Origin of the sequence: Bradyrhizobium macuxiense (assembly GCF_007993935.1) — a bacterium.
Lineage (GTDB): Bacteria > Pseudomonadota > Alphaproteobacteria > Rhizobiales > Xanthobacteraceae > Bradyrhizobium > Bradyrhizobium macuxiense_A.
Genome location: NZ_VITY01000001.1, coordinates 57183 through 111975 on the forward strand (window position 1 = coordinate 57183; position 54793 = coordinate 111975).

The window sequence follows — 54793 nt, forward strand, 5'->3', positions numbered from 1 at the left end:
GTGCAACGCCGATCTGCGCATGCAGCTGCAGGCCGCGTCCAAGCAAATGCTGAGTCAGCCCGCGGCATCGGGTAAGATATTCGCCAAGCCTGAGCTGCGGATCCTCGCCTAGAAGCGTTCTCGCGCGAAGCTGGAGCTTGCCGGCATTCACGGCGGCCACAGGCCGTGTCACAAGCCCCTGCGCGCCAAAATGCCGCGATCTCCTGCTGCATGCGCGCCATACGCACCCTCTGCTTGTGCAGCGACGCCCGACGAGGCACAGCAAAGCCGCGCCGGTATGCCTATATAGGGCGTCGTCAAGCGGCCAACGCCGCCAAAGCTTAGGGACTCCCGTGTTATATCTGGAACTTGCGATCGTGGCGGTCTTGATCGTCGTCAACGGCCTGTTGTCGATGTCGGAGCTTGCGATCGTCTCCTCCCGTCCGGCGCGGCTTGCGGCGCTGGTCGAACGCGGCGTCAGCGGATCACGCCGCGCGCTGGCGCTGGCCTCCGATCCTGGAAAATTCCTCTCCACCGTGCAGATCGGCATCACGCTGATCGGCGTGCTGTCGGGCGCGTTTTCGGGTGCCACGCTCGGCCAGCGGCTCTCGCAATGGCTGTTCGAGCTCGGGCTGTCCGCAAACGTCGCCGATGCAGCCGGTGTCGGCATCGTCGTCGGCGTGATCACCTATGCTTCGCTGATCGTCGGCGAACTGGTGCCGAAGCAGATCGCGCTGCGCGACCCGGAGTCCGTCGCCGTGCGGGTCGCCCCTGCGATGACCATGATGGCGCGGCTGTCGCTGCCGCTGGTGTGGCTGCTCGACCGGTCCGGCAAGCTCTTGCTGTGGGTCCTCGGTCATCGCGAGGATGCGCAGGATCGCGTCAGCGAGGACGAGATCAAGACGCTGGTGGTGGAGGCCGAGAACGCCGGCGTGCTCGAGCCCGGCGAAAAGGAGATGATCGCCGGCGTGATGCGGCTCGGCGATCTTCCGGTCGGCGCCGTGATGACGCCGCGCCACGAGGTCAGTCTGATCGATCTCGCCGCCCCCGCGCCCGAGATCCTGGCGACGCTGCAAAAGAGCAATCACTCGCGCTGCGTGGTGTTCGACGGCAACCGCGATCATGCGCTCGGCATCGTGCAGGCCAAGGACGTGCTCGACGTCTACCTCGCCGGCCAGACGCCCGACATCCGCGCGCTGACGCGTGATGCGCCGATCATTCCCGAGACCGTCGACGCCCGCGACGTGGTCGCGATCCTGCGCGACTCCGCGGTGCATATCGGCCTCGTGCACGACGAGTACGGCACGTTCCAGGGCGTCGTGACCAGCGCCGACATCCTCGAAGCCATCGTCGGCGCCTTCCATACCGAGGAAGGCCCGGCCGAGCCCGCCTATGTCAGGCGCGACGACGGCTCCTATCTGATCTCGGGCTGGATGCCGGCGCTCGAGTTCAGCGAACTGCTCGGCATCGCGCTGCCCTCGCCGCGCCCCTACCAGACCGCGGCCGGCTTCCTGCTGCATGCGTTCGGCGCGATCCCAGATACCGGCGCGAAGACCGCCGCGCAGGGCTGGGAGTTCGAGATCGTCGACCTCGACGGCCGGCGCATCGACAAGGTTTTGGCGAGCAAGCCGCCGGCGGCCTGACATTTGCCACCCGGCCGTCCTGTTGATAACGGGCAGGACAGCGAAACAGGCGGCCGCTGTGTGCTATCCGCATAACGGCCGCTGAAATCCCTCCGAGTAAACCTCACGGAATAGATCCCCATGCGCATTACCCTTGTCGGTTCCCGCCATTTCGGCGTGACGACCCTGAACATGCTGCGCGAGCACCACGTCACGCTGGTCAGGGTGGTCGTCCATGACGGCGAGGACCGGCTGGCGGCAGCGGCAAGGGCTGCCGGCATCGACGTCGTCGTCCAGGCCGATCCCAAGCTGGTGACGGCGGACGAGATCGCACCCGGCACCGACCTGATCGTGACCGCCCACAGCCATGCCCGCGTCAGCAAGGAGGCACTTGCCGCGTCCAAGTTTGGCGGCATCGGCTACCACCCGTCGCTGCTGCCCCGCCACCGCGGCATCGCAGCGGTGGAATGGACCATCAAGGAAGGCGATCCGATCGCCGGCGGCAGCATCTATCACCTCGCCGATCGCATGGACGCCGGCGCGATCGCCGCGCAGGACTGGGTGTTCGTCAAGAAGGGCGAGACCGCCCGCGAATTGTGGGAGCGCGCGCTGGCGCCGCTCGGCCTGCGCCTGCTCGGCGAGGTCATCGACTACGGCAAGGTCAACGGCGCGTTGCCGGCCAAGCCGCAGGACGAGCAGTTTGCGACCAAGGCGCCCAATCTGAGCCCGGGCAAGCACTAATCCAGACTTCGGTATCAAATTACCGAAGCCCAACAGCCGGGGATCAGATTCTTCGTTCCCTGCCCGGAACCGAATTCACCATGATGTGTTTGAGTTCACAGGAACATTTGGGGACTCTCGCGGCGCAGCAAATTTTGAACACATTGTGACAGGATAAGCCGCGTCATCACACGAAATGACAGGGATTTGATTCATGCGTTCGATCCGCATTCGCGACCTGATTTTGGTCACTTCGGTCGCTTCGGCTGCCGCACTCACCGCAGCTCCCGCCTCCGCCCAGCAGCCTTATGACGGCCTTTGGAACGTCACTGTGGTCACCAAGACCGGCAGCTGCGAGCCGTCGCAGAGCTCGACCGTCACCGTCGCTGAAGGAAAGATCTCGGCGCAGGGCGCGGCCATCTCCGGCACCGTCGGCAGCGGGGGTCTTGTGCGAGTCTCGATCAATGGTGCATATGCGAACGGACAACTCAGTGGCAACTCCGGATCGGGGAAGTGGAATGGGGCATCAGCTGGCGTACCGTGCAGCGGCCGATGGGAAGCGTCCCGTCAGTAAGATCACCAGCGTATCGCGTTTCTTCGCCATCGCGCGGCGGCCAGCATTTGCAGCCGCCGCGTTTTTCGTGACTGCGCTCGCGAGCAGCGCGGGCCATGCCCAGTCCGGCCCATTCGCCGGCATGGCGGGCACCTGGTCCGGCGCCGGTTCGGTCACCCTGGACGACGGATCCAGCGAACGGATTCGCTGCCGCGCGACCTATCACGTCGGCGGGCCCAGGATGACCATGAACCTGACCTGCGCCAGCGACGCCTACAAGTTCAACCTGGCGGCCGACGTGCAGGCGGAAGGCAGCGCGGTCAGCGGCAATTGGAGTGAGGCGAGCCGCAATGTCAGCGGCGACCTGCGAGGTCGCGGCGGCGGCGGCAACTTCCAGGTCGTTGCCAGCGCCCCCGGCTTCAACGCCGACATTGCGATGCGCACCGCCGGCAACAAGCAGTCCGTCACGATCAGGGCCGACAGCCAGTTCCGCGGCGCCAGCATCACGCTGAGCAAGTAATCCATCGATACGCTAGCGAAAAAGCCCTCGGGTCATCCCCGAGGGCTTTTTCGTCGGCTGCGTGGCGGTGATCGCCGACGCCCCAATGGCGCTATGCGGCAGGCACGAACGCCGTGACCTCGATCTCGACCTTGGCGCGCTGATCGACCAGCCCGTCGATATAGAGCAGTGTGGACGGCGGGAAATTGCGCCCGAGCGTCTCCTTCCAGGCCGCGCCGATACCGGCGCCCGCGGCCTCGTATTCGCTGCGGCTGGTCAGGTACCAGGTCAGGCGGACGATGTGCTCGGGACCGGCACCGGCTTCGTGCAGGAGCTTGACGATCCGCTTCAGCGCGGTGCCGACCTGCGCTGCCATGTCGGGCACATACTCGCCCTTCTCGTCGCCGCCGGTCTGCCCCGCCAGCACGATCCATTTGCCGGGAGCGTCGAATGCGACACCGTGCGAGAAGCCGCGGGGTTTCGACCACTCGGCCGGTTGCAAAACACGCATGAGCTGATCCTCCTGATGTGATTGTCATTCCGGGGCGATGCGTCAGCATCGAACCCGGAATCTCGAGATTCCGGGTTCGCTTCGCGCCCCGGAATGACTGTCGATGCTTAGCATCGATCGCGCGTCCGGCGCATCACCACGTCGGCAGATTTGCGCGTTGCAAATTCGTATCAGCTCGCTGATACCGGGCGTCCTTTCTCACCTTGTTCCCCGTCATGAATCGCACGCCCTCAAAGACCCGCGCAGCGCTATGGATGTCAGGTTGGCTCGCGCTGATGCTGATCGTGGCGGTGGCCGGCCGCGAGGCAACGCGCGAGGTCAACGTCTTCCAGCTGATGGCCGTGCGCGGCGTGCTCGGCTTCGTGATGCTGTATCCGCTGATCCACATCAATGGCGGGCTTGCGATCGTGAAGACCGCGCGCGTCCACGTCCACATCGCGCGCAACCTGATCCATTTCTGCGCGCAGCTCGGCTGGTTCTATGCGCTGACCTTGATCCCGATCGGCCAGGTGGTCGCGATCGAATTCACGATGCCGATCTGGACCGCGATCCTTGCGGCGAGCTTCCTCGGCGAACGGATGACATCCTGGAAGGTCGTCGCGATCGTGCTGGGCGTGATCGGTGTGATCGTGATCGTCCGGCCGGCGACCGGTGCGATCAATCCGGGCCAGTTGATCGCGCTCGCGGCAGCCGTCGGCTTCGGCATCTCGGTCGCGGTGGTCAAGTCGCTGACGCGGACCGAGCAGACGCTGACGATCATGTTCTGGATGCTGGTGGTGCAGTCGCTCGCCAGCATCGGGCCCGCGCTCTATGTCTGGACCTGGCCGTCGCTCTCCACCTGGGGCTGGCTCGCCGTGATCGCATTCTGCGGCACGTTCTCGCATTACTGCATGGCGCGCGCTTTGCTCCACGCCGACGCGACCGTGGTGATCCCGATGGATTTCGTCCGCGTCCCGCTCACCGCGATCGCCGGGTGGCTGATTTATGCCGAGCGGCTCGACGCCTATACAGTCCTCGGCGCGGCCATGATCCTGGCCGGCAATCTGCTGAACCTGAAACCCGGCGCAACAAGACCCGCGCGCGCAAGATGACCGCCGCCTGCAACGCCGCCGCTCCACCAGAGCAAGAAGCCCGGGATCATCCCGGCTCCTTTGCCTGCGACGCGCGTTACTTGCCGGCGGCCTTGCGCAGCGCCGCGTTGATGCGGTCCTGCCAGCCGGGACCGCCTTGCTGGAAGTACTCCAGCACGTCCTGATCAATCCGCAGCGTGACCTGCTCCCGGACGCCGGGGACGGCCACGGTCTTTGGCACCGCGTCAGCGACCTTGGTGGTGGCGCGTTTGAACGCCGCCTCGGCTTCGCTACGGGCATCGTTCAGGGTTCGCGGGCGCCTCGGCTGATCGGCCATGTCTTGGATCCTGTGTCTCAGATTCCTTCAAACAACACTGTGGAGAGATAGCGCTCCGAGAATGACGGCACAATCGCCAGGATGGTCTTGCCCGCAGCTTCCGGCCGCTTGCCGATCTGCAAGGCGGCCGCGATCGCCGCCCCCGACGAAATGCCACCGGGGATACCTTCGTTGCGCGCCAGCGCGCGCGCGGTCTCGATCGCAGTCGCGCTGTTGACCTTGACGATCTCGTCGATCACGGAGCGGTCGAGGATGTCGGGAATGAAGCCAGCCCCGATGCCCTGGATCTTGTGCGGCGTGTGTTGACCGCCCGACAGCACCGGGCTCTCCTCCGGCTCCACGGCGACGATCCGCAACGACGGCTTGCGCGGCTTCAGCACCTGCCCGACGCCGGTGATGGTGCCGCCGGTACCGACGCCGGCGACGAAGTAATCGATGTTGCCGTCGGTGTCGTTCCAGATCTCCTCCGCGGTGGTGCGGCGATGGATTTCCGGATTGGCGAGGTTCTTGAACTGCTGCGGCATGACCGCGTTGGGCGTCGTGCGCACGAGTTCTTCGGCGGTCGCGATCGAGCCCTTCATGCCCTGCGCCGCCGGGGTGAGCACGATCTCCGCCCCGAGGAAGGCCAGCATCCGCCGCCGCTCGATCGACATCGACTCCGGCATCACGAGCTTCAACCGGTAACCGCGCGATGCCGCGACATAGGCCAGCGCAATTCCGGTGTTGCCCGAGGTCGGCTCGATCAGCACGGTGTCGGCGTTGATGATGCCGGCCTTTTCCATCGCCACGATCATCGCCGCGCCGATGCGATCCTTCACGCTGGCCGCCGGGTTGAAGTATTCCAGCTTGGCGAGGATCGTCGCGTTGACGCCGTTCGCCTGCGGCAGTCGCTGCAGCCGCACGATCGGCGTCGAGCCGATCGCATCGACGATCGAGTCAAAGACGCGGCCGCGTCCGGGTTGCACTGCACTCGTTGTCGACGGCGCGTCCATCAGGCGGCTCCTGTTGCGGGATATGCTGGAAATATGCGGTCTTCTCTCATTTGGAGCAGCGCGTCATGACGCGCAAGTGAGAAACCGCTGCGACGCACATTCGTTGCACCTTCGCTGCATCGCAAAAATCAGAACCCGCACAAATAACGTAAAAGCTACGCATTTGTGTTGCGACAAGGTCAAACAAATGGGTTTATATACTTTCGTCAGGTGCAGCTCAGAACGCAAAGGGAGGCGCACATGCCAGCACTTGCTGAAGTTCGGTCGACCGTGGCGTCCAGGCCCGATCCGCGCGGCAGCGATTTGCCGACGTGTCCGGTGTGTGCTGACTCAATGGTCGCGGCCGAAGCGTCCGCGTACCTGTTCGACAATCTGATCAGCTATCTCTGGACCTGCGACAATTGTGGTTACGGGTTCGTGACCAAGCACTCGGTGAAACCGATCCCGATCGTGTGCAACTGATCACATTAGCTCACATTGGAGCGATGTCACCGCGCGCCCACCCGGCGCGCGTTTTCGTTCTGAAGTCCTCGAACGTGCCGCTCGCCACCGCTGCGCGGATGCCCTGCATCAGCTCCTGGTAATAGGCGACGTTGATTTCGGACAGCAGCATTGCCCCAAGCGTTTCGCCTGCTCGCACCAGATGGTGCAGATAGGCACGCGAATAGTCGCGTGCCGCCGGCCACAAACTCTCTTCATCGAGCGGACGCGGATCGTCGATGTGACGGGCGTTGCGCAAATTGATCTGCCCGAACCGGGTGAACGCCATGCCGTGACGCCCGTTCCGTGTCGGCATCACACAATCGAACATGTCGACGCCGCGCGCCACCGCCTCCAGAATGTCCTCCGGCGTGCCGACGCCCATCAGATAGCGCGGCCGATCGACGGGGAGCGCCGGCGCGGTCTCCTCGATCATCGACAGCATCACCGCCTGCGGCTCGCCGACGGCCAGCCCGCCGATCGCGTAGCCGTGAAAGCCGATGTCGGTCAGGGAGCGCGCGCTGGCGTGACGGAGATCGGGGATATCGCCGCCCTGCACGATGCCGAACAGCATGTAGCCGTCGGATGCGCTCTCGAAGGCGCGCTTGGATCGTTCGGCCCAGCGCAGCGAGAGCTGCATCGCACGCTCGATGTCGGCGCGCTCGGCCGGCAGCCGCACGCACTCGTCCATCTGCATCGCGATGTCGGAGCCGAGCAGCCGCTGCACCTCGATCGAGCGCTCCGGCGAGAGCTCGACCTTGGCGCCGTCGATATGCGAGCGGAAGGTCACGGCCTTCTCGGTCACCTTTCGCAGCTCCGACAGCGACATCACCTGGAAGCCGCCGGAATCCGTCAGCATCGGGCCGCCCCAGCCGGTGAAGCGCTGCAACCCGCCGAGCCTCGCGATCCGCTCGGCGCCCGGCCGCAGCATCAGGTGATAGGTATTGCCGAGCACGATGTCGGCGCCGGCATCGCGCACCTCGCGCCAATGCATGCCCTTCATTGCGCCCGCGGTGCCGACCGGCATAAAGGCGGGCGTCCGGACGAGACCATGCGGCGTGGTCAGGCGCCCGGTGCGGGCGGCGCCGTCAGTTGCCAGCAGCTCGAAATGATTGGGAAGATTCATGCGGCTGCTTATTGCGTGTCACCGAAGCCCGATCAACCCGTCCGATAACGGCTTCCGCGCGACTTCGTGAACGCGAACCGACAAACGGACGCTTGCCCTGCATCGGAACCTCCGTTAAACAAAACGAAACCGTATCGTTTTATGTCAACAATAAGGCGACGGACCTCCCCGCCGCGACTGCAATCCGCGCGAAACCCGACCGAGATGTTCTCCCTTTTCAGCGCCCGGCCTGACGGCGTCCGCCATCGGACGATAGTCGCCCATGCGATGCGGCAAGCGGCCCTGCTGTGCGGGCTCGCGTTCACCCTTGCAGCCTGCAGCTCGCTGCCGCGGACGCCTTACACGGCTGCCGACGCCGTCAATTCGCGGGTGCTCGATCTCGACGGGCTGCGCCGCTATGCCGACGAGCCGGCGTCCAAATTCAAGCTCGAGAAGGACAACCTCGCCCCAATCAAGACCTATCTCGCCCTCTCCGGCGGCGGCGCCGACGGCGCCTATGGGGTGGGTGTGCTCAACGGCTGGACCGCGGCCGGCAACCGGCCGAGCTTCTCGGTCGTCTCAGGCGTCAGCACCGGCGGCCTGATTGCGCCGTTTGCCTTCCTCGGCTCGCGCTATGACGACACGCTGAAGGAGGTCTACACGTCGGGCATCGCGGAGAGCCTGCTGCAGGACCCGAGCCTGATGCGGGTGCTGTTCGGCTCCGGCCTGTTCGGCAACAAGCGGCTGCGTGAGCTGGTGGCGCGCTACGTCGGCGAGGACATCCTGAGCGAGGTGGCGCGCGAGAACGCCAAAGGCCGAAAGCTCCTGATCGTCACCACCGATCTCGACACCCAGCGCACGGTGATCTGGGACATGGGACGGATCGCCGCCGTCGGCACGCCCGAGGCGCTGCAGCTGTTTCGCGACGTGATGGCCGCCTCCGCTTCGATCCCGCTGGTGTTTCCGCCGATCATGATCGACGCCGAGGGCCAGGGCCGGCGCTTCCAGGAGATGCATGTCGACGGCGGCGTGACTGCGCCCGTGCTGACGCTGCCGGACGCATTGATGTTCCGCGAGCGTGGCTGGCCCGCCAATGGCCGCATGAACATCTACATCCTCGTCAACAAGAAGCTCGAGGGCAATTTCGAGCTGGTGTCGAACTCGACGATCGACGTCGCCTCGCGCAGCATTTCCGCGATCACGCAGGCGCAGACCCGCTCCGTCATTCTCTCGACCTATGATTTCGCCCGGCGCAACCGCCTTGGCTTCCATCTGTCCTATATCGAGCGCGACTACCCGGCCGCGGAAACCCAGGGCTTCGACACCGCCTATATGCGCGCGCTCTACCAGTACGGCTACGACAAGGCCGCCGCCGGGCAGGCCTGGACCGCGACGCCGCCCTGAGCGGCCCGCCCCCGGTACCGCCGAATGGACGAATCCGCATCGCGCGGGTTATAGACCGGACGAACCCGTCCGACGCACAACGAGATGAATGGGCAAATGGGATTGACGGCTACCAAGGCCAAGGCGGCCAACAAGGCGGCCAAGCGCGGCGTGATCAAGTCACGCGGCGGCCGGCCGACCCGGGACGCTGCGATCGAGCGCGACCAGCGGCTGATCGAGGTCGCCACCCGCCTGTTCCTCGAGCGCGGCTTCGATGCGACGTCGATCGACGCGGTGGCCGAGGCCGCCCGCGTCAGCAAACCCACCGTGTACGGCCAGTACGGCGACAAGCGCGGCCTGTTCACGGCAGTGCTCCGGCGCGAGATTGAGCGCTGGCTCGCCCCGCTCGCCGCCGCAGCAGCCGAAGCGCAGGGCGACGGCAACTGCGATGGCTCGGCCGAGGAACGGCTGATCGAGCTCGGACGCCAGCTGTTGGTGCTGAATTGCAGCGCGGACTCCATCGCCTTCAGCCGGATCCTGACCGCACAGGCGATCAATTTCCCCGAGGTCGCCAAGCTGGCGGTCGACGAAGGCTGGTCGAAGGCGGTGTCCACGACCGCTGATTTCTTCGACCATCTGGCCGACAAGGGCGTGCTCGATCTCGAGGACACCACGATCGCGGCCGAGACCTTCCTCAACATGGTGGTCGGCCACACCCACCGGATGGCGACATTCGGGATTCCGATCGACATGAAGGCGGCCGAGACGCGGATGGAGGTCTCGATCCGGCTGTTCCTGGCCGGTGCCGTCGGTCCACGGGATCGGCTGCGCGACACGGCCAAGGAGGCCACCAAGGCGCGCCGCCGGCCGGCGCGCTGACACTTTCGCAGGATCGTTTCATCGCCTTACACGTTGCCGTGATGAGCCTTGAACAAAACAGAACGAAACCGTATTGTTTAGTTGCAAAGAGACGCGAAGCCTAGTTCAGCCCCCCAACGGTTTTACGTCGCCTTGTAAACTTCGACCGTCACGACGGAGCAGCCGCCATCGCTTCGTCTGAACGTTCGGCGGCCGACTTCTGACTAACGGAGGTCGGCCGCATCTTCTCGGCGCCGCCCGGCCTTTCAGCAGCGTAGGGCGCGTGCACAGGTTCGGTACAGGTTCGACGATGAGGACAGGACGATTGCGCGCATCGAGGCACTGGTCATTGGGAATGTGGCTGCTTGCGACCGTGGTGCTGGCCCTGCCCTTGAGCCTTCCCCTGGCGTCGCCGGCCCATGCGGTCACGGGCTCGGAGGCCGCAGCGCTCACCCCGCAGGACAGTGACAACGCGCTCGACGTGCATGCGGTTCGCCGCGAACTCGACAGCTTCCAGGCCGCCCAGATCTCGCTGCGCAAGGCGATGGCGATCGCGGAGGCGCTGCACTTCGGCGCGATCACGGCCGACGTCAGCTTCGACGGTGCGACGGAGCCCGCGATCTACCGGGTCAAGACCATGCAGCGGGACCGGATCTGGCAGCATTCGATTGACGCCTCGACCGGCGAAGTGATCGGTGGCGAGGCGCCTTCGTCATTGGCCTCCCTTGGTGCCGAAGACCGTGACAACCTCGCCGTGCTCAGGGCGCTCCGCCATCGCCTCGCCGATGCGGTGCGGGTTGCCGAACGCACCACCTCGGGCAAGGCGATCAGCGGCGGCCTGATGCGCGAGCGCGGCAAGCTCAATTTCGTCATCGTGGTGCTCGCCGGTAGCGATCTGAAAGAGGTCATCCTCGAACCGCCGGGCGCACGGAGACGCTGAGAGCCGTATGGGCGCTGCCAGATTTTCGCCCAAAAGCCGTTGACGGACGCCGATCCGTCCCGCATAAGTCCGCACCATGATCACCGCGACCAAACGCACCACCAAAACCACCAAGCCCTCCGGGGCCTCGGGAGGCGTGCGCGCGTAGTCGGTCGTACCGCATCATCTCTACCCGAAGCCCCGCCTGATGAAGGTCCGGGGCTTTTTTTATTGCCCGCAGCACAACAGCATGATCCGGAAAAGTGGGAACCGGTTTTCCGATCAGATCATGCTCAACCGAGACTCGAATGGAGGACAAAGTGAGTAACGATCCCGTCGTCGCGATTGTCGGCGTCACCGGCGCAGTCGGCGCTGAATTCATCGCCACCATGGACAAGCGCGGCTTCCGCGTCGGCAAGCTGAAGGCGCTGGCGAGCGCCCGCTCCGCCGGCAAGACCGTCAGCTTCCGCGGCCGGCCGGTCGTGATCGAGGAGCTGACCGAGCGCGCCTTCGAGGGCGTCGACATCGCGCTGTTCTCGGCCGGCAGCGGCATCTCGAAGAAGTTCGCGCCGGTGGCGGTGAAGTCCGGCGCCGTCGTGGTCGACAACTCCTCGGCGTTCCGGATGGATCCCAACGTGCCGCTGGTGATCCCCGAGATCAACGCCAACCGCATCCGCGATCACAAGGGCATCATCGCCAACCCGAACTGCGCCGCCATCACCGCACTGGTGCCGCTGTGGCCGATCCACCAGAAGAACCGCATCAAGCGCGTGATCATCTCGACCTACCAGGCCGCGAGCGGCGCGGGAGCAGCCGCGATGGAGGAGCTCGTCGAATCGACCCGAGCCAATCTCAACGGACAGGTCTATACCCCGAAGGTGATGCCGCACCCCTACGCCTTCAACCTGTTCAACCACAACACGGCGGTCGATCCGGAGACCGGCTACAACGACGAAGAGACCAAGGTCATCAAGGAGACCCGCAAGATCTTCGAGGACGAGAAGATCGCGATCGGCGTCACCTGCGTACGGGTGCCGGTGCTGCGCGCGCATTGCGAGGCGATCACTTTCGAATGCGAGAAGCCGATTACCGAGGACCAGGTGCGCGCGATCATGGCGCAGGCGCCGGGCGTCAAGATCGTCGACGATCGCGCCAAGAACTACTTCCCGATGCCGATCGACGCCTCCGGCCAGGACGACGTGCTGGTCGGCCGCATCCGCAAGGATCTCAGCGATCCCTCGGGGCACTCGATCTCGATGTTCGTCGCGGCCGATCAGCTGCTCAAGGGCGCCGCGCTGAACGCGGTGCAGATCGTGGAGCTGCTGCCCGAACGCGCGATGGCGTGAATGCAAGACCCGTCATCCTGAGGTGCGAGCCTTGCGGCGCACTTGCGCCGCTGGGCGAGCCTCGAAGGATGGACGGCCCTAGTCGGGCCGCCGCCCTTCGAGACGGCCGCTGCGCGGCCTCCTCCAGCGACAATGGCTACGCCATTGCGCGGGGGTGACGGTGAAATGGCTGTGCTTGCAGGTCTAACTCTTTGCGCGAAACAACAGGCAGGCATCGCCGTACGAATAGAACCGGTAGCCGTTGCTGACAGCGTGCGCGTACGCGCCTTGCATCGTCTCGAGGCCGGAGAAGGCCGAGACCAGCATGAACAGCGTCGAGCGCGGCAGATGGAAATTGGTCAGCAGGATATCGACCGCACGAAAGCGGTAGCCCGGCGTGATGAAGATCGAGGTTTCCGCGGCAAACGGCTGGACCTCGCCGTCGGGTGTCGTTGCGCTTTCCAGCAGACGCAGTGACGTGGTGCCGATCGCGACGATCCGGCGGCCTCTTGCGCGGGCGGCATTCAAGGCCGCGGCGGTCTCGGCGGTGATGCAGCCCCATTCGGCATGCATCTTGTGCTCCGAGGTCTCCTCGGTCTTGACCGGCAGGAACGTCCCTGCCCCGACATGCAGCGTCAGACGGTGCAGCGCTACGCCGCGGCCCTTCAGCGTGGCCTCCAGCGCCGGCGTGAAGTGAAGTCCCGCCGTGGGTGCTGCGACCGCGCCCTCATTGGCGGCGAACATGGTCTGGTAATCGCTGACGTCCCGGTCGTCGGGCGTGCGCTTGGAGGCGATGTAGGGCGGCAGCGGCGTGGCGCCGACATCGGCGATGGCCTGGTCGAGCACCGGGCCGTGGAACGAGAACGACAGCGTCACCTCGCCCTCCTGCCCTTTGGCTTCGACCTCCGCATCGAGATTGCCGAGCAGGCAGACCTTGCCCTCATTGCCGAAGCGGATGGTGTCGCCGGGGCTAAGCTTCTTCGCCGGCTTCACCAGCGCCTGCCAGCGCGAGCCGTCGAGCCGCTTGATCAAGGTCGCCTCGATCTTCGGCTCGGTCTCGCGCCCGATGCGGCGGCCCTTGAGCTGCGCTGCGATCACCTTGGTGTCGTTGACGACGATCTGATCGCCCGCCTCCAGCCAGTGCGGCAAGTCCGCAACGGAGGCGTCGCGCAGCACGCCGTCCGGATGCACCACCAGCATCCGCGCGGAATCGCGCGGGTTCGCGGGGCGAAGCGCGATGCTCTCGGGCGGCAGTTCGAAGTCGAAGAGATCGGTGCGCATGGCGGTGATTGCTATTTCAACGCCGTCATTCCGGGGCACGCGAAGCGTGAACCCGGAATCTCGAGATTCCGGGTTCACGCTTCGCGTGCCCCGGAATGACGGTCAATTCCTTACGCCGCGTCGGCGGCCATGCGCGCCTTGACGATCTTGTCCGGGTTCTGCACCGGCTCGCCGCGCTTGATCTTGTCGACGTTCTCCATGCCCTCGGTGACCTTGCCCCAGACCGTGTACTGGCCGTTGAGGAAGGAGGCGTCGTCGAAGCAGATGAAGAACTGGCTGTCGCCGGAATCCGGATTGGCGGCGCGCGCCATCGAGGCGGTGCCGCGGACATGCGGCTCCTTGTTGAACTCGGCCTTCAGCTTCTTGCCGGAGCCGCCCATGCCGGTGCCCTGCGGACAGCCGGTCTGCGCCATGAAGCCGTCGATCACGCGGTGGAACACGATGCCGTCGTAGAAGCCTTCGCGCACCAGCTCCTTGATCCGCGCGACGTGGCCGGGCGCGAGATCCGGGCGCATCTCGATCGTGACCGGGCCCTGGGTGGTTTCGAGGATCAGAGTATTTTCGGTAGCAGCCATGCTCGCTTCTCCTGGCTTCGGGGTGGATATTTCTTATTCCTGAACGGGATCGCGAATGGGCGGCCAGCCACTGCGCCGCCCAGGCTCTCGGTAAATGGCATCGGCGTGCAGCGTTGCAACGCCTCCATCACCGCGACCCGGTACGCAATCCGGTCGTTGTCGGTCGCTTCCTGCGATTCATAGCTGATCCTGGGATGCCCGAGGATCGCGCCTTCACGGTTGAAGCTGACAATGACGGTAATGTCGATCGGGCCCGCCTTGTCCGGCGGCGGCGGCCGCCAGCAGCGATGGATCGCAAGAACAACGTCCCTGATCGTATTGAGTTGCTCCGGCTCGGCCGCCACGGGTCCGGACAGCGTGAGCCACACCGCCAGCGGCGCGGCGAACCAGGCAAGTGGTTTGCTGCGCGCCGCCATCGCGGATCACTTGATGTCGGATGCGACCTGCACCTTCACCATCTTGTCGGGATCGGTGACGGCGCCGCCGGGCGAACCCGCGGACGCCTTCTTCAGCTTGTCGACCACGTCCATGCCCGAGACGACCTCGCCGACCACGGTGTATTGCCCGTTCAGGCTCGAGCCATCGGCGAACATGATGAAGAATTGCGAATTGGCACTGTCGACGCTGTCGCCGCGCCGGGCCATGCCGACGATGCCGCGCTTGAACGGCACCTGCGAGAATTCCTGCTTCAGGTTCGGATATTTCGAGCCGCCGGTGCCGTTGAAATTCTGGCCGTCGCCGGTCTGCGCCATGAAGCCGTCCATCACGCGATGGAACGGCACGTTGTTGTAGAAGCCCTCGCGCGCCAGCTGCTCGATGCGCTCGGCGTGCTTCGGCGCGATGTCGGTACGCAGCTTGATGACGATGCGGCCCTTGGTGGTGTCGATCACGATCGCATTGGCCTTGTCGAGATTGGCGGGCAGCGGCTGCGCGACCGCGGGCACGACGCAGAGCAGCGCGGCAACGAATGCAAGAATGCGGATCATGGAAACTCCGGATCTCTGTAACGTTCGGGGTGTGGCGGGCCCGCCGGGATCAGTCGGCGAACTTGGCCTTCAGGCTAGCGGCGACTGATGACGGCACGAATGCAGAATAGTCGCCGCCCATCTGGGCGATTTGGCGCACCAGTGTGGCGGTGATCGGGCGGACCGCGACCGACGCCGGAACGAACACGGTATGCACCTCGGGCGCCATGGCCTCGTTCATGCCGGCGAGCTGCATCTCGTAATCGAGATCGGTGCCGTCGCGCAGGCCGCGAATCATCAGCGTCGCCTTGGCCGCGCGCGCGGCCGCGACCGTGAGGTTGTCGTAGGTCGCGCTTTCGAAGGCGCAGCCCGCCTTCTGGGCGATCGGACCGAACACCTCATGGACCATGGCCAGCCGTTCCTCGGTGGAGAACAGCGGCTTCTTGCCGGGATGAACGCCGATGGCGACGATCAGGCGGTCACAGAGGAAGACGGCCTGTCTCACCACGTCCAGATGGCCGTTGGTGACGGGATCGAAGGAGCCGGGATAGATCGCGATACGGGACATGGTCCCTCCTAACCCGCCCGGCTCGCCCCGGCAAGCCGCCCGGGTTCCGTCCATGGCGCGAAATAAATTTCCACTGGGCCACTGAACGAGTTCTGGGATGCCAGCGTCTACGAGGGTGAATGTTTCGTCGGCCGCTGGCGGACGAAACAAAACCGGCCCGCGATGAAACCATTTTCCATCCTGGCGAAGACGCCAGGAAACGTGCGGCCGGTAGACATTGGACAACGAAACGACGGGCCCGGGGGGCTCGTTCATATGGGGACCGTCATGATCAAGGCACTTTCCGCTATCACCGTTGCCGCGTTCATTGCCGCCGCGCTGACCGTTCTGCCGGGCTTTGCGCCGCAGGTCGAAGCCTCCACCCCGCAGCCGCTGGCCAAGGCGGACCGTCTCGACATCCATCCGGTCGGCAAGGACTGCTCGCAGCAGGCCTGGCCGAATTTCGAAGCGTCCTGCCTGCGCAGTGCCGGCAACAAGACGGTGGTCCGCGAGGCCCGCCTCGTCACCGCCGACCGCACCCCGTAGAAGAAATTTCCAGACGAGATGGATACCGGTTCGCGCACCGACAGCGCGCCCAAGCAATTGTTCAGCCTCGCGTAAGGTCAGGCTGTCACGCAAATCCCATGGTAATTTGCGACGACCCGTCGCAGACTATCGTCTAACGCGCCCGACCGGATGATCCGGCGGGCGCAAGCCATCGGGGGATTGCCGTGACCAGTACGCCCGCCATCGTTTCTTCTGGCCATCCTCCAAGCAGTCCGATCCCGGTTGCCGTCACATTGGGTGCCTTGGGTGTCGTCTATGGCGACATCGGCACCAGCCCGCTCTACGCCCTCAAGGAAGCCGCCAAGGCCGCCGCCCATGGCGGTCCACTCACCCACAGCGCAGTGCTCGGCGTGGTCTCGCTGATCCTGTGGGCGCTGATCCTCATCATTTCCGTCAAATACGCCATGCTGATCCTGCGCGCGGACAACCGCGGCGAAGGCGGCATCGTCGCGCTGCTGGCGCTGCTCTCGGCGCGCAACGCGGCTCCCGGCACCTGGCGCGCCCATCTTCTGGTGGTCGGCCTCATCGGCGCCGCCCTGCTCTATGGCGACGGCGCGATCACGCCGGCGATCTCGGTGCTGTCGGCGATCGAAGGCCTCAAGGTCGACGCGCCCTCGCTGACGCCGATTGTGGTGCCGCTCACCGTCGTGATCCTGATCGGCCTGTTCTTCATGCAGAAGCAGGGCACGGGTTTCATCGGCAAGATCTTCGGCCCGGTGATGCTGTTCTGGTTCGCCGTGCTCGCGGCGCTCGGTGTTCACGGCATCGTCAAGGCGCCCGGCGTGCTGGTTGCGCTGAGCCCGTTCTATGCATTCGATTTCCTGATCCACCAGGATTTTCACGTCAGCTTCGCGATCCTCGGCGCCGCATTCCTTGCCGTCACCGGCGGTGAGGCGATGTATGCCGACATGGGGCATTTCGGCCGCTTTCCGATCCGCCTCGCCTGGTTCGCGGTCTGCCTGCCCGCGCTGGTGCTGAATTATTTCGGCCAGGCCGGCGAACTGATCAACGACCCGAATTCGATCGACAACCCGTTCTTCCAGCTTGCCCCGGACTGGGCGCATTACCCGCTCGTGTTGCTCGCGACCGTCGCCACCGTGATCGCCTCGCAGGCGATCATCTCCGGCGTGTTCTCGCTGACCCAGCAGTCGATCCAGCTCGGCTTCCTGCCGCGCATGCACATCCAGCACACCACGAGCGATGCGATCGGGCAGATCTACGTGCCGCTGGTGAACTGGCTGCTTGCCGCGGGAACGCTCGGCGCGGTGCTGGCCTTCGGCACCTCGGACGCACTGGCAGGCGCCTACGGCATTGCGGTGTCGCTGTTGATGGCGATCACCACGCTGCTCGCGGCGCTGGTCGCGATCCAGTGGGGCTATTCGCCGATCCTGGTGATCGCGGTGAACGGCTTCTTCTTCATCATCGACGCGATCTTCTTTGCGGCAAACACCGAGAAACTGTTTGAAGGCGGCTGGTTCCCGCTGCTGCTCGCCGCTGCGGTGGCGTTCCTGATGATGACCTGGCGCGGCGGCGTGAAGCTGGTCGAGAAGGCGCGCAGCAAACTGCGCCAGCCCGAAGAGGATCTGATCGAGACCGCGGTCAACAAATGCAGCGCCCGCCTGCCCGGCACCGCCGTGTTCCTGGCCTCGGCGCCCAACGGCGTGCCGCTCGCGCTGACGCAATTCGTCAAGCACAACCACGTGCTGCACGAGCGCGTGCTGCTGGTCACCGTGCAGATCGAGGAGCGGCCGAGGATTCCCGACGAGGAACGCGCCGACGTGAACGAGATCAGCCCGGGCATCACGAGGATACTCCTGCACTACGGCTTCATGCAGTACCCGACGATCTATGAGGGGCTGCAGCTCGCCTGCCGGCAGGGCAAGCTGCCCGGCATCGATCTCTCCGACGTGACCTATTACATCGGCCGCGAGACCATCATCCCGCGCGAGGACGTTCCGGGCATGTGGGTGTGGCGGGAATCGCTGTTCGCCTTCCTGCAACGCAACGCCGAGCGATCGGCCGCCTTCTTCGGCGTGCCGACCGGCCAGGTCGTCGAGTTCGGCACCGAGATCGAGATTTAGGACCGGACGTGCAGCTGTTGTGGCTAGCCTTTTTCTAATGCTCAATCTAAGGGCCACGTAACCCAGAAGAAGCGCGCTCAACCTGGGCCACAAGTGGCTTTACGGGGGCGTCCCACGATCCGCCGCTTCAGCCCAAACGCTGGCGCGCTGGTGCTATTGAGCCTGACTCTTTTCGATGACCTCGATCGTCTTGGCTTCACACAGACATGGAGCCAACAGATGAGCCTCGAGAAGAAAGTCGCCGTCGTCACCGGTGGGAGCCGCGGTCTCGGCCTGGGCCTGGTTGAAGCGCTTGTTGCCGAGGGCGCAGACGTCACGGTCGTTGCACGTGGAACGGACTCGCTCAAGGCCGTCCGCGACCGGCTTGGCGTCGCGACGATCCCGGCTGACGTGACCGATCGCGCCGCCGCCAATCGCATCCTCTCCGACATCAAGCCGGATATTCTGGCGCTCAACGCGGGCGTCACGCCGCCGATGGGCCGACTGGATCAATTGAGCTGGGAGGATTTTTCGGCCGCCTGGGAAACCGACGTCAAAGCGGGCCTGTTCTGGCTTCAGGCAGCCCTCAATCTCCCCATGAAGCCGGGCAGCACCGTTCTCGTGGGATCGAGCGGCGCCGCCGTGACCGGATCGCAGATGTCGGGCGGTTACGGCGGCTCCAAGCGAATGCTATGGTTCATGACCAAATATGCCAACGGTGTTTCGCAGGAGTTGAATCTCGGTATCCGCTTTCGGGCCATCGTGCCGCGACAGATGATCCTGGGGACCGGCATCGGAGATGCCGCTGCCGGTGCCTATGCGGGTTCGATGGGGATCACGCCCGAACAGTTCGTCGCGCGCTTCGGCGCACTCATGCCTCCGCGGAAATTCGGTGATCTGGTGATCTCGATCTTGAAGGACCCGCAACACGCCGACGGCATCGTATTCGGACTCAACGGCGATGCCGGCGTGACCGTCATGGAGGGAGCGGCAGCTTGACCGGCGGCGAAGACCATTCGAGCACCAATCGGTGGGCCGCGCTTCTCGCACTCGCCGAGGAATTGCGGCCCGAGCTTCACCGCTATTGTTCGCGTCTGGTGGGCTCGGTGATCGAGGGCGAGGATGTCGTCCAGGACACCTTCGCCAAGGCCCTCGTCGCCCTGGAAGCAATGGCCGAATTGCCGCAACTTCGCGCGTGGCTGTTCCGTATCGCTCATAACCGTGCCCTGGATGTCTTGCGCAGCAAGGCCATCCGCGCGGCCGAGCCGATCGAGGCGGCGTACGCTGTTGTCGACGGAGCAAGCCCTGATCCCGTGGAGCAGTTGATGCATCAGGAAGCGGTGCGGACAGCGGTATCGCGCTTTGCGGAGCTGCCGATTCTGCAACGTAGCGTGATCATCCTGAAGGATGTCCTCGACGAGCCACTCACCGACATCGCCGCACTGCTCGGCCTCAGCGTCGATGCCGTGAAGGCGCATCTTGCGCGGGGGCGTGCGCGCCTTCGCGAGATCAACGCGACGGCATCCCCGCCGCCGGACGTCAGATCGCCCTCCGCAGCGGTCATGCGGTATGTCACCCTGTTCAACCAGAAGGATTGGGACGGGTTGCGCGCGATGCTGGCGGATGACGTGAGGCTCAATCAATCGGCTCACGCCGTCCGGACAGGACGGGCAGACGTCGGGATGTTCTTCAGCATCTACGGAAAAATGGACCGGGTACGGCTGGCGCCCGCCTGGTTGGAGGGCCGGGAAGTCATCGCTGTGTTCGAGGGCGATATGGAAGCCAGGCCGAGCTACTTCATGTGGCTCGAGTGGCGCGGCGACGAAATTACATTCATCCGCGACTACAGATACGTCCGCTACATCATGGCGGACGCGGAGCTCACAGTCTCAACCGACAGCGGAACGCAATCGTGACGAACGGCACGGTGCAGCCAACTGGAAAGGCGGCATAAGCCTTTTCGTAGCCCGGATGCAGCGAAGCGTAATCCGGGATGGTAGTGCCGGATCGAGAGCCCCCCGGATTTCGCTGCGCTTCATCCGGGCTACGGGAATACGGCGGCGCTAGCCGCCGTTGCCGTTCTCGCCGTTTTCCTCTTCCGGAATGTGCTCGACCGAGACCACGTGCTCGTCCTCGGCGGTGTCGAACACGATCACGCCTTGGGTCGAGCGGCCGGCGACGCGGATGTCGGCGACCGGGCAGCGGATCAGCTGGCCCTTGTCGGTGACCAGCATGATCTGGTCGGCGTCCTCGACCGGGAACGACGCCACCAGATTGCCGTTGCGGTTGTTGACGCTCATCGCGACGATGCCCTTCCCGCCGCGGCCGGTGGTGCGGTACTCGTAGGACGAGGTCCGCTTGCCGTAGCCGTTGACGGAGACGGTCAGCACCACCTGCTCGGCGGCCGAGAGCTCGGCATAGCGCTCCTGCGACAGCTGGATCGCATCGTTCGCCGTCTCCTCGCCCTCGGTCTCGACCGGCTCCTCGGTCGTGGCCTCGCCGGCCACCGCGCGGCGCATCTTCAGGTAAGCCGAGCGCTCGTCCGAGGTGGTCTCGACATGGCGCAGGATCGCCAGCGAGATCAGCCGGTCGGCCTCGGCCAGCGCGATGCCGCGCACGCCCATCGAGGTGCGGCCGGTGAAGACGCGGACATCGGGGACCGGGAAGCGGATGCACTGCCCGCCGGCGGCGGTCAGCAGCACGTCGTCACGTTCGGTGCAGATCTGCACGTCGACGATCGCCTCGCCCTCCCCGAGCTTCATCGCGATGATGCCGGAACGGCGGACGTCGACGAAGTCGGACAGCTTGTTGCGGCGAACGGTGCCGCTGGTGGTCGCGAACATCACGTCGAGATTGGCCCAGGAGGATTCATCCTCCGGCAGCGGCATGATCGTGGTGATGCGCTCGCCCTGCTCCAGCGGCAGGATGTTGATCAGCGCCTTGCCGCGCGCGTTGGGAGCCGCCATCGGCAGCCGCCAGACCTTCTCCTTGTAGACCTGGCCGCGCGACGAGAAGAACAGCACCGGCGTGTGGGTGGACGCGACGAACAGGCGCGAGACGAAATCCTCGTCGCGGGTCTGCATGCCGGCGCGGCCCTTGCCGCCGCGGCGTTGCGCCCGGTAGGTCGACAGCGGCACGCGCTTGACGTAGCCGGCATGCGAGACGGTGACCACCATGTCCTCGCGCTGGATCAGGTCCTCGTCCTCGACCTCGCCTTCCTGCTCGATGATCTGGGTCTTGCGCGGCGTCGCAAACTGCTGCTTCACCTCGGCCAGCTCGGTCTTGACGATGCCCTGCACGCGCGCGCGCGAGCGCAGGATGTCGAGATAGTCGGCGATCTCGGCCGCGAGCTTGTCGAGCTCTTCGGAAATCTCGTCCCGCCCGAGCGCGGTCAAGCGCTGCAGCCGCAGATCGAGGATCGCCCTCGCCTGCTCGAGCGACAGGCGGATGGTGCCGTCGTCGTTGATCCGGTGCCGGGGATCGTCGATCAGCGTGATCATCGCCTCGACGTCCCGCGCCGGCCAGTCGCGCGACATCAGGGTGTCGCGCGCGGTGTTCGGATCGGGCGAGGTCCGGATCACCCGGATCATCTCGTCGATATTGGCAACCGCGATGGCAAGGCCGACCAGGATATGGGCGCGGTCGCGCGCCTTGCCGAGCAGGAACTTGGTCCGGCGGGTCACCACCTGTTCGCGGAACGCGACGAAGATGCTGAGCAGATCCTTCAGGGTCATCGTCTGCGGACGACCGGAATCCAGCGCCAGCATGTTGGCGGGGAAGTTGGTCTGCAGCGGCGTGAACCGATAGAGCTGGTTGAGCACGACGTCAGGCACCGCCTCGCGCTTCAGCTCGATGACGACGCGATAGCCGTCGCGGTCGGACTCGTCGCGGAGGTCGCCGATGCCCTCGATCTTCTTCTCCTTCACGAGGTCGGCAATGCGCTCGACCATCGTGGCCTTGTTCACCTGGTAGGGAATCTCGGTGATGATGATCGCTTCGCGGTCCTTGCGGATGGTGTCGATCGTCACCTTGCCGCGCATCACGATCGAGCCGCGGCCGAGATGATAGGCGGAGCGGATGCCCTGGCGGCCGAGGATGATTCCGCCGGTCGGGAAATCCGGCCCCGGAATGATGTCGATCAGTTCGTCGATCGTGAGCGCCGGATTGTCGATCAGCGCCACGCAGGCGTCGACCACCTCGCCGAGATTATGCGGCGGGATGTTGGTCGCCATGCCGACGGCGATGCCGCCGGCACCATTGACCAGCAGGTTCGGGAACCGGGCCGGCAGGACCGACGGCTCCTGCTCGGAATTGTCGTAGTTCGGCTGGAAATCGACAGTTTCCATGTCGATGTCGGCCAGGACGGCGAGCGCCGCCTTGGTCAGCCGCGCTTCGGTATATCGGTAGGCCGCCGGCGGATCGCCGTCGATCGAGCCGAAATTGCCCTGGCCGTCGATCAGCGGCACGCGCAGCGAGAAGTCCTGCGCCATGCGGACCATCGCGTCGTAAATCGACTGGTCGCCGTGCGGATGGTATTTACCGATCACGTCACCGACGACGCGCGCGGATTTGACGTATTTCTTGTCCGGCGTGTGCCCCTGCTCATGCATCGAATACAGGATGCGCCGGTGCACCGGCTTGAGCCCGTCGCGCGCATCGGGCAGCGCACGCGACACGATCACGCTCATCGCGTAATCGAGGTAGGACTTCTTCATCTCGTCGAGAATGGAAACGGGACGAATATCTGAGGGCGCCGGCGGCTCGCCGGGCTTGTCATCTTCGTTATCGGACAAAGGGGAAATCCGGTCAGTTTTACTGGGGAATCATATAGCCCATCGGGGGCCTGATAACCACCCCTGAGCGGCTCCGGCAAGCCGTTTTTCCCTTCGTTTTTTCATACACTTACCAGCAGCTTTGCGGGCTTGCCGCGATCCTGCTTTGCGCCGCGATCGCAAGCCGGCGGGGACCCGATGGAACCGGCCCCGCGACGCCCTAATCGCCCAACCACTGGCCGAAAATCACGGCGTGCATGATCCGCCCGGGCATCAAGGTGAACAGCCCGGCAATGACCAGCGCGCCGAAGAAAATGCCGATCATCGTGAACTTGTGGCTGCGGACATTGTGGCTCCGCGCAGCCATCACGCCGAGCACCAGCATCACCAGCGAGAAGATCGACAGCAGGTGGATCGGGCTCCAAGGGCCGAGCAGCCGGATCTGATGGATCCAGAACGAGCTCCCGGCGACCACCAGCATCAGGATCACCCAGATCCAGCCCAGCGTCCGGTGCGGCAGCGTGCCCTTGGGTGCGGCGAGCTGGATGGAGCCGAGCACGAAGGCGGCCATCGCGGCGAAGGCATGGAGCGGGATCGCAGGCGCAGCGTCGAGCAATGGCGCGAGGCTCATGGTGGCGGCCCTTGAATTGAACTGGCGGCCAGACATCACCCGCCGCAGGTCGATGTAAATATCATTCACATCGACCTGTGTCAAAGTCAGGGGAACTCGCCCTCGCCGCCTCCAGTACAGCAACATTCAACAAGTGGTTATGAAGTTATCCTCATAATCCACACGAGGAAATTGCCATCGCGGATCGCAACGTCTCCCTAGCGAATGATCTTCACGTTGTCCGGAAAGCGCTTCCATCGTACGTGTTCCGGGAGCTTCAACTACGGACACTCAACCTTCGATAGACAATGACCAACGTCCTATTCGTCTGCAGCGCAAATCGTTTGCGCAGTCCTACGGCGGAGCAGGTCTTTTCGAAATGGCCGGGCATCGAGACGGACTCGGCAGGCCTCTCGGCCGGCGCGAGCGTGCTGCTGTCCTCCGAGCAGATCGAATGGGCCGACATCATTTTTGTGATGGAGAAGAGCCATCGCAACAAACTGACGAGCCGGTTTCGGCCTTATCTCAAGAACAAGCGCGTGATCTGTCTCGACATTCCCGACGACTACGAATTCATGGATCCGGTCCTGGTCCGGATCCTCGAGAACCGCGTCGGCCGCTTTCTTGCTCAGAGCGCGCCGATCGTAAGAGACGAGCCCGGCGAGCCGGCCTCGTAAGATCGACGTTCTGGAAGCCTCGTCAGAACGGGATATCGTCGTCCATGTCGCTGTTGCGGCTGCCGCCGCCGGCGGCCACCGCGCGCCGCGGCGCCGAGCTGACCGGACCGGACGAGCCGAAATCGCTGCCGCCGTCATCGGAGAAGCTGCCGCCTCCACCACCGCGCCCGTCGAGCATCGTCAGGTTGGAGTTGAAGCCCTGCAGCACCACCTCGGTCGAGTACTTCTCGACGCCGGACTGGTCGGTCCATTTGCGGGTCTGCAGCTGACCCTCGATGTACACCTTGGCGCCCTTCTTCAGGTACTGCTCGGCGACCTTGCAGAGGCCCTCGTTGAAGATCACGACGCGGTGCCACTCGGTCTTTTCCTTGCGCTCGCCAGTGCCCTTGTCGCGCCAGGTTTCCGAGGTGGCGATCGACAGGTTTGCGATCGGACGGCCGTCCTGAGTCCGCCGGATCTCCGGATCCTTGCCGAGGTTTCCAACCAGGATCACCTTGTTCACGCTTCCTGCCATCGCATCATCTCCACTCAAAACCGGGCGTCCGGACATCGGCCGCCGCTCTCAACCTTCGCCACTTACTTTGCAGGCGTCGTGGATGACCCTATACGCCGGCGCCGGCCCGCCGCCTTTGCCCGTGCGCGGTTATCCACGGTATTCGAGATATAACACCGCAGCGGACAATGTTCCAGTTTTGTTCGCCACAACCAACCGTAGAGGCGATGGATGGCGATGGAACCGCAGCCGATTTCGGTCCCGGCCACCCGTCGGCCCGATCATTCGCTGAAAATGCAAGCTAAATCAATCGCTTGTATCGGCCTCACTTCTTCCCCAAGTGTGGCTTTTGGGAGACGGCGTTTCCGGTTGAATCAGCGTATAGCTACCACCCATGACGCGGGCGCTCGCGTCTGAGATCGCGCTTCGGGACAATATTGGAAGCCGATCGGGGAGCTGGGAGATTGATGATGAAGAAGTTTTTGCTCGGTACGGTTGCCCTGATTGCGTTCGCCGCGCCTGCCGCGGCCGCCGACCTCGCGGCGCGCCCCTACACCAAGGCGCCGCCGATGATCGCCGCCGTCTATGACTGGAGCGGCTTCTACATCGGCGCCAACGGCGGCTGGGGCTCGAGCCACAATTGCTGGGACCAGGTCCCGGGTGGCGTGTTCATCGGATCGGACGGTTGCCATGACGCAACCGGCGGCGTCGCCGGTGGCCAGATCGGCTATCGCTGGCAGGCTGGCGCATGGGTGTTCGGCCTCGAGGCGCAGGGCGACTGGGCTGACCTGAAGGGCAGCAACAACAGCGCGATCTTCCCGGGCCTCTTCACCAACCAGAGCAAGATCGACGCGTTCGGCCTGTTCACCGGTCAGGTCGGCTACGCCATCAACAACGTGCTGCTCTACGCCAAGGGCGGTGCGGCGCTGACCGATAACCGTTTCAACACCTACTTCACGCCGACCGGCGTGCTCGCCGGCAGCGCCAGCGACACCCGCTGGGGCGGCACCATCGGCGCCGGCATCGAAGTCGGCTTCGCGCCGAACTGGACCGCTGGTGTCGAGTACGACCACCTGTTCATGCAGGACAAGACCTACAACCTCACCACCCCCGCCGGCGCGCTGTTCAGCAGCATCCGCGACCGCCAGGACGTCGACGTCGTCACCGTCCGCGTGAACTACAAGTGGGGCGGCCCGGTGGTCGCGCGCTACTGATCGCGCGATCCGGTTTGATCCAGACCAAAGGCCGGCTTCGCGCCGGCCTTTTTGTTTGTGGGGTCGGCCGTGAGGGGTGGTGCCGCGGTTGGCGACATCCTGCGTCGCTACAATGCCAGGCTCGTACCTTCCCCTGCCGCGGCCAGCGACACGCGCTGGGACTGCACCGTCGGCGTCGAAGACATATCCGCAGCGAAATACCGAGGCGGCCTCAGCTCACGCATTGCTTCGCATCGAAATATCGGAGCCGGACTCGCGCCGGCTGTTTCGCTGCGCAAACACGCCACAGCGGGGCCGTTTTCCGTGCATTGTGGTTTCCCGGGTACACAACTTCCAGCATTTCTCTGTAGAAGCACGCGTACGTCACGCAACACTGCCGCGACGCTCCCTTCAAATGCGTGAAGGGACAACAAGAAAATGGGACTGGGACTTTGAAAATCAGGAATGTTCTGCTGGCCTCGGCCGGCATGTTTGCCCTCAGCGCAATTGCACCGGCAATGGCCGCCGATCTCTCCGCACGCGGCCCCTACGTCAAGGCTCCGCCGCCGGCCGCGATCTACAACTGGACCGGCTTCTACATCGGTGGCTTCGGCGGCTACGCCAGCGAGGATTCCGGCAATCCGAAGATGGAAGGCGGCTTCGCCGGCGGCACCGTCGGCTACAACTGGCAGACCGGCAACATCGTGTACGGCATCGAGGCCGACGGCGGCTGGGCTGACGTCAACGCCTCCGCCAGCGCGTTCGGCATCACCGCAACGAGCAAGATCGACGCGCTCGGCACCGCGCGCGGCCGCATCGGCTTCGCGGTCGACAAGGTGCTGTTTTACGGCACCGGCGGCTATGCCTGGGTCGACAATAAGCTCACCCTCAGCGCGGGCGGCGTGAGCGCCTCGCAGAGCAACTTCCACTCGGGCTGGACCGTCGGCGCCGGCATCGAGGCGTTCATCGCGCCGCAGTGGTCGATCAAGGGCGAATACCTGTATCGCAGCCTCGGCGGCGAGACCTATTTCGGCGTGCCGTCGGCCGACATCAACCTGCACAGCGTCCAGTTCGGCGTGAACTATCACTTCGGCGGCCCGATCGTCGCCAAGTACTGAGAAGACAGACCCCAAGGTCTCGGAAAGGCCGGCCTCGCGCCGGCCTTTTTGCGTCAAAGCGTTTTCGAGCGAAGCCTGTCCCGGACTTGATCCGGGATGGATCCCGGTTCGCGCCAGGAAAACGCGTCAAAACAGAAATCTGGAACCTGCCCTGCTGACGGCTGCTGCCATCAGGCAAACTATCCGTTGATGGACGCTATTCTGCACTGGAAATTGTCGGCCGTTCTTCCTACGTTCCAGTCCTCACACCCCATCGGCGCAAGCTCCCGGCATCACCGGCGATGCGCGCCCAAAAGGCGCCCAAGCATGCGCCCGGAACTGTCGCAATGGATGAAGTGCTCAAGGCGAAGCGCCAACAGAACGCCGGCTCCTCATCGCGCGCCATCACGATCCGTGGCGCGCGCGAACATAATCTGAAGAACATCGACGTCGAGATTCCGCGCGACAAGCTCGTGGTGTTCACCGGCCTGTCCGGCTCCGGCAAGTCGTCGCTCGCATTCGACACGATCTATGCCGAAGGCCAGCGCCGCTACGTCGAGTCGCTGTCGGCCTATGCGCGGCAATTTTTGGAGATGATGCAGAAGCCGGACGTCGACCAGATCGACGGCCTGTCGCCGGCGATCTCGATCGAGCAGAAGACCACCTCGAAGAATCCGCGCTCCACCGTCGGCACTGTCACCGAGATCTACGACTACATGCGCCTGTTGTGGGCGCGCGTCGGCGTGCCCTATTCGCCCGCCACGGGCCTGCCGATCGAGAGCCAGATCGTCTCGCAGATGGTCGACCGCGTGCTGGCGCTGCCGGAAGGCACCCGCCTCTATCTGCTGGCGCCGGTCGTGCGCGGCCGCAAGGGCGAGTACAAGAAGGAGCTCGCCGAATATCTCAAGAAGGGCTTTCAGCGCGTCAAGATCGACGGCACCTTCTATGAATTGTCGGAGGCGCCCGCACTCGACAAGAAATTCCCGCACGACATCGACGTCGTGGTCGACCGCATCGTGGTGCGTCCCGACCTCGCCCAGCGCCTCGCCGAAAGTTTCGAGACCGCGCTGAAGCTCGCCGAAGGCCTCGCCGTGATCGAATACGCCGACGCGCCGGCGGCGGCTGCAACCGAGGACAAGAAGAAGACGGCAAAGATCCACGACAAGAGCGGCCCCGAGCGGATCCTGTTCTCGGAGAAGTTCGCCTGCCCGGTCTCCGGCTTCACCATCCCCGAGATCGAGCCCAGACTCTTTTCCTTCAACAACCCCTATGGTGCCTGCCCGGCCTGCGGCGGCCTCGGCGTCGAGCAGCATATCGACGAGGACCTCGTCATCCCCGACAAGGAGCTGACCCTGCGCAAGGGCGCGATCGCGCCCTGGGCGAAATCGTCCTCGCCCTATTACATCCAGACCCTGACCGCGCTCGGCAAGCACTACAAGTTCACGCTCGACACCAAGTGGAAGGACCTGACCAAGAAGGTGCAGGCCGCGTTGCTGCACGGCTCCGGCGACGACGAGATCAAGTTCTCCTATGAGGACGGCGTCCGCTCCTACGACACCAAGAAGCCGTTCGAGGGCGTCGTCACCAACATCAACCGCCGCTACCGCGAGACCGAGAGCGAGTGGGCGCGCGAGGAACTCGGCAAGTATTTCTCCGACGTGCCCTGCGCCGGCTGCCACGGCTACCGGCTGAAGCCCGAGGCGCTGTGCGTCAAGATCGGCGGCAAGCATATCGGCGAGATCTCGGAGCTCTCGGTGAAGCGCGCCGGCGAATGGTTCGAGACGGTGCCGGAGGCGCTGAACGCGCAGCAGAACGAGATCGCGACGCGCATCCTCAAGGAGATCCGCGAGCGCCTGACCTTCCTGCTCGACGTCGGCCTGAATTACCTGACGCTGTCGCGCTCCTCCGGCACACTGTCCGGCGGCGAGAGCCAGCGCATCCGCCTGGCCTCGCAGATCGGCTCAGGGCTGACCGGCGTGCTCTACGTGCTGGACGAGCCGTCGATCGGCCTGCACCAGCGCGACAATGCCCGGTTGCTGGACACCCTCAAGCGGCTGCGCGACCTCGGCAACACCGTGGTCGTGGTCGAGCATGACGAGGATGCGATCCGCCTCGCCGACTACGTGCTCGACATCGGGCCCGGCGCCGGCATGCATGGCGGCCACATCGTCGCCGAAGGCACGCCCGACCAGATCATGCGCAACCCGAAATCGCTGACCGGCAAGTACCTCACCGGCGAGCTTTCGGTCCCCGTGCCCGACCGGCGGCCGCCGAACCATCGCCGCACCATCAAGGTCGTCAACGCCCGCGGCAACAATCTGAAGAACGTCTCGGCCGAGATTCCGCTCGGTCTGTTCACCTGCGTCACCGGCGTCTCCGGCGGCGGCAAGTCGACCTTGCTGATCGACACGCTCTACAAATCGATCGCGCGCAAGCTCAACAACGCCAGCGAAGGCGCGGCGCCGCACGACCGCATCGAGGGCCTCGAGCACATCGACAAGATCATCGACATCGACCAGTCGCCGATCGGCCGCACGCCGCGCTCCAACCCCGCGACCTACACCGGCGCCTTCACGCCGATCCGCGAATGGTTCGCCGGGCTGCCGGAGGCGAAGGCGCGCGGCTACGAGCCCGGGCGCTTCTCCTTCAACGTCAAGGGCGGCCGCTGCGAGGCCTGCCAGGGCGACGGCGTCATCAAGATCGAGATGCACTTCCTGCCCGACGTCTACGTCACCTGCGACACCTGCAAGGGCAAGCGCTACAACCGCGAGACGCTGGAGGTGCTGTTCAAGGGCAAGAGCATCGCCGACGTGCTCGACATGACCGTCGAGGAAGCCGCCGAGTTCTTCAAAGCGGTGCCGCGCGTGCGCGAGACGTTCCAGACCCTGCACCGCGTCGGCCTCGACTACATCCATGTCGGCCAGCAGGCCACCACGCTGTCCGGCGGCGAAGCCCAGCGCGTCAAACTGGCAAAGGAATTGTCAAAGCGCGCCACCGGCCGCACGCTCTACATCCTGGACGAGCCGACCACCGGCCTGCACTTCCACGACGTCGCAAAGCTGCTCGAGGTGCTGCACGAGCTGGTCGCCCAGGGCAACACGGTTGTCGTGATCGAGCACAACCTCGAAGTCATCAAGACCGCCGACTGGGTGATCGACCTCGGCCCCGAAGGCGGCGACGGCGGCGGCGAGATCGTCGCCTGGGGCCCGCCGGAGGATATCGTCAAGGCGCCGAGGAGCTACACCGGCAAGTTCCTGGCGCCGGTGCTGAAGAAGGCGAACAGCAAGCCGAGGAAGAGCAGCAGCGCGAGCGAGGCGGCGGAGTGACTTTGGGCTAGGTGAGCGAACTCAAACATGTCTCGCGTTCGAAGATGACGGCATGTGCGTGATGCGCTGGGTGCTTCGAGCAGGCGAAGCCCATAGAAAGTGAACCGAATAGCAGAAGCTACGATACGGGACCATCGATAGAACGCGGTGCTCGGCGCCTCATGTGACTTTGATCGCGCGTATGACGCCAGCGCTTAGTCACTCTTTGAAGGTTGACGAGGCTCAGGATCCTTCCACGGCTCCGTAGGTTGGATTGTCGGCTCGATGCGCCTGTTGGGAAGGTCGTAATCAGGACGATGTTCGGGCGTTCTCCAGTTGGGCGACGGGGGTTGCTCTTGGGGCTTTGGGTGCGATGGCTGTGCTGATGCGGAAATCATGGCTTCAGACTCCTGCTTCCTCGGTTTGTTCAATCTGATCGACCTCACTTTGGCCTCTAAGCGCTTGGAAGAGTCGGCATCCAAAGCGAGGTTACGGGGACTTCCCTGTTCACCTCATCTTCAAGACGTTTGACGAGCGCTATATTTGGTTTCCGATCGTCATCAACGGCCAAATCGACAAGCTGGGAACGGATTTGCTTGAAAGCCTGGACGTGTGCATCCGTGAGTCCGCCCTCGTGCAACTCCTGCTCCAAGACTCGGAATGTCTCAAAGATTCTCGAATAAGCCGTCGATAGTTTGCTGTATCGTTCGATCTGTTTGGGCAGATCGATAATCGGCTTGAGGGTCGAAAGAATTATCGACGCCCCCGAGATAATTCCCCAGGCAACTACGCCCGCACCGTTCTTCCAAATCGCGAAACCTGCAATGCCGGTGCCGCTAGTGGCACCGAAAGCAATCACTATCTCCAGCCAGCGATTGATCGTTTGATACCGATCTAGTCGGCACCCATAATACTTCTTGTTCAGCAGTGCTGTCCGGAACTCTCGATGAATGTTTTTCAGTTGTGCAACGGTAGTGTTGCTGTCCGCGCCAACCATCGATCTACCTCAATAAAACAACATCTTTAAGTACAATTTATAGTTTATCGTAAAATCAACTTGATTTCAACCGACCTCCCATCAAATCCATTCACAAACAAGTAGCACGTAGTTCGCATGGGCGAGGCGACATGCGGCGTTTGTCGGCCGAACACGCTCACTCCTCCCGCATGTTGCATTGCTCACGCAGGCTGCAACACCGTCCCCTCAGTCTCCCCGGTACGTGGCGATCTGCCAGACGTTTGCCCAGGAATCCCGGACCATCGCGCGTCTGTCGCCATAAGGCGTATCCGCGGGTGCCTCGATCGGCCCAGCGCCGGCCGCGATCGCGCGCCGATAGGTCTCATCCGCGTTCCGAACGTAGACGTAGGATGGGTAGAGCGAAGCGAAACCCATCAATTCATCCCGCGGCCCGAATGATGGGTATCGCTTCGCTCCACCCATCCTACGGACTGCTGCGGTAGGTAGCGATCTGCCAGACGTTTGCCCAGGAATCTCGGACCATCGCCCGTCGGTCGCCATAGGGCGTATCCGCAGGAGTTTCGATCGATTCAGCGCCTGCCGCGATCGCCCGCCGGTAGGTTTCGTCCGTGTTCTGAACATAGACGTAGAGGAAGGCCGGCATCGCCTCACGGATTCCTCCGCCGTCGCTGATCAGGATGATCGAGTCTCCGATGCGAATCTCCGTTGGCGCACCGGTCCGGACTTCGCCTTCAGCTCCGAAGACGTCCCTCAAGAATGCGGTCAAGCCGGCGATATCGCGCGTGACAATTCTCGGGATGACGGAAGGCCAGCCGGCGGGTTTGTATTGGGTCATGCGTTTAACTTTGACGACGATGCGTCGCTCATCAAGACTACCACGATAGCAAGCGTAGGGCGGATTAGCGACTTGTCCGCCGTAGGTCGACGAGCGAAGGCGGAAGCGTAATCCGCCGCCTTTGCGCCAAACTCGGCGGGTTACGCCGGAGCCTGTCATCGGGCCGCGCTTCGCGCGGACCCGTTGGGCTAACCCGCCCTACCTGCTACACCGCCCAATAATTCGGGTGCGTATACGACTGCGAGCGGTCGCCCCAGTCGAATTCGTCGCCGTCGAATTCGGACGGCCCGGCGCGCAGATCCTCCAGCGTCACTTCGGCCTCGAAGGCCTGCCGCGCGGGATCGAAGTGCAGTGCGGTCCATCTGACGGGATAGTGGTGGTGGGTGCTCAGCACGCCGCCGGTCTTGATGATGGCGTAGGCCACCGTGCCGCTCACCTTGTCGAGCATCAGCCGCTCGACCGACCCGAGCTTGGTGCCGTCGCGCCCGAAGACGCAGACGTGCTCGACCCGGTCACTGGGCACCAAGGTATGATGCATGGCATCCTCCCGTGTTTCCTCGCATTTGCCCGATAATATATGCCTGCCGCGCTGGTGAGCCAATGGGTCGCAGCTTGGCGACAGGCCGCAGGAGCGATCGGCTATCGCGCGGCGGCGGACGCTTGCACAGTTTCGGAATAATAGAAATGTATCGCTGATTTGCCCGACGTGTCAAGTCGCGTTTCCGAATGTGGCGACAGCCTGCTCCTTTGCATGGGGTTGTTTTCGATATTTTGGGACACCCCACGCACCTTCCGCCTACTCCGTCCGTCTCAGGAACGCCCCGAACGCGCGCGGCCCGTCGCCGACCTTCACCTCGCCTGTGATTTTCAGCTCGGCGGCGTCGATTACGCTCAGCGTGTTGCTCTCCCAGTTGGCGACCACGATGCGCTTGCCGTCGGCGGTCGCCTCGATGCCCTCGGGGTAATCGCCGACACTGATCCGCTTCACGGGTTGCAGCGTCGCGAGGTCGAACACGCTGACCTTGCCGTCATACTGGTCGGTGACGAAGCAGCGGCCCTGCGCCAGCGCCACGGCATAGGGGCGCAGCCCGACATGGACGCGGCCGATCTCGCGGGCGGTTGCGATATCGATCACGGAGACGTCGTTGGAGCCGACATTGGCGGTGTAGGCGCGCTTGCCGTCGGCATCGATGGTGACGCCGAACGGACGCGTCCCGACCTTGACGATCCCTCGCCGCTCATGCGCGGCAAGGTCCGTGATCGAGACGCTGTCGTCGTCGCGGTCCGCCGAGAGCAGCAGCCGCCCGTCCGGCGTCAGCGCAAGCCCTGACGGCGATGCGCCGACCGAAAGACTGCCGACGACCCGCAGCTCTTTCGCGTCGATCACCCGCACCGCGGCGGCGTACCAGTCGGCGACATAGACCGTCGCGCCGTCGGGTGCCACCGCGATGCCGAGCGGCCCGCCGCCGACGTCGATCCGGCCGACCACCTTGCGCGCCGACGCATCGACCACCGTGACCGCCTTGGCATCCGGGCTCGTCACATAGGCGAAGCGGCCGTCATGGCTGACGGCGACGCCCGCGGGCTTGCCGCCGATCGCAATCGTCGCGACCGGCTTTGCGGTCGCGAGATCGACCACCGTGAGATCGTCGCTGAGCTGGTTGGTGACGAAGGCCTCCTCGGCCCGCGCACCGCCGAGGCCGGCGAGCAGCGCCAGCAGCGCGACCGCGCGCCGCATGGTTAGCTTCCGCTCTCGATCTTCTTCTTCAGCGCTTCCAGGCCGGCCTTGTAGAGCCCGCTCACCGCCTTCAGTGCGGCCTCGTCGCTCAGCTCCGGCGGCGGGTCGTTGTTCGGAAAGCCGCGGTAGAACGCGCCGGCCCATTCCAGCTTCGACTTGCCGCCGGGCGCCGGCGACACCGACAGCGTCGAGGAATAATTGGTGACCGGCAGCACCTTCACGTCGACCGCGGTGATCCGGTACGAATAGCTCATCATCTCGGGCTCGTATTTGTAGAGCTCCTCGTCGACGGTCGCGCCGGGCGCCAGCGTCAGCCGCCTTGTGGCGCCGATCTCGTTGCCCTTCTCGCCTTCGGTCTTGCTGACGCCGGCGAGCCAGCTCATGTCCTGGAAATTGCCGATCACCGCCCACACCTTGGCCTGCGGCGCGTCGATCTCGATGGATTCCCGCACCTTCTGCCGGGTCGGCCCATGCGCCCATGCGGCCCCCAACACAGCCAGCGCCGCCACCACGACGCCAGCCCTCGCGATCATCAGCCTCATCCTTGTCTCCTCGCTTTTCGGTCACCACGCCAGGCGCGTGCCGAAGCTTATGTGTCGGCATTCTGGACCAGATGGAAAGCGGCTTCTTGCACCAGAGCGAAGTCAGAACTTCGCCGTGGGACAAACCTCTCCGGCGCCCTTACTCCTCGATCACCGCCTCGACGAACCCCTTCGGGTCGTCGCAAAACTCCCGCATGACCTTGAAGTGATCGGTATCCTTCAGGCTCACCGGATCGAGGCCGTACTTCGTCAGCCGCAGCAGCGTGGCGTCCGGATAGGCCATCAGGACAGGCGAATGCGTCGCCATGATCACCTGGCAGTGGCCCGTCCCGTTCATCCGGTGCAGCAGCTTGAGGAATTCGATCTGCCGCGACGGCGACAGCGCCGATTCCGGCTCGTCGAAGATGAAGATGCCCTGCCGCTGGCAGCGCTCCTCGAAGAAACGCAGGAAGCCCTCGCCGTGGGAATGCGACAGGAAGTCCGGCGGCGGCCCGCCGGCGTCCCGTGCTGCCTCGTCCAGATACCTTGCGACCGAAAAGAAGCTCTCGGCGCGGAAGAACCAGCCGTTGGTGATCCTGGGCAGCCAGCTCGCGCGCAGCGCCGACGCCAGCGAGCCGCCCATTATCTCCAGCGCACGGCCATGGTCGACCGGCCGATAACCCTTGCCGCCGCCGGCATCGTCATAGCCGGCCATCACGGCGATGCCCTCCAGCAGCGTCGACTTGCCGGTGCCGTTCTCGCCGACGATGATGGTGATCGCCTTGTCGAAGCTGAGCTCGAATTCGTCGCGCAGCAGCGGCAGCACGAATGGGTAAGCCTCGCGGTTGGGAATGCGCGTTGGATCGAGCCAGACCCGCCGAAGATACGGCGCGGGCATGTTGATCGGGCGGTTTCGTCTGGCCATGTGCGCGGATCCGGGGAAACAACGGCGGGGCGCCCAGTTTATGATAGGAGCCCACGGCAATCCTAGATGGTTCGATGTCTCAATGCCCAGCAAGGCCTACGCTCTCTTCCGCAAGGCGATCCTCACCGAACAGCAGGCAGTCTGCGTCTATGACGGCCGGCCGCGCGAGCTGTGCCCGCACATCATCGGCCACAACAAGAGCGGCGAAGAGGTCGTGCTGGCCTGGCAGTTCGCCGGCGAGAGCTCCGGCAAGCTGCCGCAATGGCGCTGCCTGCGGCTCGCTCAGGTCAGCGACATCGGCCTGCGCAAGGGTCCCTGGTACGAGGGCGGCTCGCATCGCTCCGAACAGACCTGCGTGAGCGCGATCGACCTCGACATCAACATCCATGTGCGCAAGCGGCGGTGAGCGGCCCATACCTCTGATTTGCCCGACGGCGCGAGGCCCAACATCACAAGGCGGCAACATACTCGGTGTCGTCCTCGCGAAAGCGGGGACCCATAACCACAAATGCTGGTCGTTTCACGACGCTGGAACGACGAGTCCCGATCACGACATCCGCCGCGGAGTATGGGTCCCTGCTTTCGCAGGGACGACAACCGGAGAGAGCCGGGCTCTACGGCCGTTCCGCCTCCTCCAGCACCTCCAGCACCAGCTCCATCGTCATCAGCACCGGATTGTCGCCGCGCACCAGCCGTCCCTCGGCGATGCCGCCGAGATAGTCGACCAGCGCGATGTCGAGCTCGGCGTGCAGCAGGCCATCTTCGTCGGCCGCGATCTGCCCGGCGGTCACCGCAAGTTCGGTCGCGAACGGCACCACGCTGTGGCCGTCGGTGAAGACGGCGCCGATGGTCGAACCAACGCCGCCGCGCAGCCGCGCGCGCAGGATGCCGTGGTGGCGGCAGAAGCCTTCCAGCGCGCAGGCAAAATCCTGGTTCGGGCGCAGCCGCAACGCGAAAGCATGGCTGCTGGTCTTCGCACCAACAGGCGCGCGGACGACGGGACCGAACAGCTTGAAATTGGTCTCGCTGTCGGGCTCGGCCAGGAACGTCGCGCCATCGATCCCGAACGCGCTGACCTCGAACGGCTCGGCGACGATGGTCTCGTCCGGCAGCATGTGTCCGCCGTTGAAGCGGCCGTCGGCCTCGGTCCACAAGCCGTGGCAATGAAAGAACGGCGCGCCGTCGCGTTCACCGAAGGTCAGCGCCGCGAGCTTGAGCCGCGTCACGCCATCGGGGCGGAACGTATCGCTGTAGAACGCGGCGTTGACGCCGTCCTTCGACAGCGCCGGCATCACGTAGGCGAACGGCCCGAGCGCGCCACCTGTCGCGCTCAACACGCCGCCGGAAAAGCCTTCCGCCGCAAAGCCGCGGCGCACCGCTTCGAGCAAGGGAATGCCGGCCTCGAGCATGAAGGAAAAGGCGCGGCCGCGCGCGGCGACCCACTGGATGCGCTCGGAAAGCGGAGCGCCAGGCTGGGCGATGCTGCGCATCGCCCTACGCGTCCGTCGGTTTGGCGATCACCTCGAGCAGGCCGCGCGCCTCGAGCTCGTCGCGGATCAGCCGCTTCGGCACCTTGCCGTAGCCGGACTTCGGCAGCGCTTCCCAGAAGAAGAAGCGCTTCGGCATTTTGTAGCGCGGCACCTTCGGCGCGAGATACGCCGCAAGCTCTGCCTCGGCGACCGCATCGACGCCCTCGCGCGCGACGCAGACGGCGACACCGACCTCGCCCCAGAACGGATCGGGCACCCCGAGCACCGCGACCTCGCCGACCGCGGGATGCGTCAACAGCTTCTCCTCGATCTCGCGCGGATAGATGTTGGAGCCGCCGGAGATGTACATATCGGAAGCGCGGCCCGTGATGTAGACGAAGCCCTCCTCATCCATGTGGCCGAGGTCGCCGGTCCGGAACCAGCCGTCGCGGAACGCCTTCGCATTGGCTTCGGGATTGTCGTAATAGCCGGCGAACACGCCGGGCCCGATCACGCAGATCTCGCCGGTCTCGTGCGCTTTCAGCTCGCGGCCATCGTCGCCCTGGATCGAGACCTGCATGCCGGTGCGTTCGAAGCCGCAGGTGCCGATCCGCGCATGCGGGCCGTCCTCGGGATCGTGCAGCCCGGGCGGCAGCACGGTGATGTTGCCGGTGACCTCGCCGAGGCCGAAATACTGCACCAGCACGCCGCCGAGTTTTGCCAAGGCCGCTTTCTGGTCCTCGCGATACATCGGCGCGCCAGCATAGATGATGTAGCGCAGCGAGGAATGGTCGTGCTGGTCGGCGGCGGGATGCTCGACCAACATCTTCAGGATGGTCGGTACCGTGAACATGTTGCTGACGCGGTGCTTGGCGATCAGCCGGAAGGCTTCGGCGATATCGAACTTCTCCGACGGCAGCAGGATGGTCGGCACGCCGCGCGCGGTCTGGACCAATTGATGCACGCCGGCGCCATGCGACAGCGGCGCCACCACCAGCGAGGCGTCGTCCTCGGTGGTTCCGGGCATCAGGTCGGCGAGATGGTTGGTGATCACGAAGGCCATCTGGCCGTGGGTCAGCACCGCCGCCTTGGAGCGGCCTGTGGTGCCGGAGGTGAAGAAGAACCAGCAGGGATCGTCGTAGTCGACGGCAACGTTCTCGACCGCCGCGCTCGCATGCCTGGCGATGACGTCACCGACGGTCGCCTCGCCGAACGTACCTTGCTCGCCGATCCGCCAGACGAATTCCAGCGCCGGATTGGCGGCCGCCTTGGCGTGCTCGGGGAAGTCGGCGTGGCACAGAAACGCCTTGGCGCCGGAGGCCGCCGCCAGATAGGCCACCTCGTCCGGCATCAGGCGGAAATTGGTCGGCACCCAGACCGCCCCGAGCCGGAACGCCGCGAACATCGACCAGAACATCTCGTCGCAGTTCTTGGAATGCACCAGGATGCGATCGCCCTTGCCGATGCCGCGCGCGGCGAGCGCCGCCGCCAGCGCCGAGACGTTCTGGTCGATATGGCGCCACGACCAGGCCTTCTCGTTCCAGATGAAGCCGGGACGGTCGCCATGGCGGCGGGCGTTCTGGGTCAGGATGTGGGCGAGGTTCATCACCCGGCGCGACACCCGCGCGATCCCGCCGCGCGGCGCGGCCCCAGCCGTCCCGCTCATTGCCGCCCCGCCGATACGCACAACAGACAGGGCATGGTCAGGACGGTCATCGGGTGTTTCCTTGGTCAGAACCGGGCGTCTTCAAGCGCCGCAAGGGGTTGGTACCACCCGGTTTATCGCCAAGCAGCGCGCCTCGGCAAGGCCCGCCGGGCGCGGCGCAATGATACCGCGCCGGCGGCGGCCAGCCCGACGATGCTGGGGCCGACAATACCTGACCGGGACCGCTACTGCGGATACTTGGCCAGGTCCTGCTCGCTCAGGTTCCAGTCCTGCCAGAGCTGCAATGCCCCGATCAGCGCGACCAGCGCGCCGAGCAGAATGTGCCAGAGCTGCAGCGTCTGCTCTTCCGAATAGCCGAAGATGCTGGGCGACGCCATCAGCCAGAGGCCGAGCAGAATGCTCGCCACCTCCTCCCAGCGATGCAGCGCGACATATTCGAGCTGGGCGAGGCCCAGCACCAGCATGCCGACCACGAAGCTGTTGAGCACCAGGTGGCTGCGCTCGACATCGACGATGTCGCTGACCTGCATCGGAAACCAGGGCGAGACCATGATCAGCACGCCAAGCAGCATGCCGAGCCAGTCCTCCCAGGGGCGGTGTGTGCCGAAGAAACGATTGTCCGACATGACGAACCTCCTTGCGACAAGGGGCATACGTCAGCGGCCGGCCTCACCACTCCGTACCAGACGACCATCGAGCCGCATCACGGGCGTATGTCTCGGCTCAAGCCTAATCGAATTGCACCGGCCCGCAAGGCCCGATCGGCATGTGTGCAACGCGGCAGGACCGACGGCTGCGGGCGATGTGCGTTACCGTGCCCCGTCGAGCCGCGCCAGCGCTTCCTTGGCGGTCTTCAGATCGGGCTGCATCTCCAGCGCCTTGCGGAAATCGGCCGCCGCGCCCTTCTTGTCGCCGAGCCGCAGCTTGGCCTGGCCACGGTTGTTCCAGGAATAGACGTCGGCGGGATCGTATTGCAGCGCCTTGTCGTAATCGGCGATCCCGCCCTTGATGTCGTTCTGAAAGAGCCGGATCAGGCCACGGTTGCGCCAGCCGCGCGCGTCGGTCGGCGCGAGCTTCGCGGCCTCGCCGTAATCGGCGGCGGCGCGGTCGAGCTGCTCGGCATCGCGGTAGACATTGCCGCGGTTGATATAGGCCAGCACGTTGGGATCGAGCTTGATCTCGGTGGTGAAGTCGGCGATCGCATGCGCCGCGTCGTGCTTGCGGTAGTAGACGAAGCCGCGATTGCCATAGGCCGTGGAGAGCTGCGGACCGTACTTGATGGCGAGGTTGAGATCGGCCAGCGCGCGGTCGAGATCGCCCTTGTTGAGCCAGGCATCGCCGCGATTGTTGTAGGCCATCGCAAAACCCGGGTCGATCCGGATCGCCTCGTCGTAGTCGGCGATGGCATGATCGAGATCCTGCTTGAAGGCGTAGACGCGGCCACGGTTGGTGTAGGCGCAGGCAAACGCAGGATCGAGCTTGATCGCTTCGTTGAGGTCGGCGAGTGCGGCATCGAGTTCGCGCTTCTCGGTCAGTCCATGGCCGCGGTTGCAATAGGCCCCGGCCAGATGCCTGCCGGTCTGGGTCTTGCCGTCGATGACGGCCGTGCAGGCAGTCACGCGGTCGCCCGGGGCTGTCGCAGAGCCGATGCAGGTCTGCCAGCTCGGATCATCGGCTGCCGCCGCTTGCGGGGGATTTGGCAGCGTCAGGGCGGCGCCGAGCAATGCGGCGGTCAGGCAGGCCAAAATGCGCATATCGTCAATCCACAAATGCCAATATGCGGGTTGGTCGCGGCTTTGCACCGGCGGGTTCACGCGCTTAGATCAAGGCCAGTGAATCAAGTCAGGATCTTGCGATGGCTGCCGTCCGCGACAACAGGGACCAGAACCGCTTCGAGCTCGACACCGAGGGCGGTCTCGCTTTTGCGAATTACCGGCGGACGCCGGCGGCCGTGATCATCACCCATACCGAGACACCGCGCGCCCTGCGCGGCCGCGGCATCGCGTCGGAGCTGGTCAAGGGCGCGCTGGAGCTGATCCGCGCCGACGGCCGCAAGGTGATCGCCGGCTGCGGCTTCGTGGTGGACTACCTCAACAAGCATCCGGAATATGCGGACATTGCCGGCTAGCGCCGCTTTGGTCAGACGATCTTGATCGACATGTCGGGCAAGCCTTCGAGCTTGCAGAGCAGCACGTCACCCTTGACGACCGGGCCGACATTCTCCGGCGTTCCGGAATAGATGATGTCGCCGGCCTTCAGCTCGAAGGCCTCGGAGAGCTTTGCGATCTGCTCGGCGACGCTCCAGATCATGTTCTTCAGATCCGAGCTCTGCCGCACCGTGCCGTTGACCGCGAGCGAGATCGCGCCTTGCGTGAAATGGCCGGTCTTGTCAGCCGGATGGATCGGCCCGAGCACCGCCGCATGGTCAAAGCTCTTGCCGATCTCCCACGGCTTCTTCTCCGCGGCCATGCCGTTCTGCAGATCGCGCCGCGTCATGTCGAGGCCGAGCGCGTAGCCATAGACGTGATCGAGCGCCTTGTCGGCGGGGATGTTGCTGCCGCCGGACTTCAGCGCCGCGACCAGTTCGACCTCGTGGTGATAGTTCTTGGTCAGCGACGGATAAGGATGATCGGCGACGGTGCCGACCGCGACATTCTGGATCGCATCGGTCGGCTTCTGGAAGAAGAACGGCGGCTCGCGCGTCGGATCGGAGCCACGCTCGATCGCGTGCGCGGCGTAGTTGCGTCCGATGCAGTAGATGCGGCGGACCAGGAACACCTCGGTGACGCCGACGATCGGGATCGTCACGGCCGGTACCGGAAACAGCGCCTTCGGCGCGGTCTCGGCATGGGCCGGCGCGGATTGCGTCGCGGCACCGGCCAGTGCGAGGGCACCGGTCGCAAGCATCGTCCGGCGATCGAGATCAGTCATGCGCGTTCTCCTCCTTGTTTGCCGATCTATAGATGCTCGCCGATCCATAAAAAAGGGCCCGCGCTGGCGCGGGCCCTGATGGTGTGCGGGATGATGATCCCGTCAGTGCTTGATGTCCGCCGGCAGCACGCCGCCATTGGCCGCGAGCTTGGTCATCACCTGCTTGTGCAGCCAGATGTTCATGCTGGCGGAATCGTTGGTGTCGCCGCTGTAGCCGAGCTCCTTGGCGAGCTCCTTGCGGGCCGACAGGCTGGAGTCGATGTCGAGCGCCTTCATCAGGTCGACGATCGATGTGCGCCACTCGAGCTTCTCGCCCTTGGCGGCAACCGCCTTGTCGAGGATGGGGGCGACGTCAACGGACTGGGCGGGCGCAGCACCGGCAGGCACTGCGGCAGGAGATGGCGACGCGCTGCCGGATCCACCGGCGGGAGCTGCGCTTGTGGCCGTTCCGCCGGCGGGCGACGCGCTGGCGCTGCTGCCGAAGATCGCGCCCATGATTTTTCCGAAAATGCTCATCGTTCGCTCCCAAGAGAGTTGAGATGTGAAGGTCACACGGCAATGCGCCGGCTGACCGCGGTCGCAGTTCAAGTGTATCGCCCCCTCAATACCTTGCCAATGCGACATTCACTTAAGCGTGAGTGCTTTTGCCGCGGTTTGGGAGTAGCCTCGCTCAACAGTTCGCGACACGGCCAGTTCCCTGCTTTGTCTTTCGCGTCTGGCTTGCTCGTGATCGCTTCGAGAGGCGGTACGTTTGTGCCCGCGCGCCGGGCGCAGAATGCGCCCGCCCAGAGGGAGACAACGACCATGGCCACACCATACCAAGGCAATGTCGCATCGATGACGCAGAGCGGACAAGGTGCCGTGTCTGCGCCCGTCATCCGCACCATCGGCCTGTCCGATCTGCATCAAGCGCTGCGTCTCGGCTGGGAAGACTTCAAGGCGGTACCAAGCCACGCCATCATCCTGTGCCTGATCTATCCGGTGCTCGGCATCGTGCTCGCGCGCACCGTGCACGGCTATTCCGTGCTGCCCCTGCTATTTCCGTTGGCCGCGGGCTTTGCCCTGCTCGGCCCGTTTGCCGCGATCGGCCTCTACGAGATGAGCCGCCGCCGCGAGGACGGCGGCGAAGCATCTGCGTGGGACGCCATTCAGGTCTTCCGCTCGCCGTCATTCGGCGCAATGCTCGGGGTCGGAACAATCTTGTTCGCACTGTTCGTGACCTGGATTGCGACCGCGCAGGCGATCTACACGGCGGTGTTCGGTTATGCGATTGCGGCTGACATTCCCGATTTCGCCGGGCGCGTGCTCACCACCCCGCAAGGCTGGTGGCTGATCGTGGTCGGCTGCAGCGTCGGCTTCCTGTTCGCGCTCGTCGCGCTTTGCATCAGCGTGGTCGCCTTCCCGATGATGCTCGACCGCCAGGCCAGCGCCGGCGAAGCCATGGTGACGTCGATGCGCGCCGTCGCGCAGAACCCGGTGCCGATGGCAGCCTGGGGCCTGATCGTCGCGGTGCTGCTGGTGCTCGGCACGATCCCGTTCTTCCTCGGGCTTGCCGTCGTGATCCCCCTGCTCGGTCACGCCACCTGGCATCTCTATCGCGAGGTCATCGTCAAGGATCCGAACGCACGGCCGGTGTTCCCCGAGCCGCGTGAGCGCAAGCCCGCCGCCGACTTCCCCGCCAACCTGTTCCCGTGGCGGCGCAGCGATCGCGGATAAGCGCCGGTCAACCTGAGCTCGTAAACCTCACAGCAACCGCCGGCCGATACATTCGGCCGGCGGTTTGTCGTCCCGGACCGTCAAATGGATGTGAAATTGGCGTGGCATTTGCAGCGCGACCCCGAGAAAAACGGCCCTACCACGAGCCTTGTTTTGGCCGCTGTTGCCGCGAACATACCCGCGGCGTTGCGCGACCAATCGATGACATCGCAGACTCCGGAGTGAAATTGCCTATGACCTCTCGCTTTTCCTTTCGCACCCTCGCCGTTGGGGCGTGGCTCTTGACCTCGACCGCGTCAGCGCTCGCCGCCCAATGCGGCACGGGCACGTTCGAGTCCTGGCTCGACGATTTCAAGAAAGAGGCCGTAGCAAAGGGCATTTCACAGAACGCGATCCAGGCCGGGCTGAATGGCGTCACGCAGGACAAGGCGATCCTGGCGCGCGATCATTCGCAGCAGGTGTTCAGCCAGACCTTCGAGCAGTTCTCGGGCCGCATGGTGCCGCCGCGGCTCAATCGCGGTTCCGACATGATGAAGCGCTACGGCTCGGTGCTGTCGCGGATCGAGGAAGCCTACGGCGTGCCCGGCGAAATCCTGGTCGCGATCTGGGGCCTGGAAACCGATTTCGGCGTCAACACCGGCAAGTTTCCGACCCTGCGTTCGCTGGCGACGCTGGCCTATGATTGCCGCCGCTCCGACATGTTCAAGGCCGAGTTGATGGATGCCTTGCGCATCGTCGAGCGCGGCGATCTCGCACCGCAGGAGATGCGCGGCGCCTGGGCCGGCGAGATCGGCCAGACCCAGTTCATGCCGTCGTCCTACATCAAGTTCGCGGTCGACTTTGACGGCAACGGCAAGCGCGACCTCCTGCACAACGTGCCGGACGTGCTGGCCTCGACGGCGAACTTCCTGAAGAGCTATGGCTGGAAGAAGGGCAAAGGCTGGGAGCCCGGCAGCGAGAATTTCGCGGTCATCCAGCAGTGGAATAAGAGCGAGGTGTACGCCAAGACGATCGGCTACTTCGCCACCCAGCTCGCCAAAGCGCCATAAGGTACGTCGCCATAATTGCGCAGCGAGTGGTCAGAACGATGCGCAAGTGGTCGAGAGCGTGAGGCCAACCGACTGTTGATGAAAGCGCTGCCTGTATGCGGCGCCGATCTGCGTCAGGCGTGCCAAGGTCTCCGGAGTCTCGGCAGCGATGATGCGCACGACAAAGGACTGCTCGCGTGTGATCCGGCCCGTGTCCGGGTCGCGCCACTGGCCGGAAGCCTTGAGCAGGGTCAATCCATCTGGAAAGCGCGGTGTCACCTCCCTCAGAAGGAAGTCCGACCATTGGACGTCCGATACGCGGCCATGTCCGGCGATACGACGTCCAAACAGCAGTTCGGCCTGCATCATCGACTTGCCATTGATCAGCTGGCACGAAGTTGCTGCGCCTTCGGCGGCGGATGTGTGACTTCCCGCAACGAGGACAAGCCACGCCGCGGCGTGGATCAGTGCGCGCATGAAGTTCGAACTGTGAGCCTTGCCGCTCCGGCCGACGACGTCCTGGGTGTTGCGGTCCGGTACACGATCCAGGCAGACAGCGACCTTCCGAGGAACACGGCCAGTACGCCGATGATGCCCATGGCAAGCCTGACGTCGCCGGGCGCGACATCAACACGCAAAAATAGTGCTAAAATCACCCTATATCCTTCTGCGAGCGGGCCAATCTTGCGCTATCGGTTTTAGTGACTTGTCCGCCCGCTGGCTTGGACATGCGCGACAACGCATTGGATGAAAACGACTTGGCGGGTCGGTATTTCAATCTGTATACGGTTCGGCCAGTGGACGTGCGTTCCACCCCGGACTGCACTCGCCGCTGGGGGAAACCGCGGACGGAACATACGTAGGACGCTTTGAAAGAGCCAAGTCGTTGGCCAGAAGCCCTGCGTCGCGTTCGTTAGTTGCCGCCGAACCGGGTCGCCTTGGTGAACCAGACGCGGCAATCCGGCGACATCTGTTGCGACAGCTTGAGTTTCCCGATGACCTCGACGGCCAACGACGTTGCACTTTCCCGGTTTTCCCTGGAAGATTTTGCCGAGAAGGACCGTATGGCCGCATGGCGTGATCTGTACGGCCGACTGGTGCTGAAGGCCGACCTCGCGCCACTGCCGGATCATTCCTTGCATGCGGACGTGACCGTGCGGATGCTGCCCGGGCTGTCCATCACGTCGGCCAGCATGTCGGCGTTTCGCTACGAGCGGGGTGCCGAGCAGTTGGCGGATGGCAACGACGGGCTCGTCCTGGTGATGGGCTCGCACGATGCCATGATGGTGCAGCATCGACGCGAGGTCACGTGGAGCGCCGGCGACGGGTTGTTGGTCAGCTCGGCGGATCCGGTCGCGATGGTGTGCCCCGCCCCAGCGAAGATTCTGTGCCTTCACGTTCCACGGCCGGCGCTGGCGCCGCTGGTGAGCAGCGTCGATTCCTCCGTGATGCAGCCCATTGCGCGCTCCACCGAAGCGCTGAAATTGTTGGTGAGCTATGTCGGGGCGCTGCAAGAGGATGATGCGCTTGCCACGCCTCAGCTACAGCACCACGTGGCCTCGCATGTGCACGATCTGATCGCTGTGGCGCTCGGCGCAACGAGAGATGCCGCGGCTCTTGCCGATGGGCGGGGCGTCCACGCAGCGCGGCTGCGTGCCATCAAGGCCGATATCATCGACCATCTCAATCATGGTAATCTCACGGTTGCGGCTGTCGCGCGGCGGCACGGCGTCACCTCGCGACAAGTGCAACGGATGTTTGAAGGCGATGGGACCACATTTTCACAATTCGTGCTTGGGCGCCGCCTCGCGCGAGCGCATCGATTGCTCGTCAATCCGCGCTACGCCGATCGGCCTGTGAGCGCGGTCGCCTTTGAGGTTGGTTTCGGCGACGTGTCCTATTTCAACCGCACCTTTCGCCGGCAATACGGAGCGCCCCCCTCGGACGTGCGTGAATCGGCACGAAGGGGGCTGAACGCGAACATTGGCCCTGATTCAATCCGGACCGATCGCGCGCCAGCCAAATAATAAGGGCCGATTGCCCCAGGCAATCGGCCCTTATCGTCATGATCAAAGCTTACTTCGCCATGCTGGCTTCAGCTGCCTTGCCGAGGTGTTCGCCGCATGCGCCCCACTTGTTGTTCAGCATCGCGTCCTGGGCGAGCGAGACTTCCTTCTCCGCCGCGAATTTGACCTCATTGTCAGCCATAGCTTCGACGGCCGCTTCAGTCTTGCCGAAATTGGCGCCGCTGCAGCCGACGCCCACGTGATGGCGATGAGCGGCCTGAGCCGGGGCGACAGCGTAAACGACGGCAGCCATGGTGGTCGCTGCGATCAATGTCTTGATCATGGGATGTTCCATCTTTTGTTCTTGAACAGAATCCTGCGTGATTGCGGAATCTGCGGAGTGATTATTCGCTGTTACCGGCACCGTTCAGAATGAACTTCGCGCGATACGAATGTGATGAGCGCTGCACGCGTATCGCGCATGCGTTGCATAGTATTTTGATTACAAGCCGGTAAGGAAGCGGCGCCGCATTGGCGATGCTGGAAGCGTTCACTTCAATCAATGCATTTCCGATAAGCAGCAGGCGATCCCCCGCGACATCCTGGACCCGGGCGAAATCCGCGCCGCGGTCAGCTCCGTATTACCTCACGAGTCAATGCGGCCGATTGACGCTACGTCCGCCGAGCTGCCCGCGCCGCCATACAATGAACTTATAATCACTTCTAATGCAAGATATTGCATGCGAATCACGCATGGAACACATCGACGTGATCTTTCACTCACCAAGGCATTTCAGCTTGATCACACGGTCTGTAATTACCACATAACTAGTGCGGCAAAGGCCAGAGAAATCCTGTTAACCCACTGATCTCAAGAATATTTTATCGAGTGCAGCGAAGTCGCGGGAACTTCCGTCTCTGGCCCCGCTCTCGATGCCGCAAACGGTTAACCGGAACTTACCTCCGCCATGCGTTTTGAGCCTAGCTGCATCGCAACATTGGAACTACCGCACTGCACTATATCATCTATATTCACTTCAACGATGAGGCTTTGGAAAAGCTGAATCTGAACTACTAGGAGACTACCATGTTGCTCTCGCTCATCCGCATGATCCAGGCTTTCCGGGATTATCAGCGCAATGTCAGCGAACTGTCCCAGCTCAGCGATCGTGAACTGGCCGATATCGGCCTCGACCGCTCGGACATTCCGCGCGTTGCCGCCGGTACCTACAACGGCTAATCGGCCGCAAGCCATCTGATGAACGGATAACGCCCGCTTCCACAGCGGGCGTTGTCGTTTGTAGCGCAGTTTCAGATGCATATGGTCACGAAACGCGCTAACGCTGCGCGATGACACCGCATCAATCCTCTTCCCAACCCGTGCACATCGTGGGCGCGGGGCTCGCCGGCTCGGAAGCCGCCTGGCAGGTCGCCAACTCCGGCGTCCGCGCCGTCCTGCACGAAATGCGCCCGCAACGGATGACCGAGGCGCACCGGACCGACGGCTGCGCCGAACTGGTCTGCTCGAACTCGTTCCGCTCCGACGATGCCGCCAACAACGCCGTCGGGCTGCTGCACGCCGAGATGCGGCGGCTGGGCTCCCTCATCATGCGCTCGGCCGATGCCAACCAGGTGCCCGCCGGCGGCGCGCTCGCGGTCGACCGCGACGGCTTTTCCGCCGCCGTCACCAAGGCGCTCAACGAGCATCCGCTGATCGAGATCAGCCGCGAGGAAGTCGCAGGCCTGCCGCCGGCCGACTGGAGCAATGTGATCGTCGCGACCGGTCCCCTCACCTCGGCGCCGCTCGCCGACGCCATCAGGCAGCTGACCGACGAGAACGCCCTGGCCTTCTTCGATGCGATCGCGCCGATCGTGCACAAAGACTCCATCGACATGTCGGTGGCCTGGTTTCAGTCGCGCTACGACAAGGTCGGCCCAGGCGGCACCGGCGCCGACTACATCAACTGCCCGATGACCCGGGAGCAATATGATGCCTTCGTCACGGCGCTGCTCGACGGCGAGAAGGTCGACTTCAAGGATTGGGAGACCAACACGCCGTATTTCGACGGCTGCCTGCCGGTCGAGGTGATGGCCGAGCGCGGTCACGAGACGCTGCGCCACGGACCGATGAAGCCGGTCGGATTGACCAATCCGCACGATCCGACGGTGAAGCCCTATGCGATCGTCCAGCTGCGGCAGGACAACAAGCTCGGCACGCTCTACAACATCGTCGGCTTCCAGACCAAGCTGAAGCACGGCGCGCAGCAGCGCGTGTTCCGCACCATCCCGGGCCTCGAGAACGCAGAGTTCGCCCGTCTCGGCGGCCTGCATCGCAACACCTTCCTGAATTCGCCAAAACTGCTCGATGGTCAGCTGCGGCTGCGCGCACAGCCGCGGTTGCGTTTCGCCGGGCAGATGACGGGCTGCGAGGGTTATGTCGAGTCGGCCAGCGTCGGCCTGATTGCCGGCCTGTGCGCCGCCGCCGACATGCGCGGCGCCGCGCTGACGCCACCGCCCGCCACCACCGCGCTCGGCGCGCTGCTCGGCCACATCACCGGCGGCCACATCGAAACCATCGACGCCGGGTCGCGCTCGTTCCAGCCGATGAACATCAATTTCGGTCTGTTCCCGCCGCTTGCCAGTGCGCCGACCAAGAAGCCGGACGGCTCGCGGCTGCGCGGCAACGAGAAGACCGTCGCCAAGAAGCAGGCGATCAGCGCGCGGGCGCTCGCCGACCTCGATCACTGGATCGCAGAGCACCCGCGCGTTGCGGCAGCGGCCTGACAGTCATGAGCTTGCCGAAAGACGACGACGCCACCCTGTCGGCGCGATGGAGCCAGGGCGTGCTGCTCAAGCGCGACGTGTTCTCGACCGTCGAGCGCGGCCGTTTCCGCGCCGATGACGGCGAGGTCGAGGGCGTGCTGCGCCGGCTCGATCAGGTGCCGTTCTGGTCGTTCGCCGTGGCGCTGCATCTGTTCTCGCGCGAACGCCGCGCGCTGACCCTGGCGCGCGACCTCGACGTCGGGCCGAAGCTGTTGTGGGCCGGCCGGCGCGCGCTGGTGCGCGGCTTCATCGACGGCGCGGCGCTGCATCTGGCGAAGCCGCATGGTGACGTCGCCTATTTCCGTTCCGCCAAGGCCGCATTGCGCAAGCTGCATCGCGCCGGCATCTGTCACAACGACCTCGCCAAGGAGCAGAACTGGCTGGTCGGCCGCGACGGCCGCGCCTATCTCACCGACTTCCAGCTCGCCGCCTGCTTCAGGAGCCGAAGCCGGCTGTTCCGCATCGCGGCCTATGAGGATCTGCGGCATCTCTTGAAACACAAGCGCAGCTACGCGCCGGAGGCGTTGACGCCGAAGGAGCGCAAAGTGCTCGCGAAGAAGTCCGCGGTCGCCAGCGTCTGGCTCAAGACCGGCAAGAAGGTCTATCAGGCGATCACACGCGGCATCTTCAATTTCACCGACCGCGAGGGCGGCGGCCGGCGGCTCGTCAACGACGCCCCGGTGCTGGTCGATTTGATCCGCAGGAATCCTGACGTACGCGATACCGCGATCGTCGCCTTTGCCGACCGACGCGTCGGCGTCGGGCTCTACGCCTTCGTCGAGGCGGATCAGTCGGCGTTGGAAAAGACGCTGCGCAGCGAGCTCGCCGCGGCCAAAGGCGTCAAGCCGCCCGAACACATCCAGATCGTTCACGCATTGCCGCGCGATGCGGCCGGCAAGCCGCGCACCGAAATCCTCCAGCTCGTCGCGATGAATCAAATCGACCTGATCGAGCCGATGATGCGTAGCGACGCCGATCGCGAGTTCCTCAAGGACATCCTCGAGCAACGCAAGAATCTGCGCGATCGCTTCAATTTCGAGGTGGCCGAGATGGATCGGCTGGCGCGCTGAAGCACGTACGTGCGTCCCGATTTGGGCCCCTCGACAAACGCGGCGCGAACCCCCACTGTTGCGAAGGGCTAGCGCGCTCAAGGGACATGTTAAATGCCACTCACCCGTGGCCGTATCGGGGGATATGATTCCGAACGATTGGCGTTCGGATTCACCATGATGCACGGCGACCAGGAAGTTGAATGCCAGATCAGCGACGCCGCAATGGACGAGCTCGCCGGCACGCGCGGAACAGCGAGCATGGCGCGGCAGGCGCAATTCGTCGCGTTGCGCGACGCGGTCGAACAGATTGCATCCGACATTTATGACAGTGGCCCGATGGTCAAGGGCTTAACGGTCCGGATCTTCACCAAGCACATCTCGAGGGAACAGAGCTAGCGGCCGAACTCTTCGGTGCGCGCGGCTCGCCACAAGGTCCACAGCGCGCGCAGGCGCGAGACCGGCTTCGGCACGAACGGATCGGAGTCGACTCTCCTCGCCCGGCTCAGCTCGCGCCTGACGTGAGCGAGCGGCAGGAAGATCGGCCGCACGCCGGATGGCACATCGGCAAGCAGCCCGAATGCGGTCTTGAGATGGCCCTGGGCCTCCTCCGCAAGCTGATCGATCGCAGCGCGGATATTCGGCGTCGGCTTGCCGGCAAACACCTCCTCCGTGCTGCTGCCGTGCTGCTGCAGCAGCTGCAGCGGCAGAAACAGCTGCTGCCGAGATGCGTCGCGGCCCAGCGCGGCAATGACCTGCGCCATGCCCTGGGCAAGGCCGGCATGGCGGGCCAGGTGATCGATCGCCTCCGATGGCCGCGCCACCACGCGCGTGGCCTGCGCGAACAGCACTGAGGCCGTGGCGTCGAGATAACCTTCGAGCGCGGCAAGCGTGGGCATCGGGTCGTTGTAGAGATCGAACTGGTGCTCCTCGACCAGCCCCGAGAATGGCGAGACCGGCAGGCGGTGATTGCGGATCGCGTAGAGCAGCTCTGCCGCGACCGGATTGCCCTCGACGCCGCCGTGCCCCGTGCCGGCCAGCATGTCGGTCCACCATTGCAGCCGCATCTCGCCGGGCAGCGGCTGGCTGACCTGCTCGTGCACGCGCGCGACCTCGATGTTGAAGGCATAGATCGCGAGCAGCGCCCGGCGCTCCGGACCCGGCAGGAACAAGGTCGACGCGTAGCGCACGAAGTCATGGGTCCGCACCAGATCGGCGCAGAAGGCTGCGCCGTCCCTCGGCGCCTCCACCACGCTCATGGCACCGCGATCAGCGCCGCCGCGACCCGGCGCCGCTCACCCAGCATGATGTTGTAGGTGCGGATCGCAGGGCCCGTCTGCATCGGGTCAAGCACCACGCGGACCGCACGCAAGGCCTCGCGCAGTCCCTTTGGCGGCACCCAGACCTCGGTGCCGGTGCCGACGATCAGCGTGTCGATCGCATTCGCTGCCGCGAACACCTTTTGCAGCGAATATTCGTCGATCTCCTGCGGCTTCGTGACCGGCCAGGCCCAGATCGAGTCCGGCAGGCACAGCAGCGAGCCGCGATGCGACATATCGGCAAACGCGAAGCCGCCCTTGCCGTAGGCCTCGATCGGCGCCGACCTCGGAAGATGGGGAGCGTCCGAGGGGTTGCTCATGACCGGCTACTTCTTGGCTGCCGCAGTGTCCGGCTTCTTGGCCGGCGCATCCTGCGCCTCGCCCCGCGTGGTGTGAACGCCGAGATAGATCAGGATCGGCGCCGCGATGAAGATCGAGGTGTAGGTGCCGACCAGCACCACGCCGAACATCATCACGGCGGTGAAGCTGTGGATCGCCTGGCCGCCGAACAGCAGCAGCGCAAGCAGCGCCAACGTCACCGTGACGTGGGTGATGATCGAACGCGACAGCGTCGAGTTGATCGATTCGTTCAACAGCTGCGGCATCGGCATCTTCTTGTAGCGCCGCAGCATCTCGCGGATACGGTCGTAGATGACGACGGTATCGTTGAGCGAGTAGCCGAGGATCGTCAGCAGCGCCGCGATGCTGGTGAGGTCGAAGTCGACCTGGGTGATCGACATGAAGCCGATCGTGAGCACGATGTCGTGGACGTTGGCGATCATGGCGCCGAGCGCGAACTGCCACTCGAACCGGAACCAGAGATAGATCAGGATGCCGATAATCGCGAACATCAGGCCGATCATGCCGTAGGCAAGCAGCTCGCCGGAGACGCGCGGGCCCACCACCTCGACGCGGCGGTAATCGACGCTATCGCCGAGCGCGCCGCGCACTTTCGTGACCGCATCCTGTTGCGCCTTGTCACCGCCCGGCTGTTCGGCGACGCGGATCAGGACTTCGGCCGGACCTCCGAACTGCTGCAACTGCACCTCGCCGAGGCCAAGGCCGTTCAGGGTCGTGCGCATTGCGGCGATGTCGGCTGTGCCGGACTTGGACCGCACCTCCAGCAGCGTGCCGCCCTTGAAGTCGATGCCGAAATTCAGGCCGTGGGTGAAGAACAGCGTGATGGCGAGGATCGAGAGCAGCGCCGAGATCGGGAAGCTGATGCGGCGGAAGCGCGTAAAGTCGAAATGCGTATCGTCGGGGACGATGCGCAGCGACGGCAGCAAGCCGAGCGCCGCGACCACGGTCAGCACGGTGATCAGGATGCCAAGGCCAATGAGAACGGTATGGGTCACAATAGGCCTCTCAGATCGGCACGGTTTGCGGCCGCTTCCACCGCACCCATGCCGCGACGATCAGGCGCGTCAGGGTGAAGGCGGTGAACACCGTGGTGATGATGCCGATGCCGAGTGTCACGGCAAAGCCGCGAACCGGCCCGGTGCCGATATAGAACAGCACGGCGGCGGCGATGAAGGTGGTGATGTTGGAGTCGAGGATGGTCGCCAGCGCCCGCTTGAAGCCGGCGTCGATCGCCGAGATCGCATTGCGGCCGCCGCGCAATTCCTCGCGGATGCGCTCATAGATCAGCACGTTGGAGTCCACCGCGATACCGACGGTCAGCACGATGCCGGCGATGCCGGGCAGCGTCAGCGTGGCGTTGAGCAGCGACAGCAGCCCGAAGATCATGGCGACGTTGATGGCCACCGCGATGTTGGCGAACACGCCGAACAGCCGATAGGTGATCAGCATGAACACGATGACCAGCACCGAGCCGACATAGGCGGCAAGCTCGCCCTTCTCGATCGAGTCCTGCCCGAGGCCGGGACCGACGGTGCGCTCCTCGACCACGGTCAGCGGCGCCGGCAGCGCGCCGGCGCGCATCAGGATCGCCAGATCGTTGGCCGACTGCACGGTGAAGCTGCCGGAGATCTGGCCCTGTCCGCCGGTGATCGGCTCGCGGATCACCGGTGCCGAGATCACCTTGTTGTCAAGCACGATCGCAAACGGCTGGCCGACATTGTCGGCGGTGGCCTGTGCGAATTTGCGCGCTCCTGACGTGTTGAACTTGAAGCTGACGATCGCCTCGCCGGTGCGCTGGTCAAAGCCTGGCTGGGCATCGGAGAGCTCGCCTCCGGACACCAGGACCTGCTTCTTGACGACATACGGAACCGGCGGCGGCGACGCGCTCATCAGGAGCTCGGAGTCCGGCGGCACCCGGCCCTGCTGGGCCTGGTCTGCCGACACCGAGGTGTCGACCATGCGGAATTCCATTTTCGCGGTCTTGCCGAGCAGTTCCTTCAGATGGGTCGGGTCCTGCAGGCCCGGGACCTGCACCAGGATGCGGTCGGTGCCCTGGCGTTGAATCACCGGCTCGACGGTGCCGAGCTCGTTGACGCGGCGCTCGACGATCTGGATCGATTGCTCGATGGTCTTGCGCATCCGCTCGATCATCGCGGGCTGCGACACGGTCAGACGGATCAACCCGCCCCCGGCATCGGTCACGTCGACGTCGCGCTGGCCGCTGGAGCCGAGCAAGCCGCCGATCGGCTGGGCGACCTCGCGAAGTTTGGTGATCGCCGCCGGAACATCGGCCTCCTTCGCGATCCGGGCCTCGACGGCATCGTTGCGGATCGTGATGCCCCCGGTGAAGCCAATCCTGGCGTCACGCAGCGCCTTCCGAGTATCGTCGCGGACCTGCTCGAGCTTCTCCTTCTTCACGTAGTTGGAGTCGACCTCGAGCAGCAGATAGGAGCCGCCCTGCAAATCGAGGCCGAGGACGAGGCGCCGCTGCGCCCAGGCCGGCCAGGTCTTCACCTGCGCTTCGGGGAAGAAATTGGGCACGGCGCACAGGCAGACCACCAGCGCTGTCAGGATAATCCCCAGCGCTCGCCACCGCGTGAAATACAACATCGAATTGACCTGTCAGATTCGGCAAGAGGCTTCCGCGGCGATCAGCTCGCGGATGCCTCGTCCTTGGCGTCGCCCTTCGCCGGCTCACCCTTGGTCCGCACGCCCGAAATCATCTGGCGCATCTGCCGCACGCGGACGCCGTCCGAAATCTCGAACTCGATCTGGTCGTCGTCGACCACCTTGGTCACCTTGCCGACGAGGCCGCCCGAGGTCACCACGGTGTCGCCGCGGCGGATGTTCTTCACGAGGTCCGCATGGTCGCGCACCTTCTTCTGCTGCGGGCGCAGAATCAGGAAGTACATGATGACGAAGATCAGCGCGAA

General features: G+C 64.4%; 59 protein-coding genes (2 of these 59 only partly in view). 28 read left to right on the forward strand and 31 right to left on the reverse strand.

Annotated features, from left to right (window positions below; all coding sequences use genetic code 11):
• The 5 genes from FBZ93_RS00230 to FBZ93_RS00250 all read left to right on the forward strand — a co-directional run.
• A protein-coding gene (locus FBZ93_RS00230) for a hypothetical protein (RefSeq protein ID WP_146983986.1) crosses the window boundary here: on the forward strand, nucleotides 1-112 show its final stretch. Its footprint begins 143 nt before the window's first position; the window shows 112 of its 255 coding nt (coding positions 144-255); its start codon lies off the left edge, out of view; it ends in the stop codon at nucleotides 110-112.
• 220 nt (nucleotides 113-332) lie between these two features.
• Nucleotides 333-1622, forward strand: coding sequence for a hemolysin family protein (locus tag FBZ93_RS00235; RefSeq protein ID WP_146983987.1), 1290 nt, complete (start codon nucleotides 333-335; stop codon nucleotides 1620-1622).
• A gap of 120 nt (nucleotides 1623-1742) precedes the next feature.
• Nucleotides 1743-2342, forward strand: coding sequence for a formyltransferase family protein (locus tag FBZ93_RS00240; protein WP_146983988.1), 600 nt, complete (start codon nucleotides 1743-1745; stop codon nucleotides 2340-2342).
• Nucleotides 2343-2535: 193 nt separating this feature from the next.
• A complete protein-coding gene (locus FBZ93_RS00245) occupies nucleotides 2536-2895 on the forward strand; it encodes a hypothetical protein (protein ID WP_016846110.1) in 360 nt (119 codons plus the stop codon).
• 121 nt (nucleotides 2896-3016) lie between these two features.
• Entirely contained in the window at nucleotides 3017-3394 is a 378-nt protein-coding gene (locus FBZ93_RS00250) for a hypothetical protein (protein WP_146984685.1), read from the forward strand.
• A gap of 91 nt (nucleotides 3395-3485) precedes the next feature.
• Here FBZ93_RS00250 and FBZ93_RS00255 read toward each other — a convergent pair whose 3' ends face one another.
• Nucleotides 3486-3884, reverse strand: a complete 399-nt coding sequence (locus FBZ93_RS00255; RefSeq protein WP_146983989.1) for a RidA family protein — start codon at nucleotides 3882-3884, stop codon at nucleotides 3486-3488.
• Nucleotides 3885-4099: 215 nt separating this feature from the next.
• Between FBZ93_RS00255 and FBZ93_RS00260 the strand changes: the two genes are divergently transcribed.
• Nucleotides 4100-4975, forward strand: a complete 876-nt coding sequence (locus tag FBZ93_RS00260) for a DMT family transporter (protein ID WP_146983990.1) — start codon at nucleotides 4100-4102, stop codon at nucleotides 4973-4975.
• A gap of 76 nt (nucleotides 4976-5051) precedes the next feature.
• On the opposite strand, the gene FBZ93_RS00265 is transcribed toward FBZ93_RS00260, so the two are convergent.
• Nucleotides 5052-5291 (reverse strand): BrnA antitoxin family protein, encoded by a 240-nt coding sequence (locus FBZ93_RS00265; protein WP_146983991.1) that lies wholly within the window; start codon nucleotides 5289-5291, stop codon nucleotides 5052-5054.
• Between the two features lie 17 nt (nucleotides 5292-5308).
• The gene (gene cysK / locus FBZ93_RS00270) at nucleotides 5309-6283 is read right to left on the reverse strand and encodes a cysteine synthase A (protein ID WP_146983992.1); all 975 of its coding nucleotides are present in this window, start codon (nucleotides 6281-6283) and stop codon (nucleotides 5309-5311) included.
• A 240-nt stretch (nucleotides 6284-6523) separates the two neighbouring features.
• Between cysK and FBZ93_RS00275 the strand changes: the two genes are divergently transcribed.
• The gene (locus FBZ93_RS00275; RefSeq protein WP_021081277.1) at nucleotides 6524-6745 is read left to right on the forward strand and encodes an inorganic pyrophosphatase; all 222 of its coding nucleotides are present in this window, start codon (nucleotides 6524-6526) and stop codon (nucleotides 6743-6745) included.
• 10 nt (nucleotides 6746-6755) lie between these two features.
• On the opposite strand, the gene tgt is transcribed toward FBZ93_RS00275, so the two are convergent.
• A complete protein-coding gene (gene tgt, locus FBZ93_RS00280; protein ID WP_146983993.1) occupies nucleotides 6756-7889 on the reverse strand; it encodes a tRNA guanosine(34) transglycosylase Tgt in 1134 nt (377 codons plus the stop codon).
• Nucleotides 7890-8156: 267 nt separating this feature from the next.
• On the opposite strand from tgt, the gene FBZ93_RS00285 reads away from it, so the two are divergent.
• The 4 genes from FBZ93_RS00285 to FBZ93_RS00300 all read left to right on the forward strand — a co-directional run bounded on the left by FBZ93_RS00285 (nucleotide 8157) and on the right by FBZ93_RS00300 (nucleotide 12374).
• Nucleotides 8157-9272 (forward strand): patatin-like phospholipase family protein, encoded by a 1116-nt coding sequence (locus FBZ93_RS00285; protein ID WP_146983994.1) that lies wholly within the window; start codon nucleotides 8157-8159, stop codon nucleotides 9270-9272.
• A 96-nt stretch (nucleotides 9273-9368) separates the two neighbouring features.
• The gene (locus FBZ93_RS00290) at nucleotides 9369-10130 is read left to right on the forward strand and encodes a TetR/AcrR family transcriptional regulator (RefSeq protein WP_146983995.1); all 762 of its coding nucleotides are present in this window, start codon (nucleotides 9369-9371) and stop codon (nucleotides 10128-10130) included.
• A 352-nt stretch (nucleotides 10131-10482) separates the two neighbouring features.
• Nucleotides 10483-11049 carry a PepSY domain-containing protein gene (locus tag FBZ93_RS00295; RefSeq protein WP_349643247.1) on the forward strand — a complete coding sequence of 189 codons (567 nt, stop codon included), beginning with the start codon at nucleotides 10483-10485 and terminating at the stop codon, nucleotides 11047-11049.
• 287 nt (nucleotides 11050-11336) lie between these two features.
• A complete protein-coding gene (locus FBZ93_RS00300) occupies nucleotides 11337-12374 on the forward strand; it encodes an aspartate-semialdehyde dehydrogenase (protein WP_146983997.1) in 1038 nt (345 codons plus the stop codon).
• A 183-nt stretch (nucleotides 12375-12557) separates the two neighbouring features.
• Here FBZ93_RS00300 and queA read toward each other — a convergent pair whose 3' ends face one another.
• From queA to coaD, 5 genes are all read right to left on the reverse strand, one after another.
• Entirely contained in the window at nucleotides 12558-13634 is a 1077-nt protein-coding gene (queA, locus tag FBZ93_RS00305) for a tRNA preQ1(34) S-adenosylmethionine ribosyltransferase-isomerase QueA (protein ID WP_146983998.1), read from the reverse strand.
• Nucleotides 13635-13744: 110 nt separating this feature from the next.
• Nucleotides 13745-14209, reverse strand: coding sequence for a peptidylprolyl isomerase (locus FBZ93_RS00310; protein WP_021081268.1), 465 nt, complete (start codon nucleotides 14207-14209; stop codon nucleotides 13745-13747).
• Nucleotides 14185-14625 (reverse strand): TonB C-terminal domain-containing protein, encoded by a 441-nt coding sequence (locus FBZ93_RS00315; RefSeq protein WP_146983999.1) that lies wholly within the window; start codon nucleotides 14623-14625, stop codon nucleotides 14185-14187. Before FBZ93_RS00315 ends, FBZ93_RS00310 begins: the two co-directional genes overlap by 25 nt.
• Nucleotides 14626-14631: 6 nt before the next feature.
• Nucleotides 14632-15195, reverse strand: a complete 564-nt coding sequence (locus FBZ93_RS00320) for a peptidylprolyl isomerase (RefSeq protein WP_050424503.1) — start codon at nucleotides 15193-15195, stop codon at nucleotides 14632-14634.
• Between the two features lie 49 nt (nucleotides 15196-15244).
• On the reverse strand, nucleotides 15245-15742 hold the full coding sequence (gene coaD, locus FBZ93_RS00325; RefSeq protein ID WP_146984000.1) for a pantetheine-phosphate adenylyltransferase: 498 nt from the start codon (nucleotides 15740-15742) through the stop codon (nucleotides 15245-15247).
• 267 nt (nucleotides 15743-16009) lie between these two features.
• Here coaD and FBZ93_RS00330 point away from each other — a divergent pair, with 267 nt between their 5' ends.
• From FBZ93_RS00330 to FBZ93_RS00345, 4 genes are all read left to right on the forward strand, one after another.
• A complete protein-coding gene (locus tag FBZ93_RS00330; RefSeq protein ID WP_074127804.1) occupies nucleotides 16010-16267 on the forward strand; it encodes a hypothetical protein in 258 nt (85 codons plus the stop codon).
• Between the two features lie 203 nt (nucleotides 16268-16470).
• Nucleotides 16471-18369 (forward strand): KUP/HAK/KT family potassium transporter, encoded by a 1899-nt coding sequence (locus FBZ93_RS00335; RefSeq protein WP_167528914.1) that lies wholly within the window; start codon nucleotides 16471-16473, stop codon nucleotides 18367-18369.
• Between the two features lie 219 nt (nucleotides 18370-18588).
• Nucleotides 18589-19347: an SDR family oxidoreductase gene (locus FBZ93_RS00340; protein WP_146984001.1), complete on the forward strand. Its 759-nt coding sequence runs from the start codon at nucleotides 18589-18591 to the stop codon at nucleotides 19345-19347.
• On the forward strand, nucleotides 19344-20264 hold the full coding sequence (locus FBZ93_RS00345) for a sigma-70 family RNA polymerase sigma factor (protein ID WP_146984002.1): 921 nt from the start codon (nucleotides 19344-19346) through the stop codon (nucleotides 20262-20264). The genes FBZ93_RS00340 and FBZ93_RS00345 overlap by 4 nt, the downstream gene beginning before the upstream one ends.
• 147 nt (nucleotides 20265-20411) lie before the next feature.
• Here FBZ93_RS00345 and gyrA read toward each other — a convergent pair whose 3' ends face one another.
• On the reverse strand, nucleotides 20412-23141 hold the full coding sequence (gyrA, locus tag FBZ93_RS00350) for a DNA gyrase subunit A (RefSeq protein WP_146984004.1): 2730 nt from the start codon (nucleotides 23139-23141) through the stop codon (nucleotides 20412-20414).
• Nucleotides 23142-23340: 199 nt separating this feature from the next.
• Nucleotides 23341-23751, reverse strand: a complete 411-nt coding sequence (locus tag FBZ93_RS00355; protein WP_146984687.1) for a DUF2306 domain-containing protein — start codon at nucleotides 23749-23751, stop codon at nucleotides 23341-23343.
• A 287-nt stretch (nucleotides 23752-24038) separates the two neighbouring features.
• On the opposite strand from FBZ93_RS00355, the gene FBZ93_RS00360 reads away from it, so the two are divergent.
• Complete coding sequence (locus tag FBZ93_RS00360; RefSeq protein ID WP_146984005.1) at nucleotides 24039-24407, forward strand: low molecular weight protein tyrosine phosphatase family protein; 369 nt, start codon at nucleotides 24039-24041, stop codon at nucleotides 24405-24407.
• Between the two features lie 22 nt (nucleotides 24408-24429).
• Here the strand turns inward: FBZ93_RS00360 and FBZ93_RS00365 are convergent, their stop codons facing one another.
• The gene (locus FBZ93_RS00365; RefSeq protein ID WP_021081257.1) at nucleotides 24430-24921 is read right to left on the reverse strand and encodes a single-stranded DNA-binding protein; all 492 of its coding nucleotides are present in this window, start codon (nucleotides 24919-24921) and stop codon (nucleotides 24430-24432) included.
• Between the two features lie 449 nt (nucleotides 24922-25370).
• Between FBZ93_RS00365 and FBZ93_RS00370 the strand changes: the two genes are divergently transcribed.
• From FBZ93_RS00370 to uvrA, 3 genes are all read left to right on the forward strand, one after another.
• The gene (locus FBZ93_RS00370) at nucleotides 25371-26114 is read left to right on the forward strand and encodes an outer membrane protein (protein ID WP_146984006.1); all 744 of its coding nucleotides are present in this window, start codon (nucleotides 25371-25373) and stop codon (nucleotides 26112-26114) included.
• A gap of 437 nt (nucleotides 26115-26551) precedes the next feature.
• Nucleotides 26552-27211, forward strand: a complete 660-nt coding sequence (locus FBZ93_RS00375; RefSeq protein ID WP_146984688.1) for an outer membrane protein — start codon at nucleotides 26552-26554, stop codon at nucleotides 27209-27211.
• 326 nt (nucleotides 27212-27537) lie between these two features.
• Nucleotides 27538-30516, forward strand: coding sequence for an excinuclease ABC subunit UvrA (uvrA, locus tag FBZ93_RS00380; protein WP_146984008.1), 2979 nt, complete (start codon nucleotides 27538-27540; stop codon nucleotides 30514-30516).
• A gap of 433 nt (nucleotides 30517-30949) precedes the next feature.
• Here the strand turns inward: uvrA and FBZ93_RS00385 are convergent, their stop codons facing one another.
• The 6 genes from FBZ93_RS00385 to FBZ93_RS00415 form a co-directional block, all read right to left on the reverse strand.
• Entirely contained in the window at nucleotides 30950-31492 is a 543-nt protein-coding gene (locus FBZ93_RS00385) for a hypothetical protein (protein WP_146984009.1), read from the reverse strand.
• Between the two features lie 445 nt (nucleotides 31493-31937).
• Nucleotides 31938-32468 carry a VOC family protein gene (locus tag FBZ93_RS00395; protein WP_208763941.1) on the reverse strand — a complete coding sequence of 177 codons (531 nt, stop codon included), beginning with the start codon at nucleotides 32466-32468 and terminating at the stop codon, nucleotides 31938-31940.
• A gap of 46 nt (nucleotides 32469-32514) precedes the next feature.
• On the reverse strand, nucleotides 32515-32847 hold the full coding sequence (locus FBZ93_RS00400) for a PRC-barrel domain-containing protein (RefSeq protein WP_146984012.1): 333 nt from the start codon (nucleotides 32845-32847) through the stop codon (nucleotides 32515-32517).
• Nucleotides 32848-33105: 258 nt separating this feature from the next.
• Nucleotides 33106-34047, reverse strand: coding sequence for a cytochrome D1 domain-containing protein (locus FBZ93_RS41685; protein WP_146984013.1), 942 nt, complete (start codon nucleotides 34045-34047; stop codon nucleotides 33106-33108).
• Nucleotides 34048-34049: 2 nt separating this feature from the next.
• The gene (locus FBZ93_RS00410; protein WP_146984014.1) at nucleotides 34050-34589 is read right to left on the reverse strand and encodes an SRPBCC family protein; all 540 of its coding nucleotides are present in this window, start codon (nucleotides 34587-34589) and stop codon (nucleotides 34050-34052) included.
• Between the two features lie 139 nt (nucleotides 34590-34728).
• Entirely contained in the window at nucleotides 34729-35493 is a 765-nt protein-coding gene (locus tag FBZ93_RS00415) for an AAA family ATPase (RefSeq protein WP_146984016.1), read from the reverse strand.
• A gap of 82 nt (nucleotides 35494-35575) precedes the next feature.
• Here FBZ93_RS00415 and FBZ93_RS00420 point away from each other — a divergent pair, with 82 nt between their 5' ends.
• Nucleotides 35576-35899 (forward strand): hypothetical protein, encoded by a 324-nt coding sequence (locus FBZ93_RS00420; RefSeq protein ID WP_146984017.1) that lies wholly within the window; start codon nucleotides 35576-35578, stop codon nucleotides 35897-35899.
• 208 nt (nucleotides 35900-36107) lie between these two features.
• On the opposite strand, the gene FBZ93_RS00425 is transcribed toward FBZ93_RS00420, so the two are convergent.
• The 4 genes from FBZ93_RS00425 to FBZ93_RS00440 form a co-directional block, all read right to left on the reverse strand.
• Complete coding sequence (locus FBZ93_RS00425) at nucleotides 36108-36983, reverse strand: PCC domain-containing protein (protein WP_146984018.1); 876 nt, start codon at nucleotides 36981-36983, stop codon at nucleotides 36108-36110.
• 4 nt (nucleotides 36984-36987) lie between these two features.
• The gene (locus FBZ93_RS00430; RefSeq protein WP_167528858.1) at nucleotides 36988-38628 is read right to left on the reverse strand and encodes an acyl-CoA synthetase; all 1641 of its coding nucleotides are present in this window, start codon (nucleotides 38626-38628) and stop codon (nucleotides 36988-36990) included.
• A 224-nt stretch (nucleotides 38629-38852) separates the two neighbouring features.
• Nucleotides 38853-39254, reverse strand: a complete 402-nt coding sequence (locus FBZ93_RS00435) for an SPW repeat protein (protein WP_146984020.1) — start codon at nucleotides 39252-39254, stop codon at nucleotides 38853-38855.
• 183 nt (nucleotides 39255-39437) lie between these two features.
• Nucleotides 39438-40382, reverse strand: a complete 945-nt coding sequence (locus FBZ93_RS00440; RefSeq protein WP_146984021.1) for a tetratricopeptide repeat protein — start codon at nucleotides 40380-40382, stop codon at nucleotides 39438-39440.
• Nucleotides 40383-40483: 101 nt separating this feature from the next.
• On the opposite strand from FBZ93_RS00440, the gene FBZ93_RS00445 reads away from it, so the two are divergent.
• Nucleotides 40484-40756, forward strand: a complete 273-nt coding sequence (locus FBZ93_RS00445) for a GNAT family N-acetyltransferase (protein ID WP_146984023.1) — start codon at nucleotides 40484-40486, stop codon at nucleotides 40754-40756.
• Nucleotides 40757-40767: 11 nt separating this feature from the next.
• Here the strand turns inward: FBZ93_RS00445 and FBZ93_RS00450 are convergent, their stop codons facing one another.
• Both FBZ93_RS00450 and FBZ93_RS00455 read right to left on the reverse strand, forming a co-directional pair.
• Nucleotides 40768-41559: a fumarylacetoacetate hydrolase family protein gene (locus FBZ93_RS00450; protein WP_146984024.1), complete on the reverse strand. Its 792-nt coding sequence runs from the start codon at nucleotides 41557-41559 to the stop codon at nucleotides 40768-40770.
• A gap of 102 nt (nucleotides 41560-41661) precedes the next feature.
• On the reverse strand, nucleotides 41662-42075 hold the full coding sequence (locus FBZ93_RS00455; RefSeq protein ID WP_146984026.1) for a DUF3597 domain-containing protein: 414 nt from the start codon (nucleotides 42073-42075) through the stop codon (nucleotides 41662-41664).
• Nucleotides 42076-42363: 288 nt separating this feature from the next.
• Here FBZ93_RS00455 and FBZ93_RS00460 point away from each other — a divergent pair, with 288 nt between their 5' ends.
• Both FBZ93_RS00460 and FBZ93_RS00465 read left to right on the forward strand, forming a co-directional pair.
• The gene (locus FBZ93_RS00460; RefSeq protein ID WP_146984027.1) at nucleotides 42364-43275 is read left to right on the forward strand and encodes a DUF2189 domain-containing protein; all 912 of its coding nucleotides are present in this window, start codon (nucleotides 42364-42366) and stop codon (nucleotides 43273-43275) included.
• Between the two features lie 233 nt (nucleotides 43276-43508).
• A complete protein-coding gene (locus FBZ93_RS00465; protein WP_146984029.1) occupies nucleotides 43509-44324 on the forward strand; it encodes a lytic murein transglycosylase in 816 nt (271 codons plus the stop codon).
• A 30-nt stretch (nucleotides 44325-44354) separates the two neighbouring features.
• Here FBZ93_RS00465 and FBZ93_RS00470 read toward each other — a convergent pair whose 3' ends face one another.
• Nucleotides 44355-44780, reverse strand: a complete 426-nt coding sequence (locus FBZ93_RS00470) for a DUF3574 domain-containing protein (RefSeq protein ID WP_146984030.1) — start codon at nucleotides 44778-44780, stop codon at nucleotides 44355-44357.
• Nucleotides 44781-45298: 518 nt separating this feature from the next.
• Here FBZ93_RS00470 and FBZ93_RS00475 point away from each other — a divergent pair.
• A complete protein-coding gene (locus tag FBZ93_RS00475; RefSeq protein ID WP_146984032.1) occupies nucleotides 45299-46330 on the forward strand; it encodes an AraC family transcriptional regulator in 1032 nt (343 codons plus the stop codon).
• 49 nt (nucleotides 46331-46379) lie between these two features.
• Here FBZ93_RS00475 and FBZ93_RS00480 read toward each other — a convergent pair whose 3' ends face one another.
• On the reverse strand, nucleotides 46380-46664 hold the full coding sequence (locus FBZ93_RS00480; protein ID WP_146984691.1) for a hypothetical protein: 285 nt from the start codon (nucleotides 46662-46664) through the stop codon (nucleotides 46380-46382).
• 732 nt (nucleotides 46665-47396) lie between these two features.
• Here FBZ93_RS00480 and FBZ93_RS00485 point away from each other — a divergent pair.
• The 4 genes from FBZ93_RS00485 to FBZ93_RS00500 all read left to right on the forward strand — a co-directional run bounded on the left by FBZ93_RS00485 (nucleotide 47397) and on the right by FBZ93_RS00500 (nucleotide 50580).
• Entirely contained in the window at nucleotides 47397-47549 is a 153-nt protein-coding gene (locus FBZ93_RS00485; protein ID WP_016846063.1) for a DUF1127 domain-containing protein, read from the forward strand.
• 110 nt (nucleotides 47550-47659) lie between these two features.
• The gene (gene trmFO / locus FBZ93_RS00490) at nucleotides 47660-49093 is read left to right on the forward strand and encodes a methylenetetrahydrofolate--tRNA-(uracil(54)-C(5))-methyltransferase (FADH(2)-oxidizing) TrmFO (RefSeq protein WP_146984034.1); all 1434 of its coding nucleotides are present in this window, start codon (nucleotides 47660-47662) and stop codon (nucleotides 49091-49093) included.
• Nucleotides 49094-49098: 5 nt separating this feature from the next.
• On the forward strand, nucleotides 49099-50202 hold the full coding sequence (locus FBZ93_RS00495) for a serine/threonine protein kinase (RefSeq protein ID WP_146984035.1): 1104 nt from the start codon (nucleotides 49099-49101) through the stop codon (nucleotides 50200-50202).
• A 93-nt stretch (nucleotides 50203-50295) separates the two neighbouring features.
• A complete protein-coding gene (locus tag FBZ93_RS00500) occupies nucleotides 50296-50580 on the forward strand; it encodes a DUF1488 family protein (protein ID WP_146984037.1) in 285 nt (94 codons plus the stop codon).
• Here FBZ93_RS00500 and FBZ93_RS00505 read toward each other — a convergent pair.
• The 5 genes in view from FBZ93_RS00505 to yajC are tightly spaced (at most 41 nt apart) and all read right to left on the reverse strand, a layout consistent with a single transcriptional unit that may run on beyond the window.
• Complete coding sequence (locus tag FBZ93_RS00505; protein ID WP_146984039.1) at nucleotides 50577-51440, reverse strand: phytoene/squalene synthase family protein; 864 nt, start codon at nucleotides 51438-51440, stop codon at nucleotides 50577-50579. The genes FBZ93_RS00500 and FBZ93_RS00505 overlap by 4 nt on opposite strands.
• Entirely contained in the window at nucleotides 51437-51820 is a 384-nt protein-coding gene (locus FBZ93_RS00510; RefSeq protein ID WP_074126129.1) for an Mth938-like domain-containing protein, read from the reverse strand. The genes FBZ93_RS00505 and FBZ93_RS00510 overlap by 4 nt, the downstream gene beginning before the upstream one ends.
• A 6-nt stretch (nucleotides 51821-51826) precedes the next feature.
• Entirely contained in the window at nucleotides 51827-52855 is a 1029-nt protein-coding gene (gene secF, locus FBZ93_RS00515) for a protein translocase subunit SecF (RefSeq protein ID WP_146984040.1), read from the reverse strand.
• 10 nt (nucleotides 52856-52865) lie between these two features.
• Nucleotides 52866-54470 (reverse strand): protein translocase subunit SecD, encoded by a 1605-nt coding sequence (secD, locus tag FBZ93_RS00520; protein WP_146984041.1) that lies wholly within the window; start codon nucleotides 54468-54470, stop codon nucleotides 52866-52868.
• Between the two features lie 41 nt (nucleotides 54471-54511).
• A protein-coding gene (yajC, locus tag FBZ93_RS00525; RefSeq protein WP_021081225.1) for a preprotein translocase subunit YajC crosses the window boundary here: on the reverse strand, nucleotides 54512-54793 show its 3' portion. 75 nt of this gene lie beyond the right edge of the window; the window shows 282 of its 357 coding nt (coding positions 76-357); its start codon lies off the right edge, out of view; the stop codon is at nucleotides 54512-54514.

Excerpts from the sequence above, each read along its gene's own strand:
- FBZ93_RS00240 (WP_146983988.1), top strand. The coding sequence starts at position 1,743 with ATGCGCATTACCCTTGTCGGTTCCCGCCATTTCGGCGTGACGACCCTG.
- FBZ93_RS00245 (WP_016846110.1), top strand. The coding sequence starts at position 2,536 with ATGCGTTCGATCCGCATTCGCGACCTGATTTTGGTCACTTCGGTCGCT.
- FBZ93_RS00250 (WP_146984685.1), top strand. The coding sequence starts at position 3,017 with ATGGCGGGCACCTGGTCCGGCGCCGGTTCGGTCACCCTGGACGACGGA.
- FBZ93_RS00255 (WP_146983989.1), bottom strand. The coding sequence starts at position 3,884 with ATGCGTGTTTTGCAACCGGCCGAGTGGTCGAAACCCCGCGGCTTCTCG.
- FBZ93_RS00260 (WP_146983990.1), top strand. The coding sequence starts at position 4,100 with ATGAATCGCACGCCCTCAAAGACCCGCGCAGCGCTATGGATGTCAGGT.
- FBZ93_RS00265 (WP_146983991.1), bottom strand. The coding sequence starts at position 5,291 with ATGGCCGATCAGCCGAGGCGCCCGCGAACCCTGAACGATGCCCGTAGC.
- cysK (WP_146983992.1), bottom strand. The coding sequence starts at position 6,283 with ATGGACGCGCCGTCGACAACGAGTGCAGTGCAACCCGGACGCGGCCGC.
- FBZ93_RS00275 (WP_021081277.1), top strand. The coding sequence starts at position 6,524 with ATGCCAGCACTTGCTGAAGTTCGGTCGACCGTGGCGTCCAGGCCCGAT.
- tgt (WP_146983993.1), bottom strand. The coding sequence starts at position 7,889 with ATGAATCTTCCCAATCATTTCGAGCTGCTGGCAACTGACGGCGCCGCC.
- FBZ93_RS00285 (WP_146983994.1), top strand. The coding sequence starts at position 8,157 with ATGCGGCAAGCGGCCCTGCTGTGCGGGCTCGCGTTCACCCTTGCAGCC.
- FBZ93_RS00290 (WP_146983995.1), top strand. The coding sequence starts at position 9,369 with ATGGGATTGACGGCTACCAAGGCCAAGGCGGCCAACAAGGCGGCCAAG.
- FBZ93_RS00300 (WP_146983997.1), top strand. The coding sequence starts at position 11,337 with ATGGAGGACAAAGTGAGTAACGATCCCGTCGTCGCGATTGTCGGCGTC.
- queA (WP_146983998.1), bottom strand. The coding sequence starts at position 13,634 with ATGCGCACCGATCTCTTCGACTTCGAACTGCCGCCCGAGAGCATCGCG.
- FBZ93_RS00310 (WP_021081268.1), bottom strand. The coding sequence starts at position 14,209 with ATGGCTGCTACCGAAAATACTCTGATCCTCGAAACCACCCAGGGCCCG.
- FBZ93_RS00315 (WP_146983999.1), bottom strand. The coding sequence starts at position 14,625 with ATGGCGGCGCGCAGCAAACCACTTGCCTGGTTCGCCGCGCCGCTGGCG.
- FBZ93_RS00320 (WP_050424503.1), bottom strand. The coding sequence starts at position 15,195 with ATGATCCGCATTCTTGCATTCGTTGCCGCGCTGCTCTGCGTCGTGCCC.
- coaD (WP_146984000.1), bottom strand. The coding sequence starts at position 15,742 with ATGTCCCGTATCGCGATCTATCCCGGCTCCTTCGATCCCGTCACCAAC.
- FBZ93_RS00330 (WP_074127804.1), top strand. The coding sequence starts at position 16,010 with ATGATCAAGGCACTTTCCGCTATCACCGTTGCCGCGTTCATTGCCGCC.
- FBZ93_RS00340 (WP_146984001.1), top strand. The coding sequence starts at position 18,589 with ATGAGCCTCGAGAAGAAAGTCGCCGTCGTCACCGGTGGGAGCCGCGGT.
- FBZ93_RS00355 (WP_146984687.1), bottom strand. The coding sequence starts at position 23,751 with ATGAGCCTCGCGCCATTGCTCGACGCTGCGCCTGCGATCCCGCTCCAT.
- FBZ93_RS00360 (WP_146984005.1), top strand. The coding sequence starts at position 24,039 with ATGACCAACGTCCTATTCGTCTGCAGCGCAAATCGTTTGCGCAGTCCT.
- FBZ93_RS00365 (WP_021081257.1), bottom strand. The coding sequence starts at position 24,921 with ATGGCAGGAAGCGTGAACAAGGTGATCCTGGTTGGAAACCTCGGCAAG.
- FBZ93_RS00370 (WP_146984006.1), top strand. The coding sequence starts at position 25,371 with ATGAAGAAGTTTTTGCTCGGTACGGTTGCCCTGATTGCGTTCGCCGCG.
- uvrA (WP_146984008.1), top strand. The coding sequence starts at position 27,538 with ATGGATGAAGTGCTCAAGGCGAAGCGCCAACAGAACGCCGGCTCCTCA.
- FBZ93_RS00385 (WP_146984009.1), bottom strand. The coding sequence starts at position 31,492 with ATGGTTGGCGCGGACAGCAACACTACCGTTGCACAACTGAAAAACATT.
- FBZ93_RS00395 (WP_208763941.1), bottom strand. The coding sequence starts at position 32,468 with ATGACAGGCTCCGGCGTAACCCGCCGAGTTTGGCGCAAAGGCGGCGGA.
- FBZ93_RS00400 (WP_146984012.1), bottom strand. The coding sequence starts at position 32,847 with ATGCATCATACCTTGGTGCCCAGTGACCGGGTCGAGCACGTCTGCGTC.
- FBZ93_RS41685 (WP_146984013.1), bottom strand. The coding sequence starts at position 34,047 with ATGCGGCGCGCGGTCGCGCTGCTGGCGCTGCTCGCCGGCCTCGGCGGT.
- FBZ93_RS00410 (WP_146984014.1), bottom strand. The coding sequence starts at position 34,589 with ATGAGGCTGATGATCGCGAGGGCTGGCGTCGTGGTGGCGGCGCTGGCT.
- FBZ93_RS00415 (WP_146984016.1), bottom strand. The coding sequence starts at position 35,493 with ATGGCCAGACGAAACCGCCCGATCAACATGCCCGCGCCGTATCTTCGG.
- FBZ93_RS00420 (WP_146984017.1), top strand. The coding sequence starts at position 35,576 with ATGCCCAGCAAGGCCTACGCTCTCTTCCGCAAGGCGATCCTCACCGAA.
- FBZ93_RS00425 (WP_146984018.1), bottom strand. The coding sequence starts at position 36,983 with ATGCGCAGCATCGCCCAGCCTGGCGCTCCGCTTTCCGAGCGCATCCAG.
- FBZ93_RS00430 (WP_167528858.1), bottom strand. The coding sequence starts at position 38,628 with ATGAGCGGGACGGCTGGGGCCGCGCCGCGCGGCGGGATCGCGCGGGTG.
- FBZ93_RS00435 (WP_146984020.1), bottom strand. The coding sequence starts at position 39,254 with ATGTCGGACAATCGTTTCTTCGGCACACACCGCCCCTGGGAGGACTGG.
- FBZ93_RS00440 (WP_146984021.1), bottom strand. The coding sequence starts at position 40,382 with ATGCGCATTTTGGCCTGCCTGACCGCCGCATTGCTCGGCGCCGCCCTG.
- FBZ93_RS00445 (WP_146984023.1), top strand. The coding sequence starts at position 40,484 with ATGGCTGCCGTCCGCGACAACAGGGACCAGAACCGCTTCGAGCTCGAC.
- FBZ93_RS00450 (WP_146984024.1), bottom strand. The coding sequence starts at position 41,559 with ATGACTGATCTCGATCGCCGGACGATGCTTGCGACCGGTGCCCTCGCA.
- FBZ93_RS00455 (WP_146984026.1), bottom strand. The coding sequence starts at position 42,075 with ATGAGCATTTTCGGAAAAATCATGGGCGCGATCTTCGGCAGCAGCGCC.
- FBZ93_RS00460 (WP_146984027.1), top strand. The coding sequence starts at position 42,364 with ATGGCCACACCATACCAAGGCAATGTCGCATCGATGACGCAGAGCGGA.
- FBZ93_RS00465 (WP_146984029.1), top strand. The coding sequence starts at position 43,509 with ATGACCTCTCGCTTTTCCTTTCGCACCCTCGCCGTTGGGGCGTGGCTC.
- FBZ93_RS00470 (WP_146984030.1), bottom strand. The coding sequence starts at position 44,780 with ATGCGCGCACTGATCCACGCCGCGGCGTGGCTTGTCCTCGTTGCGGGA.
- FBZ93_RS00475 (WP_146984032.1), top strand. The coding sequence starts at position 45,299 with ATGACCTCGACGGCCAACGACGTTGCACTTTCCCGGTTTTCCCTGGAA.
- FBZ93_RS00480 (WP_146984691.1), bottom strand. The coding sequence starts at position 46,664 with ATGGAACATCCCATGATCAAGACATTGATCGCAGCGACCACCATGGCT.
- FBZ93_RS00485 (WP_016846063.1), top strand. The coding sequence starts at position 47,397 with ATGTTGCTCTCGCTCATCCGCATGATCCAGGCTTTCCGGGATTATCAG.
- trmFO (WP_146984034.1), top strand. The coding sequence starts at position 47,660 with ATGACACCGCATCAATCCTCTTCCCAACCCGTGCACATCGTGGGCGCG.
- FBZ93_RS00495 (WP_146984035.1), top strand. The coding sequence starts at position 49,099 with ATGAGCTTGCCGAAAGACGACGACGCCACCCTGTCGGCGCGATGGAGC.
- FBZ93_RS00500 (WP_146984037.1), top strand. The coding sequence starts at position 50,296 with ATGCCACTCACCCGTGGCCGTATCGGGGGATATGATTCCGAACGATTG.
- FBZ93_RS00505 (WP_146984039.1), bottom strand. The coding sequence starts at position 51,440 with ATGAGCGTGGTGGAGGCGCCGAGGGACGGCGCAGCCTTCTGCGCCGAT.
- FBZ93_RS00510 (WP_074126129.1), bottom strand. The coding sequence starts at position 51,820 with ATGAGCAACCCCTCGGACGCTCCCCATCTTCCGAGGTCGGCGCCGATC.
- secD (WP_146984041.1), bottom strand. The coding sequence starts at position 54,470 with ATGTTGTATTTCACGCGGTGGCGAGCGCTGGGGATTATCCTGACAGCG.